At 41.9% G+C, this 44,751-nt stretch carries 43 protein-coding genes, 6 tRNA genes and 2 pseudogenes; 43 read left to right on the plus strand and 8 right to left on the minus strand.

Annotation, left to right across the window (positions count from 1 at the left end; all coding sequences use genetic code 11):
* The 24 genes from Q0I54_RS06330 to Q0I54_RS06445 form a co-directional block, all read left to right on the plus strand.
* Window positions 1-570: NUDIX hydrolase (locus Q0I54_RS06330; protein WP_367270789.1), on the plus strand; the 570-nt coding region annotated here is incomplete at its 5' end.
* Entirely contained in the window at window positions 567-824 is a 258-nt protein-coding gene (locus Q0I54_RS06335) for a hypothetical protein (protein WP_296117357.1), read from the plus strand. The genes Q0I54_RS06330 and Q0I54_RS06335, both read left to right, overlap by 4 nt.
* Before the next feature lie 88 nt (window positions 825-912).
* On the plus strand, window positions 913-2,271 hold the full coding sequence (locus tag Q0I54_RS06340; protein ID WP_296117358.1) for a M20 family metallopeptidase: 1,359 nt from the start codon (window positions 913-915) through the stop codon (window positions 2,269-2,271).
* A 197-nt stretch (window positions 2,272-2,468) separates the two neighbouring features.
* The gene (locus tag Q0I54_RS06345) at window positions 2,469-2,885 is read left to right on the plus strand and encodes an HAAS signaling domain-containing protein (RefSeq protein ID WP_296117359.1); all 417 of its coding nucleotides are present in this window, start codon (window positions 2,469-2,471) and stop codon (window positions 2,883-2,885) included.
* Window positions 2,886-3,272: 387 nt separating this feature from the next.
* Window positions 3,273-3,452, plus strand: a complete 180-nt coding sequence (locus Q0I54_RS06350) for a hypothetical protein (RefSeq protein WP_296117360.1) — start codon at window positions 3,273-3,275, stop codon at window positions 3,450-3,452.
* A gap of 160 nt (window positions 3,453-3,612) precedes the next feature.
* Window positions 3,613-3,915 (plus strand): rhodanese-like domain-containing protein, encoded by a 303-nt coding sequence (locus Q0I54_RS06355; RefSeq protein WP_296117361.1) that lies wholly within the window; start codon window positions 3,613-3,615, stop codon window positions 3,913-3,915.
* 61 nt (window positions 3,916-3,976) lie between these two features.
* Window positions 3,977-5,134: a class I SAM-dependent RNA methyltransferase gene (locus tag Q0I54_RS06360; protein ID WP_296117363.1), complete on the plus strand. Its 1,158-nt coding sequence runs from the start codon at window positions 3,977-3,979 to the stop codon at window positions 5,132-5,134.
* 82 nt (window positions 5,135-5,216) lie between these two features.
* Window positions 5,217-5,816 (plus strand): XTP/dITP diphosphatase, encoded by a 600-nt coding sequence (locus tag Q0I54_RS06365; RefSeq protein WP_296117365.1) that lies wholly within the window; start codon window positions 5,217-5,219, stop codon window positions 5,814-5,816.
* Window positions 5,817-5,877: 61 nt separating this feature from the next.
* Complete coding sequence (locus Q0I54_RS06370) at window positions 5,878-6,363, plus strand: metallophosphoesterase (RefSeq protein WP_296117366.1); 486 nt, start codon at window positions 5,878-5,880, stop codon at window positions 6,361-6,363.
* A 235-nt stretch (window positions 6,364-6,598) separates the two neighbouring features.
* A tRNA-Pro gene (locus tag Q0I54_RS06375) sits at window positions 6,599-6,673 on the plus strand.
* Window positions 6,674-6,679: 6 nt separating this feature from the next.
* Window positions 6,680-6,750: transfer RNA gene (locus Q0I54_RS06380), tRNA-Gly, on the plus strand.
* A gap of 29 nt (window positions 6,751-6,779) precedes the next feature.
* Window positions 6,780-6,853, plus strand: a tRNA-Arg gene (locus Q0I54_RS06385).
* A gap of 41 nt (window positions 6,854-6,894) precedes the next feature.
* Window positions 6,895-6,968: transfer RNA gene (locus tag Q0I54_RS06390), tRNA-His, on the plus strand.
* A gap of 29 nt (window positions 6,969-6,997) precedes the next feature.
* Window positions 6,998-7,069: transfer RNA gene (locus Q0I54_RS06395), tRNA-Gln, on the plus strand.
* 16 nt (window positions 7,070-7,085) lie between these two features.
* A tRNA-Lys gene (locus Q0I54_RS06400) sits at window positions 7,086-7,158 on the plus strand.
* A gap of 143 nt (window positions 7,159-7,301) precedes the next feature.
* Window positions 7,302-7,730, plus strand: coding sequence for a hypothetical protein (locus tag Q0I54_RS06405; protein WP_296117367.1), 429 nt, complete (start codon window positions 7,302-7,304; stop codon window positions 7,728-7,730).
* Window positions 7,723-9,267, plus strand: coding sequence for a nitrite/sulfite reductase (locus Q0I54_RS06410; RefSeq protein ID WP_296117368.1), 1,545 nt, complete (start codon window positions 7,723-7,725; stop codon window positions 9,265-9,267). The genes Q0I54_RS06405 and Q0I54_RS06410 overlap by 8 nt, the downstream gene beginning before the upstream one ends.
* A 96-nt stretch (window positions 9,268-9,363) precedes the next feature.
* Window positions 9,364-9,852: a deaminase gene (locus tag Q0I54_RS06415; protein WP_296117369.1), complete on the plus strand. Its 489-nt coding sequence runs from the start codon at window positions 9,364-9,366 to the stop codon at window positions 9,850-9,852.
* Window positions 9,853-9,955: 103 nt separating this feature from the next.
* Window positions 9,956-10,930 (plus strand): NAD(+) diphosphatase, encoded by a 975-nt coding sequence (nudC, locus tag Q0I54_RS06420; RefSeq protein ID WP_296117370.1) that lies wholly within the window; start codon window positions 9,956-9,958, stop codon window positions 10,928-10,930.
* A 132-nt stretch (window positions 10,931-11,062) separates the two neighbouring features.
* The gene (locus Q0I54_RS06425; RefSeq protein WP_296117371.1) at window positions 11,063-12,277 is read left to right on the plus strand and encodes a class I SAM-dependent rRNA methyltransferase; all 1,215 of its coding nucleotides are present in this window, start codon (window positions 11,063-11,065) and stop codon (window positions 12,275-12,277) included.
* A 176-nt stretch (window positions 12,278-12,453) separates the two neighbouring features.
* A complete protein-coding gene (locus Q0I54_RS06430) occupies window positions 12,454-13,245 on the plus strand; it encodes a GTP pyrophosphokinase family protein (protein WP_296117372.1) in 792 nt (263 codons plus the stop codon).
* A 43-nt stretch (window positions 13,246-13,288) separates the two neighbouring features.
* A complete protein-coding gene (rlmD, locus tag Q0I54_RS06435; protein WP_296117374.1) occupies window positions 13,289-14,455 on the plus strand; it encodes a 23S rRNA (uracil(1939)-C(5))-methyltransferase RlmD in 1,167 nt (388 codons plus the stop codon).
* Window positions 14,456-14,622: 167 nt separating this feature from the next.
* Entirely contained in the window at window positions 14,623-17,463 is a 2,841-nt protein-coding gene (locus Q0I54_RS06440) for an HD domain-containing phosphohydrolase (protein WP_296117375.1), read from the plus strand.
* Window positions 17,464-17,501: 38 nt separating this feature from the next.
* A complete protein-coding gene (locus Q0I54_RS06445) occupies window positions 17,502-17,939 on the plus strand; it encodes an Rrf2 family transcriptional regulator (RefSeq protein WP_296117377.1) in 438 nt (145 codons plus the stop codon).
* An 85-nt stretch (window positions 17,940-18,024) separates the two neighbouring features.
* On the opposite strand, the gene Q0I54_RS06450 is transcribed toward Q0I54_RS06445, so the two are convergent.
* The 5 genes from Q0I54_RS06450 to Q0I54_RS06470 all read right to left on the minus strand — a co-directional run bounded on the left by Q0I54_RS06450 (window position 18,025) and on the right by Q0I54_RS06470 (window position 23,507).
* Window positions 18,025-19,371, minus strand: coding sequence for an LVIVD repeat-containing protein (locus tag Q0I54_RS06450; protein WP_296117379.1), 1,347 nt, complete (start codon window positions 19,369-19,371; stop codon window positions 18,025-18,027).
* Window positions 19,372-19,416: 45 nt separating this feature from the next.
* Window positions 19,417-20,676, minus strand: a complete 1,260-nt coding sequence (locus Q0I54_RS06455) for an MFS transporter (protein WP_296117380.1) — start codon at window positions 20,674-20,676, stop codon at window positions 19,417-19,419.
* A 22-nt stretch (window positions 20,677-20,698) separates the two neighbouring features.
* Complete coding sequence (locus tag Q0I54_RS06460; RefSeq protein WP_296117382.1) at window positions 20,699-21,649, minus strand: flavodoxin family protein; 951 nt, start codon at window positions 21,647-21,649, stop codon at window positions 20,699-20,701.
* Between the two features lie 17 nt (window positions 21,650-21,666).
* Complete coding sequence (locus tag Q0I54_RS06465; protein WP_296117384.1) at window positions 21,667-22,503, minus strand: acetyl-CoA hydrolase; 837 nt, start codon at window positions 22,501-22,503, stop codon at window positions 21,667-21,669.
* Between the two features lie 116 nt (window positions 22,504-22,619).
* Complete coding sequence (locus Q0I54_RS06470) at window positions 22,620-23,507, minus strand: LysR family transcriptional regulator (RefSeq protein ID WP_296117385.1); 888 nt, start codon at window positions 23,505-23,507, stop codon at window positions 22,620-22,622.
* A 149-nt stretch (window positions 23,508-23,656) separates the two neighbouring features.
* Between Q0I54_RS06470 and Q0I54_RS06475 the strand changes: the two genes are divergently transcribed.
* The gene (locus Q0I54_RS06475) at window positions 23,657-24,559 is read left to right on the plus strand and encodes a LysR family transcriptional regulator (protein WP_296117388.1); all 903 of its coding nucleotides are present in this window, start codon (window positions 23,657-23,659) and stop codon (window positions 24,557-24,559) included.
* Window positions 24,560-24,617: 58 nt separating this feature from the next.
* On the opposite strand, the gene Q0I54_RS06480 is transcribed toward Q0I54_RS06475, so the two are convergent.
* Window positions 24,618-25,547: a phosphate acyltransferase gene (locus Q0I54_RS06480; protein ID WP_296117390.1), complete on the minus strand. Its 930-nt coding sequence runs from the start codon at window positions 25,545-25,547 to the stop codon at window positions 24,618-24,620.
* Between the two features lie 13 nt (window positions 25,548-25,560).
* Window positions 25,561-26,805, minus strand: coding sequence for a Xaa-Pro peptidase family protein (locus Q0I54_RS06485; protein WP_296117392.1), 1,245 nt, complete (start codon window positions 26,803-26,805; stop codon window positions 25,561-25,563).
* Between the two features lie 260 nt (window positions 26,806-27,065).
* On the opposite strand from Q0I54_RS06485, the gene Q0I54_RS06490 reads away from it, so the two are divergent.
* From Q0I54_RS06490 to Q0I54_RS06525, 8 genes and pseudogenes are all read left to right on the plus strand, one after another.
* Entirely contained in the window at window positions 27,066-27,854 is a 789-nt protein-coding gene (locus tag Q0I54_RS06490) for an SDR family oxidoreductase (RefSeq protein WP_296117394.1), read from the plus strand.
* 96 nt (window positions 27,855-27,950) lie between these two features.
* Window positions 27,951-29,117, plus strand: a complete 1,167-nt coding sequence (locus tag Q0I54_RS06495; RefSeq protein WP_296117396.1) for a thiolase family protein — start codon at window positions 27,951-27,953, stop codon at window positions 29,115-29,117.
* 14 nt (window positions 29,118-29,131) lie between these two features.
* Window positions 29,132-30,037 carry a 3-hydroxyacyl-CoA dehydrogenase family protein gene (locus Q0I54_RS06500; protein ID WP_296117398.1) on the plus strand — a complete coding sequence of 302 codons (906 nt, stop codon included), beginning with the start codon at window positions 29,132-29,134 and terminating at the stop codon, window positions 30,035-30,037.
* 19 nt (window positions 30,038-30,056) lie between these two features.
* Window positions 30,057-31,142, plus strand: coding sequence for a butyrate kinase (gene buk / locus Q0I54_RS06505; RefSeq protein ID WP_296117400.1), 1,086 nt, complete (start codon window positions 30,057-30,059; stop codon window positions 31,140-31,142).
* Window positions 31,143-31,349: 207 nt separating this feature from the next.
* Window positions 31,350-31,436, plus strand: a pseudogene (locus Q0I54_RS06510) (pyridoxamine 5'-phosphate oxidase); the annotation flags it as partial.
* A gap of 157 nt (window positions 31,437-31,593) precedes the next feature.
* Complete coding sequence (locus Q0I54_RS06515) at window positions 31,594-32,193, plus strand: 4Fe-4S binding protein (protein WP_296117401.1); 600 nt, start codon at window positions 31,594-31,596, stop codon at window positions 32,191-32,193.
* Window positions 32,194-32,206: 13 nt separating this feature from the next.
* On the plus strand, window positions 32,207-33,124 hold the full coding sequence (locus Q0I54_RS06520) for a Sir2 silent information regulator family NAD-dependent deacetylase (RefSeq protein ID WP_296117402.1): 918 nt from the start codon (window positions 32,207-32,209) through the stop codon (window positions 33,122-33,124).
* 59 nt (window positions 33,125-33,183) lie between these two features.
* Complete coding sequence (locus Q0I54_RS06525) at window positions 33,184-34,044, plus strand: protein-ADP-ribose hydrolase (protein ID WP_296117405.1); 861 nt, start codon at window positions 33,184-33,186, stop codon at window positions 34,042-34,044.
* 130 nt (window positions 34,045-34,174) lie between these two features.
* On the opposite strand, the gene Q0I54_RS06530 is transcribed toward Q0I54_RS06525, so the two are convergent.
* The gene (locus tag Q0I54_RS06530) at window positions 34,175-34,996 is read right to left on the minus strand and encodes a formate dehydrogenase accessory sulfurtransferase FdhD (protein ID WP_296117406.1); all 822 of its coding nucleotides are present in this window, start codon (window positions 34,994-34,996) and stop codon (window positions 34,175-34,177) included.
* Between the two features lie 310 nt (window positions 34,997-35,306).
* Here Q0I54_RS06530 and Q0I54_RS06535 point away from each other — a divergent pair, with 310 nt between their 5' ends.
* The 10 genes and pseudogenes from Q0I54_RS06535 to Q0I54_RS06580 all read left to right on the plus strand — a co-directional run.
* Entirely contained in the window at window positions 35,307-35,975 is a 669-nt protein-coding gene (locus tag Q0I54_RS06535; RefSeq protein ID WP_296117408.1) for a DUF3990 domain-containing protein, read from the plus strand.
* Window positions 35,976-36,086: 111 nt separating this feature from the next.
* The gene (locus Q0I54_RS06540; protein ID WP_296117409.1) at window positions 36,087-36,731 is read left to right on the plus strand and encodes a helix-turn-helix domain-containing protein; all 645 of its coding nucleotides are present in this window, start codon (window positions 36,087-36,089) and stop codon (window positions 36,729-36,731) included.
* 207 nt (window positions 36,732-36,938) lie between these two features.
* Window positions 36,939-37,649 carry a helix-turn-helix domain-containing protein gene (locus Q0I54_RS06545; RefSeq protein ID WP_296117411.1) on the plus strand — a complete coding sequence of 237 codons (711 nt, stop codon included), beginning with the start codon at window positions 36,939-36,941 and terminating at the stop codon, window positions 37,647-37,649.
* Window positions 37,650-37,735: 86 nt separating this feature from the next.
* The gene (locus Q0I54_RS06550) at window positions 37,736-39,256 is read left to right on the plus strand and encodes a DNA methylase (protein ID WP_296117412.1); all 1,521 of its coding nucleotides are present in this window, start codon (window positions 37,736-37,738) and stop codon (window positions 39,254-39,256) included.
* Window positions 39,253-39,681: a hypothetical protein gene (locus Q0I54_RS06555; protein WP_296117414.1), complete on the plus strand. Its 429-nt coding sequence runs from the start codon at window positions 39,253-39,255 to the stop codon at window positions 39,679-39,681. The genes Q0I54_RS06550 and Q0I54_RS06555 overlap by 4 nt, the downstream gene beginning before the upstream one ends.
* A 436-nt stretch (window positions 39,682-40,117) precedes the next feature.
* Window positions 40,118-41,047 carry a LysR family transcriptional regulator gene (locus Q0I54_RS06560; protein ID WP_296117416.1) on the plus strand — a complete coding sequence of 310 codons (930 nt, stop codon included), beginning with the start codon at window positions 40,118-40,120 and terminating at the stop codon, window positions 41,045-41,047.
* 584 nt (window positions 41,048-41,631) lie between these two features.
* Complete coding sequence (locus Q0I54_RS06565; RefSeq protein WP_296117419.1) at window positions 41,632-42,531, plus strand: NAD(P)/FAD-dependent oxidoreductase; 900 nt, start codon at window positions 41,632-41,634, stop codon at window positions 42,529-42,531.
* Window positions 42,532-42,670: 139 nt separating this feature from the next.
* On the plus strand, window positions 42,671-42,982 hold the full coding sequence (locus tag Q0I54_RS06570; protein ID WP_296117422.1) for a co-chaperone YbbN: 312 nt from the start codon (window positions 42,671-42,673) through the stop codon (window positions 42,980-42,982).
* A gap of 22 nt (window positions 42,983-43,004) precedes the next feature.
* Window positions 43,005-44,498 carry an aryl-sulfate sulfotransferase gene (locus Q0I54_RS06575; RefSeq protein ID WP_296117425.1) on the plus strand — a complete coding sequence of 498 codons (1,494 nt, stop codon included), beginning with the start codon at window positions 43,005-43,007 and terminating at the stop codon, window positions 44,496-44,498.
* A 35-nt stretch (window positions 44,499-44,533) separates the two neighbouring features.
* Window positions 44,534-44,751, plus strand: a pseudogene (locus tag Q0I54_RS06580) (hypothetical protein); the annotation flags it as partial.

Below are 44,751 nucleotides of genomic sequence, written 5' to 3' on the forward strand. Positions count from 1 at the left end.
GCCAGTATCGAACAATATCAGCCATATAACGAGCAGGAAGAAATGGATAAACCGCTTATTCTGGAGTGGATAAAAAATAACGACAACGCATTTTTGCGTGAAAATACCGTGGCACATATGACGACATCTGCCTGGGTGGTAAATAAAGACAGAAGTAGAGTACTGATGGTATATCACAATATTTATGATTCCTGGTCCTGGTTAGGCGGTCATGCGGATGGCGAGACAGATCTGCTATCTGTGGCGGTTCGGGAAGTGAAAGAAGAAGCTAGTATTTCCAACGTGACTCCGGTGTCGGAGGATATTTTTTCGTTGGAATCGCTTACGGTAGATGGACATTGGAAAAATGGGAAATATGTTTCCAGTCACCTGCATTTTAACGTGACATATTTATTGGAAGCAGATTCAGAAGAAGCCGTTTCGATAAAGGCAGATGAGAATAGTGGCGTGGCATGGTTTACGCCAGAAGAGGCATTGGCAAAATCAACGGAACCGTGGTTTGTAAAACATGTATATAAGAAGCTGATAGAGAAAGAAAAAAATAAAAGTAGAAAAGAGGACAGAGTATGAACGAATTATATGAACTGATTGAGCAGAAAATAAAAGCATCCGGCTATCCGAGAGCAATTTCCGGTGAGGCAGTATACAACGATATTTGTGATCAGATTGATGGAAAAGAGAATGGTGTGTATCTTCTGTTATCAAAATTTGAGGAAGATATAGTGTTTGAGTATCACATTACCATTCGGGATGAGGATTTCAATCTGGGAATCTTAACGATGCGTACACCGGAAGGCGTATTTGAAGCAGATTTTGACGCATAAAATGATGATGCAAACATTGGATTGCGAATGCCCGCTTTATTAAAGAAAAATAACTTAAATGAGAAGTTTTGAGAACATTGGAGGAACTATGGATATCAAAAAACAAATTCATGCATTATCTGAGGAGATGATTACAAATTTAGGTAGACTGGTAGCGATTGATTCCAAGCTAGGAACACCTACAGAGAGCAAGCCGTTTGGGGAAGGTCCTGCAAAAGCACTGAGCGAAGGACTGAAAATTGCAGAAGAACTCGGTTTTCATACCGTAAATCTGGACAACTATTGTGGTTATGCGGAAATGGGCGAGGGCAATGAAATCGTAGGAATTGCAGGACATTTGGACATCGTGCCAGTTGGTGGAGACTGGAGTTATGATCCTTTTGTGCTGACTCGCAAAGGGGATTATGTATATGGACGTGGAACGACAGATGACAAAGGTCCGGTAATCGAGGCTCTTTATGCGATGAAGCTGCTTCGTGATTCTGGCGTGAAGCTGAATAAACGGGTACGTTTGATCATGGGATGCAATGAGGAAACTGGTTCGAAATGTATGGAGCATTATAATGAGGTCGCTGAGGAGTTATCCTGTGGATTTACACCAGATGCAAATTTTCCGTGCATTCATGGCGAAAAAGGGCATATGTCTATGATGGCATATTCCAAACATACTAGAATTATTTCTATGAATGGCGGTTTTGTATCCAATGCGGTGTGTGACAGTTGTACGACTGTGATCCCGGCAGAAGCCGGATTAAAAGAAAAATTGGAAGCGTCTCTTGCAGACACAAAACTTCAGGAGTACAAAGTAACCGAAGAAAATGGTCAGATCGAGATTTATGCAAAAGGTGTTCCGGCGCATGCGAGCACACCGGCACTTGGTATCAATGCAGCTGGCGTGACATTTGAATGTCTGGAAAAAGCAGGTTTTGAGGATGATTTTGTAAAATTCTATAACACACACCTTGGAACTTCCTGCGACGGAGCCGGAGTTGGTCTGAAATGTGAGGATGCTTACGGCAATCTGACATTCTGTAACGGAATTGTAAAAACTGAGGATGGTGTGATTTCCTGTACGATTGACATTCGTGTGCCGGTTACTTTAAAAGAATCAGATGTTCGAAAAATGTGCGAGGGCAAGTTGGAAGATGAAAACGGTCGGATCGAGATAGAAGAAATTGGTGATCCGTTGTTTTTCCCACGGGAGTCTCCTCTGGTCAAAGCACTATATAAAGCGTATGTGGACGTGACTGGGGATACCGAGTATGAACCGATGGTAATCGGCGGTGGAACATATGCAAAATCTTTGAAAAATATTATTGCGTTCGGTCCGGAAAAACTGGGCATGGATTATCATATTCATAGCGCAGATGAATTTATTCTGGTATCAGAAATGGAAGAAGCGGTTCTGATTTATATGGAAGCAATCAAGAATCTGCTGGCGATTTAGGGGAAAATAGAATCTAAAATTATAAAAGAGATTGCAAAGTTTGACCAATGTACTCAAATTAAATTTTGCAGTCTCTTTTTAGATGCTGTATAATAGCTTCATATGATGAAAAGTAGGAAATATCACAACAGGAAAAAGGCGAACTCCTGAAAACGAAATAGTAGAAGAAAAAATTGACAGCAAAGGAGAAAAAATAAATGGATGATTTCTTATATATTTTAAAACTGCAGTTAGAGGGCCGTTTAAGTGATGAGGAGATTATCGACCAGATGCATATTTACGAGGATTACATTCAGGAGCAAGTGGCTGGAGGAAAGACCATGGAGCAGGTAATGCGCAAACTCGGTGATCCGGCAAAAGTTGCAGATATGATTGTAGAGCATTATGAAAAACTGGAAAAACAGCAGCAGCGTGAAGTTATTGGAAATATGACTGCGGAGGAAATCAACGCAAACGTGCAGAATCCGGAGCATGGATTTCATGCAGAATTTATTGAAAACGAAGGATGGGATGTGCGTCTTGGGAAACTGAAACTGAACACATGGTACGGGACATTGATCATTTTAGGGGCAGTTCTTGGAATTTCTATACTGATTTCTGAAATTATGCATTGATCAACAGGAATTAATAGTTTAGAAAAAGGGTAAGATGTAATCTGTAATGAAATCGCGGGATTGACCATATGAAAACCGCATTTTAAGTAAGAACTATGATTGTTAAATGCGTAACAAATAAAAATGAAAGAAAAATAAAACGACCAATGGGGAACATCGGTCGTTTTAAGGGGAGTATAAATAATTAATAAGGGGTATAATTGAAAAGAATATTGAAGGGAAGATTCTTTTCAATTTGAATTATATAGCATTTGTCGAGAAATTGCAAATAATTTAACAAACTTTTTTTGCGAAATTCACTTAAATTTCGGGCAAATTTTTCCATGCATAGAATTTGAAAAAGTCAACATACTATACCTGTAAAAACGAAACAGGAGGAATCATAAAATGGCTAAAAATTATACGTCTGAAAATGATTACAAAAATGCTGATTACACAAATGGATATGCAAAAAATGCGACAAATAAGGGACAGAACAAGTCTCAGAACAAATCTCAGAACAAGAACAGTAGCAATTCTGAGAACTGCGGTAAAAACGCTTCTAATGCGGATAAAAACTGCCGTTAGTGTGAGACAAGATACAAACTGTCGGTGAATGCATATGTTATTATAGCCGAAGGCGGTAAGTGAGCAGAAAAAGGGGTGGACTGCGTGGCGGTCTGCTCCTTTTTTAAGGTTAAAATGAAAATATAGCTAGGCATAAAATGAAGAAGATTGAGGAAAAGATATGGGATTGTGTCTGATCAGCACGAAGGAGATTTGGGAATACCGGCGCAAGTGGAATGCCATGGTGATCGATTTGCGGGATTCCAAAGATTACCGGCAGTGGCATATTCCCGGTGCACGCAATGTGCCTGTGGAGGAACTAGAAGCATTTATGGAACAGATGCCCAAAAACAGACTGTTGATTTTTTACTGTCAGTATGGCAACACAAGTATTCAGGAAGGCTGCAGATATGTGAAACGAGGGTATCGCATCTGTTCGGTTGCAGGCGGAATTGAAGCGTATTCTCAGCAGAATCATGATTGACAGTATAAATAAGAAACGATTATAATGATTACAAATAACGAAAGATAGCAGGAGAGAAAAGATGGAGTTACAGCAATTTATTTCTCCCTGTCATTTTGGTATGGAGGCAATTTTAAAACGGGAAATTTATGATCTCGGATATGACATTGTCAAAGTAGAAGATGGCAGGGTTACATACGAAGGTGATATGGAGACAATCTGTCGGGCAAATATTCATTTACGGACAACGGAGCGTGTGCTTTTGAAAGTCGGAGAGTTTCATGCGGAGACATTTGATGAATTATTTGAGGCAGTAAAGGCAATTCCGTGGGAGAATTATCTGCCGGTGGATGCAAAATTCTGGGTGACAAAGGCATCTTCCGTAAAAAGTAAGCTGTTCAGTCCATCTGATATTCAGTCTATAGTAAAAAAAGCGATTGTTGAGCGGATGAAGCTACATTACGGTGTGAGCTGGTTTGAAGAGACGGGTTCTTCTTATCCGCTGCGTGTATTTTTGAATAAAGATGAGGTGACTATTGGCATCGATTCTTCCGGAGAATCGCTGCACAAACGTGGTTATCGTGTACTGAGCAGCAAAGCACCGATCACGGAGACACTGGCAGCAGCCATGATTATGCTGACACCGTGGAAGGCAGACCGCATTCTGGTGGATCCGTTTTGCGGAAGTGGAACCATTCCGATCGAGGCCGCTATGATCGCAGCCAATATCGCACCGGGAATGTCACGTACATTTTTGGCACAGACATGGAACAATCTGATCCCGATACAGCTTTGGAACGACAGTTTTGAGGAGGCGAAGGAACTGGTAAATACAGATATAGAGACAAATATTCAGGGTTACGATATCGATGGAGAGATCATCCGGGCTGCCAGAGACAATGCGAAACGTGCAGGTGTGGATCATCTCATTCATTTTCAGCAACGTCCGGTAAGCGAACTGAAAAATCCGAAAAAATATGGATTCGTCATTACTAACCCGCCTTACGGCGAGCGTCTGGAAGAAAAAGCGGCATTGCCGAAGCTGTATCATGAGATTGGCGAGGCATTTGCGGGACTGGACAGCTGGTCTGAGTATCTGATTACTTCTTATGAAGATACAGAGCGCTGTATTGGTAAAAAAGCGGACAAGAAGCGCAAAATCTACAATGGTATGCTGCGGACCAATTTGTATCAGTATATTGGACCGAAGCCGCCGAAAAGAAAACGGACGGAAGCGTAGAAAAATAATTGTTTTTGCGTGTGGAAAAATGTAAGAGTGTGGCAGGATACAGAAATTACGACAGAAAAGAAGGACAGGCAGAATGAAACAGAGAATTATATTTGCAACAGGAAATAAAAATAAAATGCGGGAGATCCACGAAATTCTGGGAGATTTGGGATGGGAGATCCTTTCTATGAAAGAAGCCGGAATCGATGTGGATATCGTGGAGGATGGCACTACTTTTGAGGAAAATGCACTGATTAAGGCCAAAGCTGTGGCTGTGCAGTGCAATGACATTGTGCTGGCAGATGATTCCGGACTGGAAATTGATTATCTGAACAAAGAACCGGGTATCTATTCTGCGCGTTATGCGGGCGAAGATACTTCCTATGAGATAAAAAACCAGATGCTGCTGGATCGTCTGCAGGGTGTACCGAAGGAAAAACGTACTGCGCGGTTTGTATGTGCCATTGCAGCAGTTGTGCCGGGCCATGAGCCAATCGTAGTGCGCGGAACCATTGAAGGTTATATCGGTGACAAGCCGGCGGGAGAGAACGGTTTTGGCTATGATCCGATTTTCTATGTACCGGATCTGAATTGTTCTACCGCGGAATTATCTCCGGAGGATAAAAACGCAAGAAGTCATCGTGGAAATGCACTGCGGGCGATGCGCGAGAAGTTGAAACAATATATCCAATAAGAAGTATTTCTGTTTTTATGAAAGAAATTAGATTTATCAAAAATTGTAGAATGGAGCATATATGAAAGTTTTGATCGTGAGTGATACACATGGAAGACATATGGGAATTGAGGAAGCTATTGAACGGGAATATCCGTTTCAGAAGCTGATTCACCTGGGAGATGCGGAAGGATATGAAGATTATATTGCAGATCTGGCAGAATGTCCGATCGAGATTGTTGCAGGAAATAATGATTTCTTCTCGGATCTTCCGAATGAAAAAATCGTGTTTATCGATGATTTCCGTGCGCTGATCACTCATGGTCATATGTATGGTGTTTCCATGGGGTATCAGCGGATTCGGGAAGAAGGGGTTGTCCGGGGCGTGGATGCCGTTATGTTTGGACATACCCATCGGCCGCTCCTGGAAGAAGACGATGATATTATATTATTAAATCCAGGCAGTTTGTCTTATCCCCGGCAGAAAGGACGTCAGCGTTCTTACATTGTGATGGAAAAAGAAAAGGGCAAAAAGCCGATATTTGAGATTCGTTACTTGGATGAATAAGGATTTAGATGCATAGTCTTTTTTGGAAAAAAAGTGGGAACTGATTTGAGTTTCGCAGAAAATTTTTGGGAAATACTTGGATATTCAAGTATACGAAGTACCCGCAAAGCCGCATAAATAAAGGGTTTGCAGGGATTAGAAAAGTTTTTGAAAAAAGTTGTTGACAAAATGCGCGGTTTGCCATATAATAATTCTTGCGTCGCGGGTAAGACAACAGCGATGCGGCAGAAAAATACGGGGTGTGGCTCAGCTTGGCTAGAGCGCCTGGTTTGGGACCAGGAGGTCGCAGGTTCGAATCCTGTCACCCCGATTATATGCGGGTGTAGTTCAATGGTAGAACACCAGCCTTCCAAGCTGGATACGTGGGTTCGATTCCCATCACCCGCTTTGTTATGAAAGATTCTCATAACAGTTGTGTGTTCGTAGCTCAGCTGGATAGAGCAACGGCCTTCTAAGCCGTGGGTCGGGGGTTCGAATCCCTTCGAGCACATTTGAGATAAGGAAGACGTTTGGTCATCACTGTCTCGCATGGTGGGTATAGCGCAGTTGGTTAGCGCGCCAGATTGTGGCTCTGGAGGCCAAGGGTTCGAATCCCTTTATCCACCTTAAATCACTCCTGCTTGGTTGTAAATAATGGGCTATCGCCAAGCGGTAAGGCACAGCACTTTGACTGCTGCATTCGCTGGTTCGAATCCAGCTAGCCCAGTTCAATAATTTCATATGGGTGTGTAGCTCAGTTGGTAGAGCACTTGACTTTTAATCAAGTTGTCCCGGGTTCGAACCCCGGCACGCTCACTATAAAAGAACACGCAAGTGTTCTTTTTTTGTGCCGAAAACTTTGAAAAATAAAGGGAAATGTTCTTCTTGTTTTACATTCCCTCTGATTAATGGTAGAATAAGTTAAAAAAATAAAAACCTATCAAAGGAAAAAAGAATTTATGAGTATGGAAGCGTGTCCAGAAGTGAAATTATCGAATAAAAAAGAAGTGCTGAGCGCATGGAAACTGCATTTGGAGCAAGTTAGAAATCAGCCGGAAAACTTATCTGCAGAATTGTTGTGGCAGGTTTTAGGTGAACTGGAGCAGGATTTCTTTTATACAGTAAAGGGCATTTCGTTTACTTATATTATCCGAGGACATGAGATGTTTGTGGATCGAAAGGAAAAGTCGATCACGCAGGCAACTGTTGGCCTGGCAGCACAGCGTGTTCTGGAAAAACAGACACAGGGGATTGCCATTACGGGACCGAAAAAGATCGGTACATTTGGTGCAAGCTATCTATATCCGATTTTTCAACAGATAGGGTTGATTTTAAAGTATATGGATAAAAATATGACTGAAAAATTGGAGGAAGATGTATATGAATAACATAGATCCACAGTCCTGGAAGGCAGATATGCCGAGTTTCCGGGAAAAAACAAAAGCGTTTTACAATGGAGAAATGAGCAAAGGTGATTATAAAGGTTATTCCGGTCGTTACGGAAGTTATGCACAGAAAGGCGGAAAAGCAAGTATGTTGCGTCTGCGTATGACAGCAGGGCGTGTAACAAAGGAAAAACTTGCATTTATTGCAGAATCCATTCGAAAATATAATGTGAAAAAAGCACATTTTACAACGTGCGAGACAATTCAGCTGCATGATCTGCAGCAGGAAGAACTGTGTCAGATCATGGAAGATGCGCTTGATGTTGGAATTGTTACGATGGGCGGTGGCGGAGATTTCCCGCGAAATGTCATGTGTTCTCCGTTGTCCGGTGTAGAAGCGGATGAGTATTTTGATGTACGTCCGTGGGCGGAGGCAGCCGGAGAATATTTGATGACCTTTATCAATGCGGAGAAAATGCCGCGTAAGCTGAAAGTATGTTTTTCCAATTCGCCGAAAAATATTCCACATGCTACTTATCGTGATCTTGGCTTTGTGGCAACAAAAGAAGGAAAATTTGATGTATACAGTGCCGGCGGGCTTGGCAATAATGCCAGATTTGGTGTGAAAGTTGCAGAAGCGGTAGAGCCGGAGATGATCTTATATTACATTAAAGCGATGTGGCTGACCTTCCGTACATATGGAAATTATGAGAACCGCGGAAAAGCCAGAACACGCTACATGCAGGAAATCTGTGGTGGTGCAGAAAATTATGCCAAGGCATATCAGGGAAAACTGGCTGAGGTGCTGGCTTCCGGAGAAGATTTGAAAATCTCTGTAGATCCGCAGCCGGTGAACAAAAAAGATGATGGAGTACGTATTTCCGGAGCACGTGTTTTACCACAGAAACAGATTGGATTATATACAGTCATCTGGCATCCAATTGGAGGACAGCCGAAGGTAGAAGAATTGTGTGCACTTTCCGATGCAATTCAGGAGATGGAAGAGGTGGAAATCCGCCTTGCTCCAGATGAGACAGCATATATCATTAATCTGACCGGGTCAGAGGTGGAAAAAGTGCTGGACGCGACACCGAGCAGTGCAAATACAGTATTTGAGACAAGTGTCAGCTGTATCGGCGCATCAATTTGTCAGGTAGGACTGCGTGATTCCCAGGCACTTTTACAGGCTTGTGTGGAAACCGTTCGTGAAGCGAATATTCCAAACGGTGCGTTACCGCAGATTCATATTTCCGGATGTCCATCATCCTGTGGTACCCATCAGACTGGTGTGATCGGATTCCGCGGTGCGGTAAAACGTGTGGATGATCAGCCGAAAAATGCATTTGTACTGTTTGCAAATGGTGCGGAACGTCAGGGCGAAGAGCGTATGGGACGTGAGATTGGTACCATGGAAGAATCAGTGATTCCACAGTTTTTGGTAGAACTTGGACAGGCAGTGGCAGCTTCTGGCATGGATTACCTGAGTTGGGCACAGAAAAATCCGGAAGGAATTGATAAAGTAGCAGAAAAGTATGTGTAGTCAGCAATGTTTTTTTGAGAAAAGTGCATTGGTGAAAAGAAGCTGAATGGATAGAAATAGATTTGATGTGTTTCAGAAGGTGAGGAGGAAAACGCGATGGAGCGTCGGGATAAAATTAATTATTACCTGGATCTGGCTGAAATAGTGGGACAGCGGGGAACCTGTCTGCGCAGACGTTATGGTGCTGTTATCGTAAAAAACGATGAAGTAATCTCCACCGGTTACGTGGGAGCACCAAGAGGCAGAAGAAACTGTTCTGACCTTGGTGTCTGTATCCGGCAGAAAATGAATGTGCCGAGAGGTGAGCGCTATGAGCTTTGTCGCAGTGTGCATGCGGAGGCCAATGCTATTATCAGTGCATCCAGAGGAAAAATGATCGGAAGTACGTTGTATCTGGTTGGAAAAGAAGTGGACACAGGGGAATATGTAAAAAATTCCAATAGCTGTTCCATGTGCAAGCGAATGATCATTAATGCCGGAATTGACCGGGTGTATATTCGAAATACCAAGGATGAGTATCGTATGATTCAGGTGCAGCAGTGGATTGATGATGATGAATCTCTGGCAGGAACGTTTGGATACTAAAATAAACGATATGTAAAAGCGAATCGAAAGTCAATCATAACTAAGAAAAAGTGATACGAAGATACTGAAATCAGGATAAAAACAAGGCAGGTAAAAGAAAGATATGATACAGGATATTGCACCATTTCATTTTAATAACGAGTGGCATAAATTACAACCGGAGAAAAATGACTGGATCATCTGTATGCAGGAACGGAAAATATTGCTGCGTGGAACAAAGGAAGCCATTTCTTTTCCACGTTATCATGAATTAAAGGAACAGGTGCAGAACGGGGATCGGTTTGTGTATCTGTTTGCAGTCGGTGAGGAACGATTTTTCCTGTATCAGCATCATCAGTACAAAGATCGTGAAGAACTTAATCTGGTGCATTTGGGACAGTCTTGTGAGAAAAAGCAGCAGGAGGATTCGGATAAACAATCTGGTGAGGAAAAACAGCAGAAAGATTCAACGGAGCAGTTGAATGAGAAACCAGAGTTTCACTATGAAACAACCAGATATTTGCGTGGTGCGGCACCACAGCATCTGTGCTATGCAGGTTTGGTTGGTGCACAGTTAGCAGGCTGGTATGCGGCGCATCGTTTTTGCGGAGGATGTGGAACCCGCATGATTCCGGATGAGAGGGAGCGAATGATGCGCTGTCCGGTTTGCGGTCAGATGGAATATCCAAAGATTTGTCCATGCGTGATCATCGGAGTGATGCACAAGGGGAAAATTCTGGTCAGCTGGTACAAAAATGGTTTCCGGGATCATTATGCGCTGATAGCCGGTTTTGCGGAGGTGGGGGAGACCATCGAGGAAACCGTTGCAAGGGAAGTGTACGAGGAGACGCATTTGCATGTGAAAAATCTGCGTTATTATAAAAGTCAGCCATGGCCGTATTCAGAAAGTCTGTTGTTTGGATTTTTTTGTGAATTGGATGGAGAAAATCATATCATCATTCAGGAGGATGAACTTGCCATGGCAAAATGGGTGACACCGGAAGAGATTTTTGAGTCACCGGACAATTTTTCACTGACAAATGAGATGATTTGCAAATTTAAAGAGGATATGACAGAGTATAAACATCTTTGCTTGTAAGGTAGAGTTTTCTCTGGAATGCAATGAATGATAAACAGATGGATATTTTAAATAGGTTTTAATAAAAGCAGCATCAAAATATAAAAGTATACAACTGATAACGCTAGAAACGGTAGGAGCATAGAAAATAATATGATAAAACAGGAAAATCTGGCAATTGTTACATTGAAAAAAGGAGAAGGACGTACCATCAAAGCGGGTGGTGCATGGGTCTTCCATAATGAGATTGAGACCATTACCGGTCGTTTTCATAATGGAGATATCGTGTTGGTGCATGATTTCGATGGATACCCGATGGGAAAGGGCTATATTAATCAAAATTCAAAAATTCGTGTACGTCTGTTGACGCGACATGTGGAGCAGGAGATTGATGAGGCGTTTTTTGAAATGCGTCTGCAGAACGCATGGAATTACCGCAAAGATACGGTGGACACATCTTCCTGCCGCCTGGTATTTGGCGAGGCAGATTTCCTGCCGGGAATCGTTATTGATAAATATGAAGATGTGCTGGTAATGGAGTGCCTGACACTTGGAATGGAACGGTATAAAGAACTGCTGGCAGAACTGATGAAACAGATCCTTGCAAAAGATGGCATTGAAATTCGTGGCGTTTATGAGCGAAGCGATGCAAAAGAGCGGGAAAAAGAAGGATTAAGCAGGATAAAAGGTTTCATTGGAAATGAATTTGATACAAACGTGGAAATTGTGGAAAACGGTGTGCACTATATGGTTGATGTGGTGAACGGTCAAAAAACCGGATTTTTCCTGGATCAGAAATACAACCGTCTGGCGATCCAGAAGTTGTGCAAAGGAAAGCGAGTATTGGACTGTTTTACCCATATGGGAACCTTTGCGTTGAATGCGGGAATCGCGGGGGCAAGCGAAGTAACCGGACTGGATATTTCTGAATTTGCGGTAGAGCAGGCAACGGAAAATGCAAAACGCAATGGCTTGAGTGATATTGTAAAATTCCGCGCGGCAAACGTACTGGACGAACTTCCGAAACTGGCGGCAGTCGGAGAAAAATACGATGTGGTGATTTTGGATCCACCGGCCTTTACAAAATCCCGTCAGGCAACTAAAAATGCCATCAAAGGTTACAGAGAAATCAACATGAAAGGTTTGAAACTGGTGAAAGACGGCGGCTATCTGGCAACCTGTTCCTGTTCTCATTTCATGACGCAGGAACTGCTGGCAAAGACCATCCGCGAGGCAGCGCGTTCTACCCATAAGCGACTGCGGCAGGTAGAGTTTCGGACACAATCTGCGGATCATCCGATTTTATGGGCGGCAGATGAATCTTATTATCTCAAGTTCTTCATCTTCCAGGTCGTTGACGAAAAATAAGAGGGTGAAAAGAGAGTAGATCTGCGGAGGGTTTACTTTCTTTTTTTGTACACTAAGAAAATATTTTGTATTTGGGGTTTAGAAAGTTTTTATGTTTTTTTCATGGAAAAGACAAGGGTATATGTTACAATTACTATAAATATGGGGATTACAGAGGTAAGGAGAATTATTAAGGAATGGATGAGAAAGTAAACGTAACAGATCGAGAAAAAACAGTAAATGATGAAACAAATACAGATACAGCAATGAAAGAAAAGCTGGATGAGGCAGAGTACATGGAAGCAGATATGCCGGAACAACCAGAGGAACAGGACGGGACAGGATCGGGAGAAACTACAAGTAACCTGCCATTGGCAGCAGATCAGTTGGATCTGGCGAAACAATACAAACAGATGATGATGTTTTATGAAGCGGGCATCCGTCAGCTGACGACGAAACTGCAGATTTTGAACCGGGAATTTGAACAGAGCAACGATCGTAATCCGATTGAAAATATCAAAAGCCGTATCAAATCTGCGGAGAGTATTGCAAAGAAGATGGAACGAAAAGGTCTGCCGATGACGTTAAGCTGCCTGACAAACAATATTTATGACATTGCGGGCATTCGTGTCATCTGCCCATTTATCACGGATGTGTATGAGGTGGCCCGGATGCTGCTCAGTCAGACAGATGTAGAATTAGTAGAGGTCAAAGATTATATTCGTGAACCGAAGGAAAATGGTTACCGCAGCCTGCATTTGATCGTAAAAATCAATGTATTCTTTTCTGATGGTATGCGTCAGGTTCCAGTGGAAGTGCAGATGCGGACCATTGCCATGAATTTCTGGGCGAGTACCGAGCATCAGCTGCGTTATAAAAAGGATAAAGTGTTTACACCGGAGATGCACGAACGACTGAAAAAATGTGCGGATATCATGGCGGATGCGGATTATCAGATGCAGAAACTTGCAGAAGAGATACATTTCTGATATGATGTGCGTCAGAAAAACAGGGAGAATTTAAATAGAGTCTATGAAGGAAGAAAAGAAAACTACAGCCTGCAAGGTCGCAAAAAAATGTGGCGGATGCCAGTATCAGGGCATTCCATATGAAAAACAGCTGCAGGACAAGCAAAAAGCAGTCCGTCAGTTAATGCAGCCATTTTGTAAAACAGAAGAAATTACCAGAATGAAAGATCCATATCATTACCGAAACAAAGTGCATGCAGTGTTTGCACGGAAAAAAGACGGTACGATCATTTCCGGTGTTTACGAGGAAGGTACACACAGGGTTGTTCCGGTGGAAGCCTGTCAGATCGAAGATGAAAAAGCAGATGCCATCATCAATGACATCCGTGGACTTTTAAAATCTTTTAAGATAAAAACATATAATGAAGATACCGGCTACGGCCTGTTGCGCCATGTGCTGATCCGCCGCGGATTTACTACAGGTGAGATTATGGTCGTTCTGGTACTGGGCTCTCCGGTAATGCCGTCAAAGAATAATTTTGTCAAAGCATTGCGGAAACTGCATCCGGAGATCACAACAGTTGTGTTGAATGTGAATGACAAGCGTACCAGTATGGTACTCGGTGACCGTGAGACAACAATTTACGGAAAAGGTTATATTGAAGATACATTGTGCGGACTTACCTTCCGCATTTCTTCCAGATCTTTTTATCAGATCAATCCGGTTCAGACGGAGAAACTGTATGGAAAGGCTATGGAACTTGCCGGACTGACAGGCAAAGAGCGTGTCATTGATGCATATTGTGGCATTGGAACCATCGGAATGGTCGCTGCAAAATCTGCAAAAGAAGTCATTGGTGTGGAACTGAATCCGGATGCAGTGCGGGATGCGGTCAAAAATGCAAAACGCAACCAGATGAAAAATATCCGTTTTTATCAGGATGACGCCGGACGTTTTATGGAAAAAATGGCGGCAAAGGGTGAAAAGGCAGATGTCGTATTTATGGATCCGCCAAGAAGTGGCAGTACAGAACAGTTTATGAAATCCGCTGTGACACTGGCGCCGCAGAAAATCGTCTATATTTCCTGTGATCCGCAGACCCAGGCGAGGGATCTGAAATATCTGACAAAGCATGGATATAAAGCAATGGGAGCATATCCGTATGACATGTTTCCGTTTACAAAGCACGCAGAAAATATCGTACTTCTGGTGAAAAATCAACACAAATAAATTTGCGCAGGAAGACAGTTTTTTTGTAAAACCAAAACAATACAGTTGGAAAATGCCAAATGATAATAAAAATTCAATGGTGTTCTTACGTAGAAAAATCTGGTAAAATAAAATTTAATGATAATACGAATAAACAATTAGATGGTTAAATCAGTAGGAGAATGAGTTTGGCGAAAGAAAACTATAAGATAGATAAAAAGAAAAAACAGGTATTTTATATTCTGATGCTGGCAATTTTGTGTTGGTTTATAGTTGCAGAAATATTCGGGACAAACGAGCGGGACAGCAGTGAAAATGTACGGGATCTTACTTATCATGGAACATTTACCTGGGAAAAATCAGATGGAAGTACGGAGCAGATTGAGATACCGGGAATTTATGATATGGCGGCCGGGGAAACAATGGTGCTGACAACGCAGCTTCCAACAGATTATGATGCGCAGACGTTAATGATCCGTTCTTCTTTGCAGGATGTGCGTTTTTATGTGGATGGTCAGTTGCGAGTTGTATATGATACTTCAGATACCAGAATAGCAGGAAAAAATTCAGCCAGCCGGTATGTATTCTGTCCGACATCAGTGGATGATGCCGGAAAAGAAGTACGCATTGAATTAAAAACACATACAGAAAAATATGCCGGAGTAGTAAACGAAGTGTTCTGTGGCGATAAGGCTGAAATCTGGGAATATATATTTGATTCTTATGGTTTGGCGACGATTATTGCATTTTTCCTGCTGTTTGCAGGAATCGTTACGGTTATCTTCAGTATGGCGCTTGGTTTGGTATATCATGTGAAATTTGATATGGAGTATCTGGGATGGTGCATTATCATGGCAGCTGGCTGGATGCTTGGAGAATCAAAAATGAGGCAGTTACTGGTGCCGAATGCATCAGTGCTTTCCACTTTGTGTTTTGTAATAATCATGTTATGCCCACTGCCCATCGTATACTATATTGACAGTATGCAGAATGGAAAACATCAGAAAGTATTTCGCTGGATGGAATACGTTTCCGTATTGAATTTTGCGGTCTGTTGTGTACTGCATCTGACTGGTGTAGCAGATTTTATAGAGACAATGCCGGTAGCTCATGCGATTCTTGGAGTGACACTGGTATTGGTAGTTGCAACTGTATGTTATGATCTGCATCACGGATATATTCACAAAAACCGTTATGTTGTGCCAGGACTGTTTGTGGCGCTTCTTTCAGTCGCAGTGGAAGCTGTATCTTCATATTTTGTCATCTCCATTTATGGCATGTTTATGGGGATCGGTATGATCGTGCTTCTGTTTGTAAATCTGGTCAGAACGATCCGTAATGTACAGAACATGGAAAATTCACGTCAGAGACGGGAAATGAAAAAGCGAAGAAAGCAGATGGAAGCCATGTCTTTGCAGTTGATGCAGACGTTGTCAACGACGATAGAGGCGAAAGACGAGTACACCCGAGGTCATTCTCATCGTGTAGCAGAATATTCAGTTTTGATTGCGAAGGAGCTGGGCTGGAATCAGAAAGAACTTTTCAATCTGCGTAATGCAGCGCATTTGCACGATATCGGAAAAATTGGAATCCCAGACACGATTTTAAATAAACCGACAAAACTGACGGAAGAAGAGTATGCAGTAATTAAGGAACATACGGTGATCGGATCAGAAATTTTGAAGAATATTACACTGATCGATCATGTAATAGAAGTGGCACGGCATCATCATGAGCGTTATGACGGAAAGGGATATCCGGATGGTCTGAAAGGGGAAGAAATCCCGTTACCGGCCAGAATCGTGGCAGTGGCGGACAGCTATGATGCGATGCAGTCCAGAAGAATTTATCGTAATCCTCTCGAAGCCGAGACGATTTATAAGGAAATATCGAAGAACCGGGGCATTCAGTTTGATCCGGAAATTGCGGATATCTTTTTGAAACTTCTTCGGGAAGAACGGCTTGTGATCGGTGATGGGTGTATTGGAATAGATGAGGAATACAGTATGCCGGACGTGGAAATCGAGATTGGAAAATTCATTTCAGATGTCATGTCGACGATACGGACACAGGAGGACAGTGAGGGCTTCGACTTCCTTACAGGACTTCCGATGCGTAACCGTGGAGAAAAAATGGCTGCACAGTTTATGCAGCGGGAGAATGGTTACCTGGTGTTCATGGATATGGATAATCTGAAAAAGATTAATGATATCTATGGGCATAAAGCCGGTGACCGGGCACTGAAAATGCTTGGTTCGCTGCTGCTTGAATTTGCACAGCACTCCGTGGTATGCCGTCTGGGCGGCGATGAATTTCTGATGTTTGTACCGGAAGTTTCAAAGGAAAAAATCACGGAGATCGTAAGTGGTATTATTGAAAAATTTGAAGAGATAAAGGAAGAGGATCTGGAAATCCGCTATGCATCGATATCCATTGGAATCTGTGAAACGGTAAAGGGGGATTCCTTTGAGGAATGTTATTCTAAAGCAGACAAAGCACTGTATTATATAAAGCAGAATGGCAAAGGAGATTTCTTCTTCTATCAGCAGATGGAAAGCCAGCAAATGACTGATTATGGAACCGGAAAAGATCTGGCGCTGATTGCAAAAGCTTTGCGTGAGAGTGGCAACTACGCAGGTGCACTTGAACTGGATTACCGGGAGTTTGCAAAGATTTACGAATACATGAACCATCTGGGTGAGCGTTACAAATACCAGTGTTATCTCGTGATGGTTACCATGGACACCACACCGGATTATGTGATGTATATTGAAAATATTGAGTGTGCGCTGGAGAGTATGGAGCAGGCAATCCGCCAGAAGATCCGAAAGGTAGATGTCTGTACCCGGTACAGTTCCATGCAGTATCTGATCATCCTGTTTGAAGCAGACGAGACGCAGATACCGAAAGTCATGGATCGTATTTTTATGCAGTATTATAAACAGTACGATAAGAGTAATTTTATTCCGAAGTATGAATATGTTCCGATCATTGAAAATTCGAAAGAAAAGATGGAGAAGAACGAATAGAAATAAAGTAGCTTGTGTGAAATAAGGTTGGTAGAAAAATGCAGATTTCAAGCAGATTTACGCTGGCAATTCATATTTTTGCCTGTGCGGATACATTCAAAGATGATTATAAAGTAACCAGTGATTTTATTGCGGGAAGTACAAATGTAAATCCTGTCATCATTCGAAAAATAGTAAGGCAGCTCAAGGCAGCAAGGCTCATTGAGGTGGCGCGCGGAACCGGTGGAACTACGATTGCGAAGCCATTGTCAGAGATTACGTTTCTGGATATTTATCGTGCGGTGGAGTGCGTGGAAGAAAATCAGCTCTTTCATTTCCATGAGAATCCGAATATGGCTTGTCCGGTTGGAAGAAATATTCACCATGTGCTGGATGAAAAACTGGATCGGGTGCAGAAGGCGATGGAGCAGGAATTGCAGTCTATTACGCTAGAGGATGTCAGGGAAGATCTGAAAAAATATCTGGAGCAGGAATAAGGGAAAAAGGACATGTCTGAGAAATTGTTCAGACATGTCCTTTTCAAAAATTAGGTAATATGGTAATTATAAAAGATATTGACTATTATACTGTACATTTGACGATATACAGACCGTCTTCAAATGTATCTACATAGATGTATCCGCGGTCATCAACCAGTACATCTTCTGTAATTGCTACTTGTGGTCCAGGTAAAAGGGTACCATTTTCATTATCGAACCAGTTTTCACCTTCCGGATCTGGTGGAAGAAAATAGGCAATCTCCTTTGGCATAAATGGATCAGATACATCGTAAATGCGAAGTCCGGCATGGAAGTAGCAATTATAAATACGATCATCCCGTTTTTCGTAGCAATCCTGACCAAAAGCGTCAAACATGTTGTGAGGACCAAATACAGCACGTACACCATCCACGATATTAAAATTAGTCCCATGTGTATATCCTTCCGGTACTTCCGGATAAGGACAAATTGCTATCAGACTTGGATGCTCCGGATCTACAGTTTCTACGATACCAATCATATTCATTGGCTGAGTTGTGATTTTGTGGAACATACCAGTGAGCCGTTCATTGGAAAAATATCTGACACGTTCCGCTTCGGTTGTAACAATCGCATAAGGTCTGTCTCCTAATGGCATAGCAGAGTGAACGGCAGCACCGCCCTGTCCACCGCCAAAAGTAGGATTCAGAGGCAGTTTCCCGATTAAACGTGGCTTGCGCTTGTCAGATACATCGATCATACAGAACCCCACATTTGGAAATGCTGCATAAAGGATATCATCTTTTACGGTAACAGCATGCATACATGGAAGTTTCATAAATTCTTCTGTGCCGATTTCCGGTATTTCATTTGCTTTTTTGTTTCCTAAAAACTGCGCATCATCCCAGTAACTGCCAACTTCTACAGGATGTGTCGGATCAGAAATATCTACGATACGGATAATGTATCCCATGTAGTTGCGTTTGCTGCCAACGACATATACATAGTTTCCACCATTATAAAAAGAACGATGAGCACCAGGTCCATCTTCACATTCAAATTCTCCAAGGAACTTTGGATTCATAGGATCTGCGGCAATATCATAGATTTTTATGCCACCCCAGAAGGGCATTTCATGTGTTCCATGCAGAACACGCATGGTACCGCCATAGCAGGTAATCAGTTTTCCGTCACCAGTCTGTATTTTAGGTAAACTCTGTCCGTCGTGGATCGGTCCAATCCAGTCACCTTCCACCCATTTTGCGACCGGTGCTGAAGGATCAGTAACATCTACAATATTAAATCCATTATCGCGAAAGCAGGCTGCATAGAGATAATATCGGTTTTCCGGACTTTTGTACATTGCCATCTGAAATCCGGGTTTACGGTTCAGATCACAGTAACCGATATATTCGACATTTTTCATTAACATTTCTTTGCGTTGAGCCAATGCGAATTACCTCCTTAAAATACTATATTTATTTTTGTGATAAAACTATCGCACAGTATCGTCAATTGGAGATACTTTTAAAGTTAAGAATACAATAAATCCGGCAATTGCCATAAGAAGCAGAGTGATATAAGAAGCAGTGTAATTAATCGTTGTTCCAACAACACCTACGACTGTAATACCAATGCCTGTCATAATAGAGTTTAATGGTTGAATGACACGGAATGCATTCTGAAAATCATATCTTCCCCAGATGGCTGAAGTACATGAAACCAGGAAGTTTGATGCGCCACCAAGCATTAATGCAAGGATGGGAAGGGAAATATAGTGTAATGCATGAATATGTGTCAGGTTAAACGCAATTGCAAAAATACCAAGTAAATAAGTGATGATACAGGCTTTTTTTGTGCCAAGTTTTAAATCAAGCCAGCCGACAAATACAGATCCGGGTACGGCTATAATACCGGCAATGGCAAGCATCATTAAGATTTCGGGGATCTGATACTGATATTCCAAAAACTTGTTTACAAAGTTGGACATGATGCCCATTGCCAGAAATCCAAGGATACCGATGGAAAACCATAACTGCCACATACGTCCGGTTACCAGCACTTTCTTAATCGTCCATTTTGATGTTGCCATATACTGCAGGTTTGCTTCGTGTTCTTTTTTTGCGGTTTCAAAATCAAAAGAATCATTATTATCCGGATATGCTCCTTTTTCTTCCGGAAAATCTCTGACATAAGCCAATACGATAATACCAACAATTCCAGCGAAAATAGCCATAAATAAATAGAAAGAATTCAGTCCGCCTTTCGTAATGAGGATACTTCCGATAGCAGAAGTTGTTGCGGCAGATAATGGATAACCTGCGGTGATCAGCCCCATGGCAAGACCGCGTTTTTTCGGATACCAGTTTGCGATTACCTGATAGCCAAAGAGTGTAGCTGACAATGTGGTTGCCACATAACAGACAAGATATGCAATCGTGTAAACAGCAATGCTATGTGCATTTCCCCACAAGATGGCAAATGGGACTGTGATTAGCATGGAAATACCCCATACCATGCGAACCGTTTTCATTTGCATGACTTTTCCAAAAATCATAGAGCCAATTACCGCACAGACAGTTGCGACTGTGGATAATGAATATAAAATGGAAGCATTTAACCCACGTTCAGCAAAGGCTGCGATGGTAACGTTTAATGAGTCAGATGTCATTGCTGAATTAATATAAATACTCAGAAATGATAATAAAATAATAAACCAGCCTTTTTTCCCAAGATTCCAGTTACCCTTTTTCATAAAAAAAACCCCCTTTGATTTTTTATGGTTTAATGACCTCTACATTATAAGTCCGATATTTTTCTGCTTTTTCTTTTGCCTTGGAAGCTGCAGGTGCAAATGCCTGAAATGATTCCATGATTTCACGACTGTGATAAGCACATTCTTCCTTGGTAAGTCTGGAATGAATAAGTTCATCCTTTGCAAAGTCAATGTGGATTTTTCCGTTAGCCACGGATACAGTTCCTTTAATACCGCAGATTGCACAGGTAGCAGTTTCATCTCCATTATCCACAGTGAAAAGATTGCCATGGCAGACCGGACATGTTCCGTCAAAGTCACCACACCAGGACATTTCTTCTTCTGGTTTGCAGGCATTTTCACAGACATTTTTGCCAAGCTGATGGACTCGCTGTACTTCCTGCTCATGCATAAGTGCCTGTGTTGCAGTGTTAGAATTTAGAACCATAATCTGATCAACGACTTTAATATGCATTGGATAAGTCATATCATTCATCAGGGTGAGGCCCATGGATGCATACTGTGGACGGACAGCACCGCCAACTGAGATAAATCCGGCACAGCGTTGCTTGAATACACGCTGATCAATCGGAGAATCTGATCTTCGGAGACCACGGGCTTCCAGTGCTGCAACATCGTGCCATGGACCGATTCGGTCAGATAAAACGAGTAAAGAAGCAATCGGACGGATCAGGTAAATAGGAGCACTGATAATGATCGCATCACTCCAAAGAATCTGTTCCATTACAACTTCAAAATCGTCTTTCTGAATACAGCGATTGCTTTTTCCTTTCATAAGATTCATTTCACAGGCGAGACAGCCTTTACATGGTTTGATATCAAAATCATTCAAACGTAACATTTTTACTTCGGCACCGGTTTCTTCTGCGCCCATTAAAGCTTCGCGAAGTAAAAGTTCGCTGTTACCGAAAGGACGCCCGCAACTGATGCCCAGAATTTTTTTGTTTTCCATAGAATACCTCCTTTATATTATCGCATTGGCATAAAACCACGATATTGTTGTAAATTATTACTGATAGGTACATCGCCGAGGAAAATGCTGGCAAATTCAAATTTTGGCTTTAAGTAAGGGAAAACATCTGCTGTTGCCCATTCTGGTTTTGGAATAGAACCTGTATTTTCCACAGCTGCTTTGTGCCATTGACTTGGGCAGTCTGTCCAGATTTCGACCACACGGTGAAATGGACAGTCATTAATGTCCTGTCGGATCTTGCTGGATAAAATACGGGTAACTTCATCCATCTGAACAAAAACAGGAAGAACCTGATGCATTAACCAGTCATCGCCTTCTTCAGCTGAAACTCCTTCCGGATAACGGATTACAAACTGCCAACGATAGTTATCACCATCGCTGATGGTGCGACCGGCACCTTTCAGATCTTCCTCCCACCACATTGGAACAAATGCAAAAATAAATGGTGGAAGAGAGTCAGTTCCAGAAGCATTTCGTACGGCATCTGCATCCAACTCCATTGTGCTGTCTTCTGTGTCAGGGATGATGCCCTGCCACCGTAATTCATTCGGTGTGACAGTCTCATACACGCTTTTGATATTCAGAATCGGGTTCATCGGATTTAATAGCCAGTGATGTTCGGTCAGCTGGAAATTATAAGTACCGAAGCGTTTGCCATCCGGTGGAACCGGCAATGCACTGTAAAAAGCATATTTTGTTACATATGGTTCAAACTGTGCAATACTTTCCGGGACATGGGTGCGGTATAACCAGTTCTGTAATTTGTGTCTGTAATCTTCCTTTGCAACATTGATATAGATCAGACTACGAAGTGGTTCAAATTCAATTTTCATAAATAAAACCCCCTTTTTGTTTGCTAAATTAATTATAGATAATGCGGAAGAAAATAGGAAATTCAAAAAAAATGCACATGTATTCCATATTGGAATACATGTGCAGGCATATGAATTTATGAAAGTGGCAGATTAGATTTTATATATTCAAAAAAGCCAAGAACTGCCGGTCTTTGTTCATTTCTTCGAATGAGAAGATAGTGAAAAGAAGGCGGTGTCTGCTCCAGCGGAACAGCAGCCAGATCATGTTGAGAGATATTCAGTGCATCGGAACCGAGAACAGTAGATCCAATTCCCTGCTCGACACAGTCAAGCAGAGTAAATACAGCATCAGAATATGTACTGATTTTTGGTTTGAAACCATATTTACTGCACAGGGTGATCAAAAATTCCTTGTCGGAAAAGGTACGATTCTTTTTTAAAACAATCAGAGGTTCCTCTTTTATTTGTTCAATAGACAGGGAAGGAAACTGTGCCAAAGGGTGCTCTTTACTGCAGATAAAACAGGTATCGTTTGATTGTATTGGAATATAGCGGTAATTTTCAAGAATCGGATGATAGTGACCGATAAAAATGCATAAATCAATCAGTCCAAGATCCATTGCTTGGAATAAATCAAATTCTGAGTATTCATTAAAGTTAAGAATGGCATTTTTATCCCGAAAATATTGACGGATGACTTTGCGTTCCTGCTTGTGCAGACCACCCCAGAAACAACCGAAATTGAGTGTTAGAGAAACAGAAGTTGATTCCAACTGTGCGATCCTTTCAATTTCCGATGCATGATCCAGAATCTGTTTTGCAATCGGATAAATCTGATTCCCGGCACTGGTCAGAGCAGGAGAAGTTTTACTTCTGGAAAAAAGGCTGCAGTTTAATTCCTTTTCAAGAGAGGCAATAATTTTGCTGAATGCAGGTTGTGTAATATAGACCTGATGAGCTGCCTGACTGAAGTTCAGCGTTTCAGCGAGTGCACAAAAACACTCTAATTGTTTGATTTTCATAATGATTTCCCCCAATAGTTATCTGCAAACAGATTTCTGATATCCAGTGTATCATGAGTTGTCTATGATAACAAGCAGATAAAAGTATGTCTTGCATTTGTAAAACAGTACACATAAAATATAATCAGGCTAGGAAGGGGTTATATTTTATGATTGAAATAAGGCAGTTACAATATTTTCTGGCAGTTGCAGAACAATTAAATTTCAGTAAAGCGGCAAAAATGCTTTATGTTACGCAACCGCTGTTGAGCCAGCAGATTGCAGAATTGGAAAAGCAGTTAAATGTACAGTTGTTTTCGCGTTCCAGGCGAAGCGTCAGTCTGACACCGGCAGGAAATGCCCTCATGGAAGAAGCACAGATTATTGTTCAGAGAGTGAATAATCTGGGAGCTTATATTCAGCGGGTGTCAGGTGAGAATGAGCTGGAAACGACACTGCAATTGGGATTTGAACAATTATTTGAACGTACAAGGCTGACACAGGGAATTCTGCAGTTCAATAAGAATAGTAAAAATATCCATTGTAGTATGAAATGTTATTCTTATGGAAAACTTGTGCAGGGACTCTATGATGGTACGTTGGATATTGCATTTTCCATATTGCCAAACCGGGCACTGGATGAGGAACTTACGATTCGCCATTTGTGGTTTGACAGGCTTGTCATTGTTTTGCCGAAAAAAATGTATGAAAATCTGACACTGTCTGATTTTCGGATGGTTGCAGAGAAATTACCGCTGTTTCTGATTTCGGCAGATCCACGAGGAATGAATAATGTCATAGAACTATGTCGAGACATTCAGATTTCACCACAGTTTCAATTGTTTCATGATGTACATGAGGTGTTGATGAATGTGGAAGGTGGAGGTGGCTTTTCCATGTTGCCAGAATCATTGATTGATACCTATAACAGTCCGTACCTGACAACGATTTCTCTGGAAACATTTCAAAACAGTAATTTGGAATTGGTTGCGTGTTATCGAAATACGAATAAAAATTCGATGGTTGAATCTTTTTTGGATCATTTATCTCAGGACGAAAGGAAGCATAGCTGAAACATGCAGCACATAGCAGTGCTGCATGTTTCCAAGAAGGGTTAGGTTAAGGTATATTTCAATGTTGTCCGGAAGCAACCAGAGCTGCCAGGGCAATCGACAGGAATTTTTCTTCAGCAGAAGATCCACGCGATGTCAGTACGATCGGGATTCGTGCTCCGGCAACAATTCCCGCAAGAGTTGCCTTCCCATTGATTAATAGTGCTTTTCCAAGGATATTACCGGCATGGATATTTGGCTGCAGTATAACATCAAAATCACCGCAATATTCACAGGAAAAGAGTTTTTCTTTTGCAATCGTTGGGCTCATGGCAATGTCATAGGAGATTGGTCCAACGACAATATCTGTTCCAAAGAGTCCTTTCCGGGATTCTTCCTCTAATGTATGCGCATCCAGTGTTTCCGGCATTTTTGCATCCACCGTTTCTTTGCAGCAGAGAACGGCTGCTTTGGCACAGGAATAACCAAGTGCATGCAGAGTATCGAAAGCATTCGTAAGGATATCTCGTTTTGTCTGCAGATCTGGATAGGTGCACATTCCACCGTCTGTATTGATCAGCAGTTTCGGATAGTCCGGAAGTGAGTTAAATGCCAGATGACTCATTGTCCGACCGGTACGGAGGTTATTTCCTTTTTTTACTACCGGACGTAAAAAATCAGAGGTTTCAATCAATCCTTTCATTAAAAAATCAGCATCTTCCCGTTTGATCAGTTCCACAGCAGTATCCGCCATTATTTTGGGCTCATCTGGTGTAGATTCGATATCGTAATCGGATGGATTTTCGCCCAGAGAGCGTAAAATAGATATGATCTTTTCGCCTGGTCCGACAAGAATTGCATTGGCCGCATTTTCTTTTCGAGCTCTTGCGATGCATTCCAGAACCATCTTATCTGCGGCAGCAGCAACAGCAACAGTTGGCTTTGCAGGTAGTTGTCGGAGTTGTTCTAACATATGATTGTAATTATGTAACACAAATGTCTGTTCCAAATATCGTTCCTCCTTAGTATGGACGCCAGCATTCCATTAATTCTTTTACAGGGAATTTGGATAATACTTCAAAGCCATCTTTTTTAACGAGAACCATTTCTTCCAGACGGACACCATGGTCGCCACCTTTCTTTCCAGTCCAGGTTTCCAGACAGATTACCATATTCTCCTGAAGTTCCGTTGGTTTTACACCTGGAGTGTTGCGGTTGACACAACTGAGGAATGGACGGTCGTGCAGTGTCATGCCGATACCATGTCCTGTAGCAAGCGGTGCAACTTCTCCCCAGGTTTTATATCCCCAATATTCAGGTGTGTCCGGCCATTCAGACATAATATCAAAATCGGTAACACCTGCTTTAATTTTGTTGATCGCGCTGTATAACATATCATGACATTCTGCATATGTTTCCTTTTGTTCAGCAGTAGCTTTTCCGCAACAGAATGTTCGATAGATGCAGGTACGATATCCAAGATATGCATCTCCGTCTACGTCCACATAGATCAGATCACCAGGACGGATCATGCGATCACCGAAAGTCAGTCCATATGGATTGGTGTTTGGACCTGACATACACACAAGGTCTTCCGTGTGGTCGCAGCCTTCTTCATAGAGAGCAGCAATGCCTGCGGCAACAAGATCACATTCTTTTACACCCGGGCGAATAGCGTCTGCAACAGCAGCATGAGCTTTTTCCGCGTTGGCACATGCAATTCGCATAATATTTAATTCATCTTCACTCTTGATCATTCTTGCCCAGTCCATGATTGGTTTTCCGTGAATACATTCAATTCCTTTTCGTCTAAAAGCTTCTGCAAACAGTAACTGCAGGGAAGTACCGTCAAGAGCAAGGGTTCCATGAGATATGTTATATTCACTCATTAACCCACCAACCCAGTTTACATAATTATTTAAGACCGGATCGTAAGAGTCCACGGCTGTTGGTTTGTAGAAACCAAGAAGAGAGTGGATACGTCCTTCCATCCATGGCATACGTGGGATATGGCGGGCTGGAAGATCTGCGATGACAAGGTGTGGCTCGCCATTTACCGGGAAAAATACACACTGTCCTTCTACTCCACGCATAGGAGTTGTGATATAAAAACCGGTGATATAACGAATATTATCCGGCTCGAATGTGAGAATCGCACTGACACCGGCGCGTTTCATTTCTTCGCGTACCCGTTCTTTTCGATAGTTTCTAAGACGATTAAAATCGATACGTTCTTCATAATCTACTGCAAATTTTCCAAATGGCATAAAATACATCCTCCTTAAATTAAAAATCCGTGGTGACATTTGTTTGTCATGCCTAAATTATAAAAGGGATTTTTCAGAAAGTGAAATTACTCCTTTCTATAGTTGATATAAATTAAACTAATAATAAAAAGAAAAATATTCATTGATATAATTCTGAGTAATAAGTGATATTCGAAACAGTAATTTCACAAGTGAAGATGGCACAAATTATAATAAAGGCGGTATAAGTCATACAGATTTTTTGAAAGGAGAAGAACGTAATGTCTGAATTATCATTATTTGATTTGACAGGAAAAAAAGCAGTTGTTGTGGGAGGTGCCGGTGGTATCGGTCAGGCAATTGCAGAAGGATTGGCAGAAGCAGGAGCTGCTGTAATGATCTCTTCCAGAAAAGAAGGTGCTTTACAGCGTGCCCAGAAAGAAATTAAGGAAAAAACAGGGCTTGATATTTTGTATAAAGCAGGTGATGCATCCGTAGAAAGTGATGTTATGGAACTTTTGACAGCGGCAGTGGCAGAGATGGGAACGGTAGATATCCTTGTTAATTCCCAGGGATTTAATAAAAAATTCCCGGCAACAGAATTCCCGGAAGATGTATTTACACAGATGTATGAAGCAAATGTAAAATCTCTGATGCTTACATGTAAGCATTTCGGAAAGTATATGAAGGAACACGATATTCATGGAAAAATTATTAATGTAGGATCTGTTCGTGGAATCCGGGCGGTAGGAAACGGCGGATTGGGTAATATGGGATATTGTACTACAAAAGGTGCGGTAGAGATGTTGACAAAAGGTTTTGCCAGTGAGCTGCGACCAAATATCCAGGTGAATGCAATTGGCCCGACACTTACTTATACGCCGATGATGGTTGGTATTTTACCGGATGATGAAGAAAAACGAAACGGTATGGCAGCAGCAATGCCTGGAATGAGAATCGGATATCCGGAAGACTGCAAAGGTCCGGCTGTTTTTCTGGCATCGAAAGCATCTGATTTTGTTACCGGATCAACGATTTATCCGGATGGAGGCTTAACAGCAATCGGATAACAGAGTGACGAAAAGGGAGATCCGGAAATGTCAGATCTCCTTTTTTGTATAGCAGGAATTATATGTAGAAAAGAGTGAATATGAGGTGAAGAAAAAATGAAGCAGAGAGAAGCAGTCATTGTTGCATATGGGCGCTCAGCATGTTGCAGGGCAAGAAAAGGATCTTTTGCAGATATGCATCCGATTGAGTATGCAGCACAGGTACTGAAAGGTGTATTGGATCAGGTGCCACAACTAGACAGAACAGAAATTGGAGATGTGATCACCGGATGTGCAATGCCCGTGCATGAGTTAAATATGAATACCAGCCGTCTGATCGTAAACCGGGCAGGATTGCCGGATACGGTTCCGGCACAGACCATTAATCGTTTTTGTTCTTCTGGTCTTCAGGCAATTTCAACTGCGGCGAATGCGATTTTAGCCGGACAGTACGATTGTGCAGTAGCAGGTGGTGTGGAATGTATGAGCAAATGTTTTCTTCCATATCCGGATGAGTATAAAAATGCATGGATTCAGGAAAATTATGAGGGCGGCTACATGAGTATGGGAGAAACTGCGGAGCGTGTGGCAGACCATTATCAGATTTCCAGAGTGGAAATGGAAAAAATGGCATTAGATTCTCATAAAAAGGCAGCAGAAGCCAGAAAAAATGGAAAGCTGAAACCATCCATTATACCGATAGTGAAAGAGAATGGGGATCTGATTCAGGAAGATGAAGGAATTCTTGCAGATGAAAATGGCATTTTAAAAACAAGTCTGGAGAAAATGGCAGGGATGAAGCCATGTTTCCGTGAAAATGGAAAAGTAACAGCTGCAACTTCCTCACAGACAACCGATGCGGCAGCTTATGTTGTGATAATGGAAAGAAGCAAGGCAGAAGCATTAGGAATAGTGCCAATTGCAAAATATGTTGGTTTTGCGGTAGCAGGATGTGATCCGACAGAGATGGGACTGGGACCGATTTATGCGATTCCAAAAGTAATGAAACAGACAGGTTTGGATATTTCAGAGATGGATGTGATCGAATTAAATGAAGCTTTTGCAGCACAGGCACTAGCTTGTATCAGGGAATTACACCTGGATGAGACAAAAGTGAACCCATATGGAGGTGCTATGTCGCTTGGGCATCCAATGGGGGCAACGGGTGCGATTCTTACAGGAAAAGCATTGGATTATCTGAAAGAGACAAATGGAAAATATGCATTGATTTCCATGTGCATTGGCGGTGGAATGGGAGCGGCCGGTATTTTCGAACGGATTTGAGGGGAGGAAGCTAAATGGAGAAGATAAAAGCGGTTTTTGTGGGAACCGGGATGATCGGAGCCGGATTGGCAGCAAATGCGGCGTGCCATGATTTTGATGTGACGCTGTATGATGTGGTAGATACAGAGCAGATTTATAAAAATTTTGAAAAAGTACTTTCCCTGCTGGTGGATGCATCTGTTATTACGAAAGAGAAAAAAACGGAGATTCTTGAAAACACAACGTATAGTAACCATTTGGAAGAGGCTGTTTCAAATGCAGATTTTATTCAGGAATGTGTACCGGAGCGACTGGAACTGAAATGTGATATTTATAAAAAAATCCAGACGGTCACTGGAAATGCGGCAATTATTGCAAGTTCTACATCTGCAATTTATCCAAGTAAATTACAGCAGGGAGCATTGTATCCGGAGTGTATTGTGGTTGGTCATCCATATAATCCGTCCTATTTGCTTCCGCTGGTAGAAGTGTGTGGTGGTGAACTTGTGCCGGAACATATTTTAAACAGAGTATGTGAAATTTATACTGCAATGGGAAAAGTGCCGGTCATTTGCAGAAAAGAACGTCCGGGTTTTATTGTCAATCAGTTATCCTGGGGAGCAATGGAAGCAGCGCAGACCTGTGTAAAAGAAGGTATTTGCTCTGTAGAAGATGTTGACAAGGCAATCATGTATGGACCTGGAATGCGTATGGCAGTAACAGGTCAGCTTTTAACAATCAGTCTTGGAATTGATGGTGGATTTCGTGCAGCAGCACAGAAGTATGGGAAAGAACCGTCCGAGGATGATATTTTATATGCCAATGGTGTAGATGCGGAAATTGCAAATCGTCCGGTGGAAAAAGGAAATACGGTAGAGACTGTATGTAAATACAGAGATCAGATGCTGGCAGATATTTTGCGGTTACATGGGCTGTTGTAGATTGTGAGGGTAAAGTGATATGAAAGTATTGACAATTAATCCTGGATCTACTTCTACAAAAATTGGTTTGTTTGAAGATGAACATGCACTTTTTGTAGAGAATATCAAACATGACGTTTCTGAACTTTCCAGATACGAAAAGTTATTTGATCAGTTAGAGTACCGGGAGAATCTTATACGAAAATTTTTAGAACGAAATGATATTGTTCTGTCAGATATAGATGCATACGTTGGACGCGGTGGTGGACTGATTGCTATGGAAGGTGGAGTATATGAAATAGATGAAGCAGTTTTGGAAGATTCTGCCCGTGGTGCAAATGGAGTTCAGCATCCGGCATTGCTAGGACCACATCTGGCAAAAAAAATTGCAGATTTATATCAGAAGCCTGCATTTGTAGTAAATCCACCGGATGTGGATGAATTGCAGGATGTTGCCAGAATGACAGGAATCAAGGACAATTACCGTACAATACATCTTCATGCATTGAATCTGAAAGAAACGGCAATGCGTCATTCGAAGCGGATGAATCGTGTATATGAGGACAGCAATTACATTGTCTGCCATATTGGTGGCGGTATTTCTGTTTCTGCACATAGAAAGGGAAAAATGATTGATGGAAATGACATCAGTGGCGGAGAGGGGCCTATGTCACCAACCAGATGTGGTTCCATGTCTGTCTCCGATATATTGGATTACTGTGAAAAAACATCAATTACACAGGCGCGATCGATATGTGTGCAAAATGGAGGCATGGTAAGCTGGTTTGGAACATCAGACGCATTAGAAATAAGTGACAGAGCTAAAAAAGGAGACAGAGTTGCTGAGTTGTTCTGGAACAGTATGATTTATCAGATTATAAAATGTATTGGCTCAATGGCAGCTGCCTTGAAAGGAAATGTTGATGGGATTTTACTGGGCGGCGGAATGGTTTACAATGAAAATTTAGTAAAGCAGATAAAAGAATGCTGTGAGTTTATTGCACCTGTTTATGCTTACCCCGGGGAGTTTGAAATGGAAGCAATGGCAGCAGGAGCTGTACGTGTGTTAAGGGGAGTGGAAAAAATAAAAAAATATACAGGAAAACCAGTGTGGATTGGAATTTGAAAGAGGGATACTTGGAATAGATCAGCTTACGCGTTAGGCGTTGCAAAAGAGAAAAAGTAATATATGAAAAGGGTAAAAATGCGAGATTTCACAGTTGTGAGATCCCGTATTTTTATTAATAACAATTTTTTTGATGTAACCATTGACGTTACAATTTGGATGTGATAACATGCATATATCGGATGTAACCAAAAAAGTTACAATAAAAACAATCCAATTTTTGAGGTATTTTATCTGGAGAATGCACATGGACTGATTGCTGATTTTTCTGGAAATGCACCGTATGAGTTTTAATCATTTACATTAATTTGAATGCTGGTAGAGTCTGCAAGGAAGCAGTTATTCATTTATAAAGCAGATCAGTTACGATAAGACAAAATGCCCTGTAGATTGTTCTATTCTATAGGGTATTTTAATGATAAAATCAGAGTAAGAGAAAGGAGTCGGAGTTATGAAATATTTGAAAATGCTGGTTGAGGAATTTCATTCAACGACGGTAGCAACATTGGGTGAAGATGGACATCCGCAGACGCGTGTCATCGACATGATGCATTATGATGAAAGCGGTGTTTATTTTCTGACCGCTCGCGGAAAAGCATTTTATCAACAGCTGATGGAACAAAAGTATATTGCGGTGTCGGCAACCAAAGATAAAAAAGCAATCTCACTGCGTGGCAAAGTGAAGAATATCGGTTCGGAAAAATTAGATATTTTATTTGAAAAGAATCCGTATATGAAACAGATTTATCCGGGCGAAACAAGAACGGCATTGGAAGTATTTGTGCTGTATGAAGCGCAGGGAGAATTTTTTGATATCAGTGATCCGGCTCATATTGTCAGAGATGACATTGTGATTGGTCAGGTGCAACAGGTGTTGAATGGCTACGAAGTGACGGATGCATGTATCGGATGCAAATTATGTTATTCTGTCTGTCCGCAGAAATGCATTGATATTATCGTAAAGCCAGTTGTGATTGACCAGAAACATTGTCTGCATTGTGGAAACTGTAAAGAAATTTGTCCGAAGCAGGCAGTTAAATTACGCAATTAGGAGGTGATTCAGAGTGAGAACATTTATGAGTGGTGTCCCGGCACGGGATTATATTTTTCAAACAGAACCATATGAGGAACAGATCAAAAAGGCGGCAAATCTGATCCGGGAAGCAGATTATATTTTGTTTGGACTTGGTGCAGGAATGTCAACGGCAGCAGGCGCGCAGTACGGTGGCGATTTTTTCAAAGAAAACTTTGGTGAATTTATGGAAAAATATGGTGCAGGACCTTATATGCAGGACATGTACAGTGCCGGTTTTTATCCGTATCCGGACGAGGAATCCTACTGGGGGTACTGGTCCCGACAGGCGATCGCGGGAGGTATTGATTTGGATGTGACAGGACTGTATCGTCAGTTAATTGCGCTGGCGCAGGGAAAAAAATCCTTTTGTCTGAGTACCAATGCGGATGGTCAGATGGAAAAAGCAGGTTATCCGGCGGAGCAGATTTTCTGCACACAGGGTGATTATTTTCATATTCAGTGTGCGAAAGGGTGTCATGCCAAAACGTATGATGCGGTTACACGATTTCGGCAGATGGATCAGGCGAGACGGGATTGCAAAGTGCCATCTTATATGGTTCCAAAGTGCCCGGTGTGCGGTGGAAAAATGAATATGAATTTGCGCATTGATCAGCATTTTGTGGAAGATGAAGCATGGTATGATGCAGATGAACGGTTTCAGAAATTTTTACGAGAGGCATTGCGCTCCGGTAAAAAAATCTGTCTGATTGATTGTGGAACCGGATTTAATACGCCGATGATCATACGATTTCCCTTTGAAAAAATGGTGCGTGAACACAGACAATGTGCTATGGTGAGATTGAATCTGAATGAGGCAGTTGTGCAGGAAAGCTGTGCGGAGCGGGAAGTCGGAATTAATGCGGATATGGCAAAAAGTATTCCGGATATTTTAGAGATGGTCATATAAATATAGAAAAGAATGATATTAAAGCAGTGGTGTTTTTAGTAGTAGGAAGGAGCTGACATATGGAACAAAGAAATAAAATGCAGTCAGAGAAAATTCAATCAGAGCGGCTGGATTTTTTACTGGATGCGCTAAAAGAGGATTCCATTCAGTACAAAAATCTGCAGGTGGGAAATTCGGAAACAGAAAAACGAAATGCAGTACGTTCTCTGATGAATGTCCGTATGCCACGGAGTATTTCGGATGATTTTCTGGAAGTTCAGGATGTATTTTTGCAGGAAGAAGCAAAAGAAAAAGGAATTGTGACACTGGCGGATATTCCAACGGTAAAGGAAACGTATGGAAGTCAGCACCCATTTGCAGAGCGTATGTCAATTTGGCAGGGAGATATCATCCGTCTGCAGGTTGGAGCAATTGTAAATGCGGCCAATTCCCAGATGCTTGGCTGTTTTGTGCCATGTCATCGCTGCATTGATAATGCAATTCACAGTGCGGCAGGGGTGCAGCTTCGAAATGAATGTAATCACATTATGAACCAGAGAAGAATTCGGTTTGGCAGACAGTATGAGGAACCGACAGGAACGGCTACGCTGACATCAGCATATAATCTGCCTTGTGAATATGTGATTCATACAGTGGGACCGATCGTGTATGGCAGATTGACGGATGCTTTAAAAGAAGATTTGCGGAACTGCTATCACAATGTACTGCAATGCTGTATGGAACATGAAATTAATAGTGTGGCATTTTGCTGTATTTCCACGGGAGAATTTCATTTCCCAAACGACATTGCGGCACAGATTGCGGTGGAAACCACAGAGCAGTTTTTGGCACAGCATGAAAACTGTGGCATTGAGCGCGTGATTTTCAATGTGTTTAAAGATATTGATTTGGAACTATATAAGAAATATGTTTGTATATAAGACTTATATAGTTAACAGATTTTTAAGTGACCTTTGTTTATCGTTGTTGTTATGTAGATTAACCTTTTGTATTGCCTAATAGTGTTAGCTTTTGCAGAACTTCTATAGAAAAGTATAAAAGCTAACAATGTTAGTCTTCCCAAAATTCTTTTGATGAAAAAATATCCATGGCATCCATATGTGCGCTGGAGATCAACGTCACATGATATTTTCTTGCAAGTGCAACGGCGCGGTCGGTAGGAGCACCATTGCTGACTAAAACCGGCACTTTGGAACGGATCACTTTTTCCATCATATCGTCCGGAATACGTCCGCTGGAAAACAGGACACATTTTGTCAGGTCAAGTTCATCGATCAGTGCTTTCCCGATAGCTTTATCCAGGGCATTATGCCGTCCGATGTCTTCACATAGATAGCGGATTTCGCCCTCATACATCAGAAAACAGCTGTGAATGCCGTGAGTTTTCTGATGGAGCGGCGCACCTTTGCGGAAGGCCTGAATCAGATCCAGTGCCTGTCGATAGTCAAAATCAAAGTCTGAAAGAGCAGGAACTGGTTCTGTCTCGTCCTGTTCGGAAAGCAGATCGCGTCCAAGCATGCCTTCTTCGCCACAGTCACAGGCACGGACTTCTATCGGCTTTTTAATTTCGCCGAGTGGCCTCGTGGTCATTACGCGGGCACGGACGCCATCACGGCAGATGTAAATACTGTGAATGTCTTCGATCCCCTGAATCCGGCCTTCTGTATACAGATGTCCAAGCACCAGTTCCGGCAGATCCTGAATGGTACAGACCAGTTTCAGCGCCAGAGCTTCATTAATATAAACGGATAGCAGATTTTCATGAAGAATGATCTTTTCTTTTTTTTCAAATGTATTGCTCTCCGGGTGATAGCAGATCATGTCCTGTGTTTCTGCGGCCGGCTGAGCAGTACATAAATTTTTTATTTCCATAATGATATTCTTTTGATTCCCCTTATCTTATTGTACTTATTCTAATACAAAGAAAAGATACTTGTAAAGATAGTTTCTGATATGAAATCAGTCATTAGGTAAAGTAGGAATGAAAAATAGCACTTGATAAAGTAACTCTTTGGAGATATAATACAGATATCTCTAAGGAGTTACTTTTGGTTAACGAAAATGATGTTGAAATTTTATAAACAAAAGCATTTCGTGAAACAATGCACATTTGCATGGGAAGGATTTAGCGTTTCCATGGTATTGATCAAAATTAAGATAAACTGATGAGTGAGGAAAAATCATGAAAAAGCTGACATTGTATCATGGATCCGGTTTAGTGGTTCAAAAGCCGGATGTATTATATGGAAAGAAGAATAATGATTATGGGCAGGGATTTTACTGTTCGGAATCTGCGGAGCTGGCCAGAGAGTGGGCCTGCCCTCGGGAGAAAGATGGTATTTTGAACCGTTATTGTCTGGAAACGGATGGAATGCGTGTATTTCACTTGAAAGGCGAGTCAGAGGAAGCATTGCTGATCTGGATCAGTGTGTTGTTATCGAACCGAAAGCTGAATCTGGATACAGAGAATGCCAGAGCAAGTGCACGTTTTTTGCAGAGTCGTTATCTTATGAGTCTGGAGACGGCGGATCTGGTGATCGGATATCGTGCGGATGATTCTTATTTTTCTTTTGTAAAGGATTTCCTGAATGACCGGATTTCACTGATGCAGCTGCAGCAGGCATTGAAGCTGGGAGCTGTGGGAGAGCAGATCGTGATCAAAAGCCAGCGGGCGGCTGCAGCATTGGAATTTCAGGGATATGAGGTCGTAGACTGGAAAGAATATTATATGAAGCGGCTGCAGCGGGATCAGGCCTTGCGGAATATGTATCAGGAACTGAGGCAGAAGCCGGATGTTTCCGGAAGATATATGAAAGACATTGTACGTGATCGAAACAGCAGTGGAAAATAAAACGATTTGGGTGTTTTGACACCCAAATCTATATAATGATAGAAGTAAGAACCGAAATTCAGTATGAATTACTGTAGATGATCTGGAAAAAATATGGGAGGAAATGGAAGCGTGAGAGAACAGAATGCTTATAGCGAATTGTATATAGAAGACGCCATGTGTAATATGGCGAATCTAATGGATTATGTGGTAAATGATCTGCATCGGGATCCGGATGAGTTTTTCCAATTATTTGAAGCCAGTGGAATTGCAAGGGAGTTCGGACATGGAAATCCAAAGTATGTGTCGGGAATGTCAGGGCAGGAGCTGGTGATCGAGACTTATTATGTGATGGGACTGAGAGAGGAACTTCCGGAGCAGACAGTGCGAACAAATCGCACATCAGAGTACTGGTATGGGCGGATACTTGCCTATGCACAGTGGAAAACAGGGACAGAATTTCGAGAAATTTTGAAACGCAGACCATGTGCGAAACTGATGGATTATTATGTGAGCTACCATGATAAGGATGATGACAGTTTTGTGCAGGATCTGTATATTGAAATACAGGAGACGAATACAAAAGAGACGAATCTTGCATTTTATCGCCGGATGCGTGCGTACAGCCAGCGCTTGCTTTCTGAAAAGTCAGGTGTTTCTCTGCGGGCGATTCAGCAGTATGAGCAGAGACAGAAAAGTATTAATAAGGCGGCAGCAGAATCGGTGCTGGCCCTGTCGGACAGTCTTGGATGCATGCCGGAAGATCTGATGGAGTAAAAATTGGATATCAACCAGGTGTAGAGTGCAAAAAAGAAGCCAATATGATATAGTTAGGGCAGTCAAAACAGCAAATCCAGTTTTATACAGAATCATTTGTATAGAGTAAAATGAAGTGCATATGACAGAAAAATACGGAAATTGATAAACATAGCTGTTCATATATGAAAAACAGGGGCTATGTGTAGTAGAGAGGAATGGCTGTAAATGGATAACAGACAGATTGGCAGATTTATTGCAGAGTGTCGAAAAGAAAAAGGAATGACACAGCGTGAACTGGGAGAACGATTGCATGTGACAGACCGAGCGGTATCAAAATGGGAAACGGGAAAATCTTTTCCAGATGTAAGTATTCTGGAAGATGTGTGCCGGGAACTGGATATTTCCGTCAGTGAATTGCTGGCAGGGAAACGAATCGCGGCTGAACATTATAAAGAAGAGACAGAAAAAGTGCTGATTGCATCGATCGGTCAGAGACAATTGATGGGATTTGAGGTAGTATGCTCTATTTTAAAACTGTTATTTATCTTTTTGATTATGTTCCCTTCTGTAGTGAACGATACATTTCTTCCAAAATTAAACCTGATAACCATTTTTTCATGGAGCATGGCAGCTATTTTAGGCGCTTGTATGTCCTACATGGATCGTAATCTGCCGGAAAGAAATTTCAGAAAATCCAATCCGGTGATGCAGGGGATTATAATTGTTGCTACATTTGGAATTTATCTGTTGGCAAATGTATTTCGTCCTGCCAATAATATGTTTAGTGGGGAGACAACGGCAGAAAAAATAAAAATTACGATTATCATTTTAATTGTATCGTTTTTCCTGTTTGTATTTGCTTTCATTGTGGCAAAAATTCATCGGGAGGAATGGGAATGGCAGAAAGAGAAAGAAGCAGAGAACAGAAGTGAATAAAGGATGGTGCGTGTATGGTTTCTGAAACTCATTGGAAGCCTGTGAAACCATGTTGATAAAGTTAGTGAATAAAGGACGGTGCGTGTATGACTTCTGAAACTCATAGTGGTCATATTTATTTGGCAATTGACCTGAAATCATTTTATGCTTCCGTGGAATGTCGGGAGCGTGGATTAAATCCAATGACAACCAATTTAGTAGTGGCAGATAAGAGCCGGACAGAGAAAACCATCTGTCTGGCTGTTTCGCCTTCTCTGAAAAAGTATGAAATTCCGGGGAGAGCCCGGTTATTTGAAGTTGTGCAGCGTGTGCGGGAGATTAATGCGAAGCGACAGCGAAGTGCGACGGGACATCGGTTTATCGGTCAGTCCTGGGATGATGGACAATTACAGAAAAATCCGAATCTGGCATTGGATTATCTGGTGGCGCCGCCACGTATGGCTTTATATATGGAATACAGTACAAGGATTTACCAGATTTATATGCAGTATATTGCCCCCGAAAATATGCATGTCTATTCCATAGACGAAGTGTTTTTTGATATCACCCATTATCTGCATGTATACAAAATGACACCGCGGGAACTGGCGGCTGAAATAATCCAAAGTGTGTATGAACAGACGGGGATTACGGCAACGGCGGGAATTGGGACGAATCTGTATCTGTGTAAAATAGCTATGGATATTGGGGCAAAGCATACCGAACCGGATGCGAATGGGGTGCGAATCGCAGAATTAGACGAACAATCCTATCGGAATCAGTTGTGGTCTCATCGCCCTCTGACGGATTTCTGGCGTGTGGGAAGAGGATATGCAAAGAAACTGGAAGCGGCGGGGCTGTTTACCATGGGAGATATTGCAAAATGTTCCATTGGTGCATCCACAGATATTTATAATGAAGAAATGCTGTATCAGATGTTTGGAATTAATGCAGAACTTTTGATCGACCATGCATGGGGATATGAGCCTTGCACCATGGAAGATATCAAAAAGTATCAGCCGGAAAATAACAGTCTTGGTTCCGGACAGGTACTGGCCTGTCCTTATGATGCAGCGAAAGCAAAGGTAGTTGTGACGGAGATGGCGGATGCGCTGGCTTTAGACCTATTGGATAAGCGTCTGGTGACAGATCAGCTTGTATTGACAGTGGGATATGATAGGGAGAATCTGGCAAACTACCGAGGAGAGCTGATGATGGATCGATATGGAAGAGCTATTCCAAAGCATGCGCATGGAACCATCAATCTTAAACAGCAGACATCTTCTTCCAAACAAATGACAGAGGCCGTGTTGGAACTGTATGACCGCATCGTAAATCCAAAACTGAGGGTGCGCAGGTTAAATCTGGTGGCTAATCATGTGGTGAGCGAACAACTGGTACAGCAGAAAGTGGCCTTTGAGCAGATGGATCTTTTTACTGATTATGAAGCAGTGCAGAAGCAGCAGGAAGAAGAGCAGCGCGAGCTGAACCGGGAGAAAAAGATGCAGCAGGCAATGCTTGACATTAAGAAAAAGTTTGGGAAAAATGCGATTTTGAAGGGTATCAATATGGAAGAAGGAGCTACCGGACAGGAACGGAATAAGCAGATCGGAGGACATAAAGCGTGACGAAATTTGATCCCTATGCAGACATACGCCACTTACCACATCATGAATCAAAAACACATCCACGGATGCCACGGGCAAACCGTGCGGCTCAGTTTATGCCTTTTTCGGCATTAAGTGGATATGAAGAAGCGGTGCAGGAAACGGCACGCCAGACGGAGCAATTCCGAGAACTGGATGAGGACAACAGACGCCGCTTGGATGAAACGCTGCAGATTATTCAACAGAGCCTTGGAGAAAAACGGGAAGTTTCTGTTATAATTACATGCTTCGTACCAGATAAATACAAAGGTGGTGGAAGTTATTTGGAATATTCCGGTTTGGTGAAACGGGTGGATGCGTATCGCAGACAGATTTTGTTGCTGGATGGAACGGCGCTTCCAATTTCGTATATTTCGGATATTCAGTTCGAAGAATCTGAACTTTAAAAATATTATATTTACCAGGGGAGCTGGGAAGGTATGCAGTCATCCGGTCTAATCCTGTTAGAAAGGGTGACGCTTATGAGTACATATGAGGAATTTATGGTTATTTTGACTGTAGCGCTGCTCATTGTAGCAATTCTGAATTATAAAAAATAAGTAAGCTACCTTGTCTCTTGCCGGAGTAGGTAGCTTACTTATTATAAAAATAATTTGTAACTATTAACTTTGCACCGGAGCGGATAGGCTTCATCTATCGCCCGGCTTTCCTGTTAAGGATATTATAACAAATGGATTAGAAATGTCAATAAAGTGATGTTGAATTGATATGGTATGATAAAGACACCTAAACTCCTACCTTTACAGTATGATATAAAAATGTTAAACTAGCTCTTAAGAAAATGGCATGAAATAATTGGTGTTACTGAAAGAAGGAATGGACATGACATTTGTACAGTTAAAATATATATTAACCATTGCAGAAACGAAATCATTGAATAAGGCAGCGGAACAATTGTATGTATCACAACCATCGTTGACCAATGCGTTAAAGGAACTGGAAAAAGAAGTGGGAATCACCATCTTTTTTCGTACTGGACGCGGCGTGACACTGACGAATGACGGAGTAGAATTCCTGACATATGCCCGTGAAATTTACCGGGAGTACGAACAGCTGATGCAGCGTTATGGAGATGGCGGTTCTTATAAAAAGAAGTTTGCGGTGTCCACACAGCATTATTCCTTTGCGGTAAAAGCATTTGTGGATGTAGCAAAAAAGCTGGATATGTCCAAATATGAATTAGCCATCCGGGAGACGAAGACGGCTGAAGTCATTCAGGAAGTAAGTACGATGAAAAGTGAGATTGGTGTCTTATATCTGAGCGATTTCAATCGGAAATCCATGGAAAAGTTGTTTAAATCTGCAAATTTGGAATTTCATCCGTTGATCACCTGCAAAGCGTATGTGTATTTGTGGAAAGACCATCCGTTGGCTAATGAACCATTTCTGACGATGGAACAGCTGGAAAATTATCCATGTCTGTCTTTTGAACAGGGAGATGACAGTTCTTTTTATCTGGCAGAGGAGTTGTTTCCGACCAATGAATGCAGCAAGATTATCCATGCCAACGATCGGGCAACGATGCTGAATCTGATGGTTGGATTGAATGGATATACGCTTTGTTCAGGTTTGATCTGCGAGGAATTAAACGGTAGCGATTATCGGGCAGTACCATTTCGAAGTGATGGACAAACTGATGATACACAGGAAGAAAATCAGATGGAGATTGGATATGTTACCAGAAAAAATCTGATTTTAAGTAAACTGGGACAGGAATACGTGACGGCACTGCGGCAGTATTTGGCGCAGTAGTTTCGGGATCTGTGGCTTAAAATTCAAGTTAGTGAAGGCACCAGTCATCAATCTTACCTCTGAAGCTAACAATCGCTTTCCGAGGAAAGATTGCCTGCCTGGTGCTATATACGTTTTGCTAATTACAAATAATAAACATATTGTTGCATGCGTGCATTTACAGTTTAGAATTATAAATGTGTATGCTGAATATAGTGATACAGTGTAAGCTGTTATTATTTCTAGTACGTAAATAAAAATCAGAGAAAAGTTCCTCGACGAACGATTCAGAGAACGACTGAGTTTTGCGAGTTTTGCGCGAGTGGGAAACGACCAGCTTTTATTGGAGTTGAGAACGAGCGCGATAAAACCGAAGCAAAACGAGGGGAGTGAACGGTTAGTGAGTGAGGAACTTTTCTCTGATTTTTTTTCGTAAGCTAGATTTTAATTATTATACAAAAATAACCAGTTATAATTAAAACCTATAACTGGTTATTTTTTTTGTGTATTAGACATCCCCTATTTGATGTGATAGTATCAATGACATGCAAAACCTATTAAGTTGCTATGAATAATAGGAAAAAGAAAAACGGGAGGAAAAATAAATGACAGATGTTCTGATCATCGGAAGCGGACCGGCTGGCATGACCGCAGCGATTTATGCAAAACGTGCCAATCTGGACGTATTGGTAGTAGAAAAAGAATATGAAGGAACCGGTCAGATGGCAGAGAGCAGCCGCATTGACAACTATCCCGGTTTTTATGGAAGTAACGGCTATGAATTAGGTGAAAAGATCCGGGAGCATGTGGAAGCACTTGGAGTTGCATTTTTTGAAGGAGAAGCAGTTTCCTTTGAAAAAACAGCGACAGGATTTAAAACCACATTGGAAAGCGGCGAGGTATTAGAAAGTAAAACAGTAATCTACACCGCGGGAGCCGCCCATCGAAAACTTACGGTTCCCGGAAGTGAAAAATTCGAAAACAGAGGAATTTCCTACTGTGCATCCTGTGACGGAGCTTTTTACCGGGAAAAAGATGTGGCTGTGATCGGTGGAGGAAACAGCGCCTTGGACGATGCCTTATTACTATCCGAAATCTGTAACAAAGTTTACCTGATCCACCGCAGAGCAGAGTTCCGTGGAGATGCATCTACACTTGCAAAACTGGAGCAAAAAGAAAATGTAGAAATCATCCGAAATGCAAACGTGCAGGAAATTACCGGTGAAAAGAAAGCAGAAATTCTTCTGCTGGATACGGGTGCAGTACTGAATATTCAGGGTATTTTCGTAGCAATCGGCATGATTCCCCAGACAGAAGCCGTCAAAGATCTGGTGGCACTGGATGAGAGCGGATACATCAAAGCCGGTGAAGATGGTATCACTTCTGAACCTGGATTTTTTGTAGCAGGTGATGTCAGAACGAAAGAACTAAGACAGATCATTACCGCAGCAGCAGATGGAGCAAATGCCGCAAATTCAGCAATACAGTATATTATCAGAAAGTAATCTGATCCAAATAATGAATATAATGCAGAAGCAATCGCGTTTTTGCAATATATAAGGATAGCGAATATCCTTTGCCTTTGATAAAACACAAAACAACCCAGTAAAATACAGGGTGGAGAAATAGAAAGGAAACAACAGCATGGTAAACGAATTGACCAGAGAAAATTTTGACAAAACAATCAGAGAGCACAGCACTGTCGTTGTAGAATTCTATTCTGCAACCTGTAAGCACTGTAAGAAGCTGGAGGCGGGCATTACAGAACTTTCCGAGGAAATAGGAAATGATGTTTATTTTGGAAAAGTTCAGATTCCGAATGAACTGTCTCTGGCAGATGAATATGAAATCAGTTCCGTACCGACATTGTTATATTTCAAGGACGGCGAGATCAGAGAAAAATCCGTAGGATTTACACATAAGTTAATTATTGCAGAAAACATCAAAAAACTTTAGAACAGAAGAGGAGAGAAACACAATGGGATATCCAAGTATTTTTCCAACAGGAACATTAATTTATGATAAAGACAAAACATTCAACGGCTACACGGTTTTTCCATCTGCAAAGGGAGCACTTTTGATTGACATGAACGGTCGTGAAGTTCAGCTCTGGGCAGGGCTTGGCGGATTTCCAAACAAAATCCTGCCGGGCGGATATATAATGGGAACCACAGGAACCAGACCTGGTAAAAAGGCTTACCAGGATCAGATTGATCTGGTTCAGGTAGACTGGGATGGCAATATCGTATGGAAGTTCGATAAAACAGAGCTGATTGCCGATGGAGATAAAGACCCGGTTTACATGGCAAGACAACATCATGATTTCCAGAGAGAGGGATCTACCGTTGGATACTATTATCCGGGTGGAGAGCCAAAAACAGACAGTGGAAATACCTTACTTCTGACACATGAGAACTTATACAATCATGATATTTCCGACAAACGACTGATCGACGACAAGATTATTGAGGTTGACTGGGAAGGAAATATTTTATGGAGCTGGCGAGCAAGTGATCATTTTGCTCAACTTGGATTTGATGAGGCAGCAAAAAACGCATTGTTCCGTAACCCATGCCTGCAGGGAGAAGCCGGCGGTGACTGGATGCACATCAACAGCATGTCTGTATTAGGAGAGAACAAATGGTATGATCAGGGGGATGAACGTTTCCATCCGGATAATATCATCATTGATGCACGAAATTCCAATATTCTTGCTATTATCAGCAAAGAAACCGGTGATATCGTATGGCGTGTGGGACCGGATTTCAATGAGAGCGAAGCAACCAAAAAGCTTGGATGGATCATTGGACAGCATCATTTACATATGATTCCGAAAGGACTGCCGGGCGAAGGTGATCTGCTTGTATTTGACAATGGTGGCGAAGGCGGCTATGGTACACCGAATCCTGGTGCTCTGACAGGTGTAAATAATGCAAGAAGAGATTATTCCAGAGTGTTACAGTTCAATCCAATCACATTGGAAATCACATGGCAGTACACACCATTGGAAGCGGGAAATCTGTTATTTACAGATGCATCCAAATTTTACAGTTCTTACATCAGTTCAGCACAGAGACTTCCGAATGGAAATACACTGATCACAGAGGGATCTGACGGACGTCTGATCGAGGTAACACCGGATCATGAGATTGTATGGGAATATATCAATCCGTATTTCAATACTATTCTTGGCAAGTTCACGAACAACATGGTATATCGTGCTTATCGCGTACCGTATGAGTGGATTCCGCAGGTGGAGAAACCGGAAGAGATTTCAGTAGAGCCAATCGATGTAGAAACTTTCCGTGTGCCGGGTTCTTTCGTAGGAAACGGACTTGGAAAAGTAACGACAATCGAGGGTGTAGATCCAAATGCACGTCTGATGACAGGCGGTGGCGCATCCGAGGATGAGGATGAAGAAGTAAACTTCTGCGTCGCAACTGTAAAGAAAAGTGATCTGATCAAGAAATAAAAAAGTAGAATTTCACAGAAAGGGAGTGAAGGAAAATGAAAAGCAAAAAAATTACTGCAGCAGTTTTAAGTATCGTTCTTACATTAGGTCTGGTGATCAGCGGTTGTGGAAACAACGGATCATCTTCTGATGGAAGTGCGAAAGGAGAGAAAAGTAAAGATGGTTATGAGGTTGTCAACATTGGTTTCCCAAGTGCCGGATACGAATGGGCAGAGGGAGCACTGGCAGTAGCAGAGGAAAAAGGATATCTGGA

The organism is uncultured Eubacterium sp. (assembly GCF_934295145.1).
Lineage (GTDB): Bacteria > Bacillota > Clostridia > Lachnospirales > Lachnospiraceae > Eubacterium_I.

What these genes read in the sequence shown, in the direction of transcription:
- Q0I54_RS06335 (WP_296117357.1), top strand. Translation starts at nt 567, where the DNA reads ATGAACGAATTATATGAACTGATTGAGCAGAAAATAAAAGCATCCGGC.
- Q0I54_RS06340 (WP_296117358.1), top strand. Translation starts at nt 913, where the DNA reads ATGGATATCAAAAAACAAATTCATGCATTATCTGAGGAGATGATTACA.
- Q0I54_RS06345 (WP_296117359.1), top strand. Translation starts at nt 2,469, where the DNA reads ATGGATGATTTCTTATATATTTTAAAACTGCAGTTAGAGGGCCGTTTA.
- Q0I54_RS06350 (WP_296117360.1), top strand. Translation starts at nt 3,273, where the DNA reads ATGGCTAAAAATTATACGTCTGAAAATGATTACAAAAATGCTGATTAC.
- Q0I54_RS06355 (WP_296117361.1), top strand. Translation starts at nt 3,613, where the DNA reads ATGGGATTGTGTCTGATCAGCACGAAGGAGATTTGGGAATACCGGCGC.
- Q0I54_RS06360 (WP_296117363.1), top strand. Translation starts at nt 3,977, where the DNA reads ATGGAGTTACAGCAATTTATTTCTCCCTGTCATTTTGGTATGGAGGCA.
- Q0I54_RS06365 (WP_296117365.1), top strand. Translation starts at nt 5,217, where the DNA reads ATGAAACAGAGAATTATATTTGCAACAGGAAATAAAAATAAAATGCGG.
- Q0I54_RS06370 (WP_296117366.1), top strand. Translation starts at nt 5,878, where the DNA reads ATGAAAGTTTTGATCGTGAGTGATACACATGGAAGACATATGGGAATT.
- Q0I54_RS06405 (WP_296117367.1), top strand. Translation starts at nt 7,302, where the DNA reads ATGAGTATGGAAGCGTGTCCAGAAGTGAAATTATCGAATAAAAAAGAA.
- Q0I54_RS06410 (WP_296117368.1), top strand. Translation starts at nt 7,723, where the DNA reads ATGAATAACATAGATCCACAGTCCTGGAAGGCAGATATGCCGAGTTTC.
- Q0I54_RS06415 (WP_296117369.1), top strand. Translation starts at nt 9,364, where the DNA reads ATGGAGCGTCGGGATAAAATTAATTATTACCTGGATCTGGCTGAAATA.
- nudC (WP_296117370.1), top strand. Translation starts at nt 9,956, where the DNA reads ATGATACAGGATATTGCACCATTTCATTTTAATAACGAGTGGCATAAA.
- Q0I54_RS06425 (WP_296117371.1), top strand. Translation starts at nt 11,063, where the DNA reads ATGATAAAACAGGAAAATCTGGCAATTGTTACATTGAAAAAAGGAGAA.
- Q0I54_RS06430 (WP_296117372.1), top strand. Translation starts at nt 12,454, where the DNA reads ATGGATGAGAAAGTAAACGTAACAGATCGAGAAAAAACAGTAAATGAT.
- rlmD (WP_296117374.1), top strand. Translation starts at nt 13,289, where the DNA reads ATGAAGGAAGAAAAGAAAACTACAGCCTGCAAGGTCGCAAAAAAATGT.
- Q0I54_RS06445 (WP_296117377.1), top strand. Translation starts at nt 17,502, where the DNA reads ATGCAGATTTCAAGCAGATTTACGCTGGCAATTCATATTTTTGCCTGT.
- Q0I54_RS06455 (WP_296117380.1), bottom strand. Translation starts at nt 20,676, where the DNA reads ATGAAAAAGGGTAACTGGAATCTTGGGAAAAAAGGCTGGTTTATTATT.
- Q0I54_RS06460 (WP_296117382.1), bottom strand. Translation starts at nt 21,649, where the DNA reads ATGGAAAACAAAAAAATTCTGGGCATCAGTTGCGGGCGTCCTTTCGGT.
- Q0I54_RS06465 (WP_296117384.1), bottom strand. Translation starts at nt 22,503, where the DNA reads ATGAAAATTGAATTTGAACCACTTCGTAGTCTGATCTATATCAATGTT.
- Q0I54_RS06470 (WP_296117385.1), bottom strand. Translation starts at nt 23,507, where the DNA reads ATGAAAATCAAACAATTAGAGTGTTTTTGTGCACTCGCTGAAACGCTG.
- Q0I54_RS06475 (WP_296117388.1), top strand. Translation starts at nt 23,657, where the DNA reads ATGATTGAAATAAGGCAGTTACAATATTTTCTGGCAGTTGCAGAACAA.
- Q0I54_RS06485 (WP_296117392.1), bottom strand. Translation starts at nt 26,805, where the DNA reads ATGCCATTTGGAAAATTTGCAGTAGATTATGAAGAACGTATCGATTTT.
- Q0I54_RS06490 (WP_296117394.1), top strand. Translation starts at nt 27,066, where the DNA reads ATGTCTGAATTATCATTATTTGATTTGACAGGAAAAAAAGCAGTTGTT.
- Q0I54_RS06495 (WP_296117396.1), top strand. Translation starts at nt 27,951, where the DNA reads ATGAAGCAGAGAGAAGCAGTCATTGTTGCATATGGGCGCTCAGCATGT.
- Q0I54_RS06500 (WP_296117398.1), top strand. Translation starts at nt 29,132, where the DNA reads ATGGAGAAGATAAAAGCGGTTTTTGTGGGAACCGGGATGATCGGAGCC.
- buk (WP_296117400.1), top strand. Translation starts at nt 30,057, where the DNA reads ATGAAAGTATTGACAATTAATCCTGGATCTACTTCTACAAAAATTGGT.
- Q0I54_RS06515 (WP_296117401.1), top strand. Translation starts at nt 31,594, where the DNA reads ATGAAATATTTGAAAATGCTGGTTGAGGAATTTCATTCAACGACGGTA.
- Q0I54_RS06525 (WP_296117405.1), top strand. Translation starts at nt 33,184, where the DNA reads ATGGAACAAAGAAATAAAATGCAGTCAGAGAAAATTCAATCAGAGCGG.
- Q0I54_RS06530 (WP_296117406.1), bottom strand. Translation starts at nt 34,996, where the DNA reads ATGGAAATAAAAAATTTATGTACTGCTCAGCCGGCCGCAGAAACACAG.
- Q0I54_RS06535 (WP_296117408.1), top strand. Translation starts at nt 35,307, where the DNA reads ATGAAAAAGCTGACATTGTATCATGGATCCGGTTTAGTGGTTCAAAAG.
- Q0I54_RS06545 (WP_296117411.1), top strand. Translation starts at nt 36,939, where the DNA reads ATGGATAACAGACAGATTGGCAGATTTATTGCAGAGTGTCGAAAAGAA.
- Q0I54_RS06550 (WP_296117412.1), top strand. Translation starts at nt 37,736, where the DNA reads ATGACTTCTGAAACTCATAGTGGTCATATTTATTTGGCAATTGACCTG.
- Q0I54_RS06560 (WP_296117416.1), top strand. Translation starts at nt 40,118, where the DNA reads ATGACATTTGTACAGTTAAAATATATATTAACCATTGCAGAAACGAAA.
- Q0I54_RS06565 (WP_296117419.1), top strand. Translation starts at nt 41,632, where the DNA reads ATGACAGATGTTCTGATCATCGGAAGCGGACCGGCTGGCATGACCGCA.
- Q0I54_RS06570 (WP_296117422.1), top strand. Translation starts at nt 42,671, where the DNA reads ATGGTAAACGAATTGACCAGAGAAAATTTTGACAAAACAATCAGAGAG.
- Q0I54_RS06575 (WP_296117425.1), top strand. Translation starts at nt 43,005, where the DNA reads ATGGGATATCCAAGTATTTTTCCAACAGGAACATTAATTTATGATAAA.